The organism is Chondromyces crocatus, from assembly GCF_001189295.1.
GTDB classification, from domain to species: domain Bacteria; phylum Myxococcota_A; class Polyangia; order Polyangiales; family Polyangiaceae; genus Chondromyces; species Chondromyces crocatus.
Map to the genome: position 1 here is coordinate 3,047,303 of NZ_CP012159.1, position 57,671 is coordinate 3,104,973.

The window sequence follows — 57,671 nt, forward strand, 5'->3', positions numbered from 1 at the left end:
TCTCCGTGCAGCGCGGGCCCCCCGCCCTCGCGGGTCACGTCGAACCCCTGCCCGAGCAGGCGCGCCGTGAGATCGTCGATGGCCACCGGGCTCGCCGTGTCCGGATCCACGGCCGTGGTCAGGAGGGACACGGCCCGATCGATCAGCTCCCCGACGGGCAGCCGCGCCTCGATCTCCGCCCGCCCCGTCACCAGCGACACCGGGGCGCCTTCGAGCACGGCCCGGATCGCCAGGGCGCAGCGCGCCGCCCGCGAGACCAGGTCCGTCGGGGCTTCGTTGCTCGTCATCACCACGAGCAACGCCCCATCGGCCAGCGACTCCAGGCGTCCCTGGTGCCGCTCGGCTGCCGCGCGGAGGGCGCGCGTGCGCCGTGCCGCGTCGGCTTCGCGGCTGCGCCGCGAGCTGACCGGGCCATCGTGGGGCGACTTCGAGCTGGAGGCGGCGTCGCGCACCAGCACCAGCGACATCAACCGCCGCTCGTTGGCCGTGAGCACGAGCGCGGGCTCTGCGGGCGGCGCGCGCCAGCCGATCCGTGCGGCGCTCGCGGGGGCTCCCAGGCCCTCCAGCTCCACCGCCACCGCGTCGCCGTCCCGTGGCCGGAGCTGTCGGGCCTTCGACAGCATCCGCGCCACGAGCGCGTCCAGCTCCACCGGGATGCCGGGGTGCAGATCGCGCGTCCGCTTCGGCTCCTCCAGGAGCACCTTGAGCGTGAGGGCCAGCGCGTTCTCTCCGTGGAACGGCTCCTTCCCCGTCAAGCAACGGAAGAGCACGCAGCCCAGTGAGAACACGTCGGCCCGCGCATCCACGTCGGGCTCGTTGCGCGCTTGCTCCGGGGCGGCGTAGCCCGGGGTCCCGATGACCGTCCCCTGGCGTGCGGGCCGCGCTGCCGCTCCAGGGACGCGCGCCACGCCGAAGTCCAGGATCACGGGCCGCTCCAGCGAGCCTTCCGTCAGCAGGATGTTCGTTGGCTTCAGATCCCGGTGGACCACGCCCGCGCGGTGCACCGCTCCCAGCGCCACGGCCACGCGCGCCCCGAGCGACAGCGCCTCGGGCACCTGCAAGGGCCGCTTCGCGAGGCGCGACGCCAGCGTCTCACCATCGAGCCACGTCGTCGCGATCCAGGGCTCGCCCGCTTCGGACGCTCCGTGCGCCACGTACCGGGCCACCCCGGGGTGGTTCAACCCGGCCAGGGCTTGCACCTCCCGGCTCTGCCGTTCGGCGCTGTGCTCGTTGCTCGGCAAGAGCTTGATGGCGATGCGCTCCGAGCCCTTCGCCGGGATCGCGTCCCGCGCATCACGCACTTCGCGCGCCTCGAAGAGCCTGTAGCCGCTGCCCGCGCCCACGGGACGCAGGATTTCGAACCGGCCTCCCAGGATCCGACCATCACGCATGTGCGGGACGATTATCGGAAGACGCGAGCCGCGCGTCGAGAGGCACGACTTCTTTCCGTCCTCTTCGTGTCCACGTCGCCCCAGTTCCGTCCTACCATGCGCCTGCGCATGCAGACGGGAGAGCTGGTAGCTGGTCGCTTCGAGATCGTCCGCCACGCCGGCTCGGGTGGGATGGGCGCCGTGTACAAGGCGCGCGACCGGGAGACGAGCCAGCCGGTAGCCGTCAAGGTACTCCACGGCCACAGCGCCGCCCACGCCGAGCGCTTCGCCCGCGAAGCCCAGCTCCTGTCCGAGCTGCGCCATCCGGGCATCGTCCGCTTCGTCGGCAGCGGCGTCACCGCCCAGGGCGACGGCTTCATCGTCATGGAGTGGCTCGAGGGCGAGAGCCTCTCCGCCCGCTTGAAGCGCGGCCCCCTCTCCGTGGCCGAGGCCATCCAGCTCGGCGTCCGCGTCGCCGACGCCCTCCGCCCCGCCCACGAGCGCGGCATCGTCCACCGCGACCTCAAGCCGCCGAACCTCTTCCTCGAAGGCGGCACCATCGAGAAGCTCAAGGTGCTCGACTTCGGCATCGCCCGCATCCTGGAGCCGGGCCAGAAGCTCACCATCACGGGCCAGATGATCGGCACCCCGGGCTACATGTCGCCCGAGCAGGCCCGCGGTGACCAGAGCGTCGACGCCCGCACCGACGTCTACGCCCTCGGATGTGTGCTTTACCGCGCCCTCACGGGCCGCCGCGTCTTCGAGGGCGAAGACCCCGTCTCCGCGCTCATCAAGGTCACCGTCGAGGAACCCCCGCGCGCTGCCGTCTACCGCCCCGAGGTTCCCCCCGCGCTCGACGACCTCGTGGCGCGCATGCTCGCCATCTCTCCTCTCCGTCGTCCTCGTGATGCCACCGCCGTCCTCTCCGAGCTGCTCGTCATCGGCGGCTTCCAGGACGGTGAGACGGCGATCGCCCCCTCCACCGGCCCGCGCGCGGTCGGCCCGGCGGGCAGCTTCGCCTCCATGCAGCCGTCGAGCTTCAGTCCGGCTCCCCCTCCCGGTGGGGGCACCGCCTCCGCCGCGCGGGCCGCATCGCCCGTGCAGCCCGCATCCCCCATCGCCGCGCAGCCGACAGGCCATCCTCCTCACGCATCGGTCTCGGTCGTCGGACCGCCCAGCGTCGTTCCCACGCCCACCATGGCGAGCGCGTATGCCCAGCCTTCCGCGAGCGGCTACGGCCCCGCGTACGGACCACCCCACGGCCCCCCGCACGGCCCGCCCCTCACCGGTCATGGCTCCTCGCACGGTGCGGGCTACTTCACCGGCCATCCCTACCCGGGAGCGCCTTATGGCGCCGCCCCTCCGCAGACCCCGCCTCAGACCAACAAGGCCATGGTCTTCGGCCTCGTCGGCGCCGTGGGGGCTTTGCTCGTCGTCCTCTTCGGTGGCGTGCTCCTCTTGCTCATCGCCCCTGCGTCTTCCCCGGGCTCCTCCTTCGGGGGAAGCTCCGCCGTCTGCCCTGGCGAGCGCTGCCTCGCGTTCGAGGTCCCCGACCCTTCGCGCGCCGACGCCGTGAAGCTCCTCCCCGCCGTCCGCAAGGTTGCCCGCGAGATCGAGCCCACCGCCGAGCTGGTGCTGCTGTCGCTCGTCAACGGGAGCCGGGAGGGCCTCATCGACACCAAGGACCAGCGCCAGATCGTCCAGTACCACTTCCAGAATGCCCAGCGCGACAGCCGCTTCTACCTGTGGCTCGGTGATGGTCGCCTGGTGATGAGTCGCTCGACGGCCGTCCCCACCCAGCTCCCCCTGGCCGATCCGTCTTGCTCCATGCCGGCCATCATCCGCGCGGCGGGGCTGAGCGAAGGCTATTCGACCGCGACCTTGCTCGACAGTGCAGGCGGCTTCGGTCCCACCTTCATGATCGCCGGCGCCCAGGGCAACGCCTTCATCGACCCGCGTGCGTGCACCCCCAAGAAGATGTTCTAGCCGGTGGGCGTCTCTCTGAAGCGAGACTCGAAGCGTGACGTGCTCGACGGCGCCCGACGCGCGGGGTCTCTCGTCGTCTTGGCGGCCCTGCTCCTCGCCTGCTCACCGGCGCAGCCTCTGGCCTCGACGCCTGCGGACCCGGCGCACGCGACGACGCTCCCCCTCACACCACCCCCGAGCACGAGCGCCTCCCCGCTCGCCGCCCAGCCCTCGAGCGTCCCCTCCACCAGCGCGCTCCCCCCTGCGCTCCAGCCCTCCTTCTCCCTCTCCCCGTCACCTCTCGCCCTCGACGCGCTCCCCACAGTGCCCGTCGTGTGGGCTCGCCCCATCCAGGGAGGTTCCCCGACCCGCCTCCACGCTCCCGCGGGTCCCTCCGTCCTCGTCTTCGACCCCGCGGGCGCGCTCCTTCTCGTCGACGCCCTCACGGGCAACCCCCGCTGGACGCGCAAGCCTCCTCCTGGCGAGACCTGGACCTCCTTCGACGCTGACCCCGAGCGCGGCGCCGACATCCTGATCGTCCAGGGCCACGACACCAGCAACCAGCGCATCCTCCACCGCCTCCGCGTCGCCGACGGCAGCACCCGCTGGCGCAAGGCCCTCCCCGGCCTCGTGGACGCCGACCTCCAGCGCGGCGCCGTACGCCTCACCGTGCGTGAGCGCTGCACCGCGCGGTTTCTCCACCTCGACACGGCCGCCTCCCTCGGCCCCGAGCGCGAGGGTGTCTGGATCGAAGAGGCTGGCTTCGAAGACCTCCCCCCCTCGACCCTCTGCGACCACGCCGTCACCGCCCACGGCTTCCATGCCGGCGTCCTCACCGTCTCCTCGCCGGACGTCGGCCCTCCGAGCGCCAGCTTCGGCCGCCTCGAAGGCTTCGGCCTCGCCGACACCCCCCGCTGGTCCCACCCCCTCGCCTCCCCGTCGGCGCAGTCGGTGCTTCTCGACGCCAGCAGCGCCGTCTTCGCCGACCTCGACGACCGACCGCATCACCGCCTCCAGCGCATCTTCCGCATCGAGCTCGCCACCGGAAAGCCCCTCTGGCAAGCCCCGGTCCCTCACGACCCTGCGTGCACCGACGCGCGCGCTGCCGTCCGCATGCGCCTCGTCCCTGGCCCTCCAGCCCACGACCCTGCCCTCCTCGTGCCTCGCTGCGGCGCCACCGAGCTTCGCGACGCCCATACCGGCCAGCGCCTCTGGGAACTCCGCACACCTGACCTCGTGCTCGTCGACGGCGAAGGCCTCGAGAAGCAGAGCCTCATCGGCCACGGGCCTCTGGGCGTGCAGTGGGTCGCTCCCGACGGCACCTTGCGCGAGCACGTCGTTCTTCCCGCTGGCATCCGCGACATCACGCCGCTCCGGGACGGCCTCGGCCTCAGCAGCCAGGGTCTCGATGTCGTGGCCGTCATCGACCGGACGGGCACCCCCCGCTTCCAGCACCGACTTCCCTCCGCCACCTTCACCCTCGTCGACGACCGCATCGCGCTCCTCTCCGGGCAAACCCAGCTCCTCATCGACCCGGCGAGCGGTGACGCCGTGGCGCTCCCCTTCGACTCTCCCTGGATCCTCGGCCGCGTCCCTTCCAGCGACCTGTGGCTCACGACGCGACCCGGCCCGCCGAGGCTGGTGGCGGTGCGCCTGCCGCGATGACGAGGACGAGCACTTCACCGAACACGAACCCCGCAATGGCTACGTCAACCTCGGATGGTCCCATGCGACCTGTGAAAAGGAGCCTTCACCAGCTTCGGAGACTCGGGAGGTCCAGCCTTCGCTGGCGGGTACGACTCGAGCTGCGTACTCGGAGTCGCCGTTTCAGAGGTGCTCCCCCCCGGAACTCCTTCGACGGAGGCGTGCAAGGGAATTGGTGATGCGTATCATACCAGGCTCGACACCAGTGACATTGGCCACTGGCTATTGAGCAATGCAGCCGATCCCACGGTGACCACCTGCCTCCATTACAGATAGAGCCGCCTCCTCAGCGGGATGGATCCCCGGTGCCGGGGATCTCTCCCACCTCCAGACGCAACGCGCGTCAGCCTCGGAGCGGCGAACCCTGTCGCCGAAGTCGCACCTTGGAGCCTATCTCCACCGCGGGGCAGGCTCTTAACGCGGGCTCCTGCCTCGTGTACTTTCCCTTGCATGAACCGACACCTTCCCTTGTGCCTCGTGCTTCTCACCGCCGTGGCCGGGGCGACCTCCCTCGGGGCCTGTTCGTCCGACAACGGTGGCAACACCAGCAGCAACACCACCGCGGGCAACCCGGGCGGCACGGGCACCGGCGGCGCTGGGGGTGCAGGTGGCGGCTCCACCAGCTCGAGCGGCGAAGGTGGAGACATCTTCAGCAGCGGCGCCACCACCACCACCACGGGCTCCCCCGAGATCTGTGACGGCATCGACAACGACGGCGACGGCATCATCGACAACGTCGACGTCGGCGGCGACGGCATCTGCGACTGCCTCGCCATCGCCACCCTCGGCGTGCGTGGCAGCGCCGGCATCGGCGACGTCTTCAACACCTGGCTCAACGACCGCAGCGACAACGGCGCCATCGACCTCAACGACGCCGTGCTGACCCCCCAGCTCCTCGCACCCTACCAGGTCATCGTCGCCCAGAACCTCTCCCAGATCGGCCGCGCCTACAGCCCCGACGAGATCGCCGCCCTCGAAGGCTGGATCCGCAACGGCGGTGGCCTCATCACCCTCATCGGCTACGCCGACACCTCCGAGCGCACCAACGTCAACTCCCTCCTCGCTCCCTTCGACGTCAGCTACGGCCCCGAGCCCATCCTCCCCAAGCAGGGCGGCACCACCATCCCCATCACCGACTGGACGACCCACCCCACCACCGCGGGCGTCAGCGCCGTCGGCTTCGACAACGGCTACCCGGTCAACGGCGATGCCGAGGTCATCGCCACCAAGGATGGCTGGGTCGTCGCCCGGGCCAAGACGATCAACGAAGGCCACCTCTTCCTGTGGGGCGACGAGTGGATCACCTTCGACAGCGAGTGGCAGGACCACCCCGAGTACCAGGTCGAGCACTACTGGGTGAACCTCATCAAATGGCTCACCCGCGAGAGCGAGTGCCAGGTCCCCATCCCGCCCCAGTGACGCGCTTCCGCGTCGTGGCGTCCCTCGTCACGTCGCCGCGTCCTCGCGGTCAGCTGCCCCTTCTCGCCTTCTTCCCCGCCTCGCGCGCACCCCTCGAACCCTCCCGCCGCTGACCTGCAGAGCCGTGTCGCCCGCCGGGCGGGCTCGGTGCGCTGAGCGTGTTCACTCCACGTTCACCCAGGGCTGAGGGTTAGTTAGCCGTTGCGCTAAGTGTTGGCTGGTGATACTCAACTTCGTGGAACAGCATTCAGAACAGCTCAGCGACATCTTCCAGGCGCTTGCCGATCCCACACGCCGTGCCGTGCTGGGGCGATTGTGCAAGGGCCCTGCGAGCATAAGCGATCTGGCAAAGCCATTCGACATGGCATTGCCGTCCTTCATGAAGCACATCCAGCTCCTCGAAGGCAGCGGATTGATCCAGAGCCGCAAGGAAGGTCGCGTGAGGACCTGTGCCATCGAGACGACGCAGTTCGCTGCGATCGAGGCATGGCTGTCCGCTCAACGCGAGCTCTGGGAAGGCCGCACCGACAGGCTCGAACGGTTCGTCACCATCGCCCCGAGAAAAGAGAGAAACCACATGAATCGCTCTTCGAATGCAGAACTGGACCTGACGATATCGCGCATCATCAAGGCGCCTCGCTCCATCATCTGGAATGCCTGGACCGACCGCGCGAGCTTCGAGCAATGGTGGATCCCGGCGCCGGCCAGATGCAAGGTGCTGGAGATGGATCTGCGCCCGGGCGGCGCGCTCGTGACCCAGATGAGCGAGAACGGTGGTGATTTCATGCCGCACCTGAGCGGCTGTTTCCTCGAAATCGTCGACGGCGAGCGGATCGTCTTCACCAATGCGCTGGTCGGCGGCTTCCGGCCTGCCGAGCAGCCCTTCATGACGGCCGTCATCACCCTGCGAGACCACCCGGCGGGCACCGACTACGTGGCCCACGTGATGCACAAGAGCCCAGCCGATCGAAAGATGCACGAAGAGATGGGCTTCTTCGACGGCTGGGGGACCTGCCTGGAGCAGCTCGCCACGCTCGCCGAGCGACGTGCATGACCAGCGCTCGCCCCCTGCGCCGGCACCATCCCGGCAGACCGACCTTCGCCTGCGCCTGGACGCGCTCCCGCGCATCTCGCCAGCCCCGCCTCCCTCGGTCGCCCCCGATCTGCTAGAAGCGACGCCATGCTCCCCGCGCTGCTCGTCGCGCTCTGCGTCCTCCTCCGCGTCGTCCCTCACCCCCCGAACTTCGCCCCCGTGGGTGCCACGGCGGTGTTCGCCGGCCGCACGCTGAAGCCCTGGATGGCCTTCCTCCTCATCGCCGTGTCCATGCTCCTCGGCGACCTCGCCCTGGCCCGGCTGCACGGCCACAGCGCCCTCAGCCTCGTCACCCCCTTCGTCTACGGCGCCTTCTTCCTGCAAGCGCTGCTCGGACGCGCGCTCCGGTCGAAGAAGGGGGGGGCCATCGGCGCAGCCCTCCTCGGCTCGTTCACCTTCTTCGCCCTCTCGAACCTCGGCGTGTGGCTCGCGGGCTCGATGTACCCGCCCACGGTGGCCGGCCTGGGCGCCTGCTACCTGGCGGCGCTCCCGTTCTTCGGTGGCACCTTGCTCGGCGACCTCCTGTGGACCGTGGCCCTCTCCGCCGCCTACCGCCCCCTCGCGGCGCGCCTCGAGTCGCGTCCCCACTGGGTGCCCGTCCCCACCCGCGAACTCGCCTCCGTCTGACCTCGACCCACGGCGCCCGCCCTCGCTAGCCTCGTCACGCCGGTCTCTCTCCAGGGGGAACCGGGAGCCCTGCCCACCGACAAGGAAAATTCATGTCCACATTGCTCGGCGAGATCCAGTTCAGTGAGATCGTGCTCGACGGCGAGGAACCTCACATCAGAGGCTGGTTCATCAGCCGCTACGACAAGCGCCTCTGGACGAGCCATTTCGAGAACTGGGGAGCCCTCGCCCTCGTCGACGCCTACGCCACCCTGCTCGGGCTGACGAAGACCGACGAACAGATGCGCGCACTCATCAGCGAGGTGCACTTCGCGACCACCGAGGGCGATAGCTCTGACTTCTTCATCCACCTCGTCCCCGAGACCGCTGCCTCCCTCAGCGATCTCACCCCTTCCCACTGGGAATCCTACCTGCTCGGCTGACTCCCTTGGGCGCGGTCAGCCCCCCTGGTGGCCCATCGTGACCTCGGAGGCATGACGTGACTGCCAGGGGGCAGGCGCCCTCCCAGGGCCCCGCAGCCCAGGACTGCGCCACGCCGCGAGGCGCGGAGCCCGGCGCGCTGCCCCGAGAGCACAGCAAAAACCGATTGGAGTCTTTCTGACACGGCGCGCGCCGTAGGGCGGCAGGGGCGCGGCACGGCTTCTGCAATCCACCGCTTCACGAACTTTCCCGGAGCGCTGCCCTTCCTCGGCGCTCCGGCTCGTCGTGCGTGACCGCCTGCTGAAGGGGTCCGTGCAAGGAGACTCGGCTCATGTTTGCTTCGAAGCTTTTCCAGGGAATTGCCGTTGCTTTTGCGGTGGGAGCCAGCGGCTGCATCACGATCCCGGAGGTGGACCTGAGTGGCTTGCTCGATGGTTCGAGCATCACCGTGCAGGCCGATGGCCGCGCCGATGGAAAGACCACCGTGCAGGCGTGCGTGCGGGTGAGCCTGTCCCTGGGATGCGACGGAGATGGCTCGATCGTGGCGGCGAGCGAGGGGCAAGCGGTGGCCCTGGCCAGGGAAGCGCTGCCGGACGAGGAACTCTTCCTGGCGCCGCGCGGAGAGCTCGACGGGAGCGCAGAGGGCAAGGAGATCGTGATCGCGTACGACGGGTACGTGCAAGCACCCGGATCACGCGTGGTGCTTCCGCTCCCTTTCACGATCACCGGGCCCGTGCAGACGAACGAAGATACTCTGGTCTTGCAATCCAGCGACGCTCTCCCGCTGACGTGGGAGCCCGCGCTAGGGGACGACGCCATGGCGTGGTCGGTATCGGGGACCTGCGCTGGTGATGACGGGGAAGAGAGTTCGGTGTTCAGGGAGTTCTCGATCAGCCACGACGAAGGGGACCTGGCGCTGAGTGTCTTGGATTTCGGGCTCCCAGCGGGGAAACGCTGTGAGCTGGTGCTCGATCTGCTGCGGCAGGCAGACGGATTGGTGGATCCCGCCTTCATGCCAGGAGCGAGCGTCGTCCGGGGACGACAGGTGCGGTCCCTCTCGCTGGTCGTCGAGCCCTGAGCCCCTCTGCGACGCTCGCGGTCCCCTGGCTGGGGAGCCTTTGAACTGAGCGAAACACGTCTGTCGATCGCACAGAGAAGCGGCTCCGAACACCGTCTCCCCCGAAACCTTCCTCAATGCCTCGGTGATTTTGCGCTGTAATGACCAGCTCTCGCGCGCAATGTGACCGCCATGAGCAACAACCCGAGGCCTGCGAACCCTGCATCATTCCCCGTGACCCTTCCAAGAGCGCATCCGCCGGAAACATGATCGACGGAGGTCTCGACAAAGGTGACGTCCGCTTGGGTGCACGGGGAGCGGACGGTCGACCCTTCCTCGAAGCCCATTTCTCCATGGTTCTGTGATGAAGGGCCGCTCGTCCCCATACTCCCGCACTCTGCTTCCCCCGTCGACTGGCAGATCCCTTCGGCGCAAGCATTGGAGATGCACTCGCTATCGTTCCGGCACGACGCGCCATCCGTCAGTGCATGGCCCATTTCGAATACGTAGGCCGACCCCATGTCATGACCGGCTCCATCCCGTTTCGGAGCAGACGCCACGATCGTATTGCCCGAGATGCCCACGGCCGCCCCCGTCTCGTCCCTCGGAGCGCCGTCGTCGGCCACGAACTTCCCGAACTCGGTCCATGTCGCGTCCTCTCGGACGAAGACATAGCCAGCGCCGGACCACGTTCCTCGATCGTCTGCCTGTGGTGCTCCCACGACCAGCTTGTCACCCGAGACCGCCAACGACGCGCCGAATGCATCACCGGTGACACCATCGCCCGCCACGAGCTTGCTTTGTTCCGTCCAACCACGCTCGTCACGGGCGTACACATAGACGGCCCCTGACCCTGGTGTTTTCCCGTCGGCCAGGTAAGTGCCGACAAACGCCGTATCGCCCTCCAGGGCGACGGGATGACCAAAAAACGTGGATTCCGCCCCGTCTCCCGCCGTCAGTTTCGTCTCTTGGTGCCAGCCATCCTCGTGCTTCGTGAATACGTAGGCTGCACCCGACGAGTCTCCCTGATCGTCGCTGCCGTCGGCTCCGATCAGGATCGTACGGCCGGAAATCGCTACAGAAATGCCCACCCGATCATGGTGTCTGGCATCCGCTGGTACGAGACGCGCCTGTTCTTGCCAGGAGTTTCCGGTGCGACCAAAAACATAGACGGCGCCGGTCTCATTGCCTTCATGGCGTGCCTGAAATGCGCCAACTACGGCGGTATCTCCGTCGATGGCCACGCTGTACCCGAACAGGTCGAGCGACATGCCATCACGACCGACCAGCTTGGCTTCATGGATCCATCCACCGTCGCGGTGGGTAAAGACATGTGCAGCGCCTGGGAAACGAAGACCATCATTCGTCAGCGGAGCCCCGACCAGCGTGGTGTTGCCCGAGAGGGCGATGGAGAACCCGAAGTCGTCTCCAGCGTGGCCATCCACTGCCAGCAGTTCCGCTTCTTCGAGCCAGCCGGTGTCCGTTCTGAGAAAAGCGTGAGCCGCCCCCTTCCTGTTGGCGGCTTTTCGAGCACCGACGACGAGCCGATTGCCCGATAAGCTGACCGAGGAGCCGAACGCGCCAAATTCTTCTCGGTACTGGGGGTGGAGAGCGAAAATGTTGCTGAACACGTGACCCCCCTGTGTGGTTAGGCATTCCGTGTCGTGACTGGCTCGTCGGCGCTTTGAGACTGAAGAAGACCAAGGGGTGGGACGGATGCGAGCAGAACGTCACCCGATCCTCACACTGGAAGTTCAGCCCCGTGGCGAATGGAACAAACGTCAGCGTCGGTCGAGACCGATGCCAATGCTAACGACACTCATTCAACGATACCGTGTGAAATCACGCTGTGTCAACTGTGACAACGGTTTCGGCTGCGGGCCGATGAACGTGAGATTTCGTTGGTGCGAACTGTGGCCATGTTGAAAACGTTCCGTCTCATGCCCTCGGCGTTTCGATGCTTCGATGCGGCCCCAGCCGTATTGCGCCCAGTGTCGAAAAACCGCAGGAATCAAGAGCTGTTGCCCATGCTCGTCACGCATCGCCAGGCAGAAGCATCCGGTCCGATGACCACAGAGGCATCGCAGGAGCGATGCCCACCGTCCTGACCATTGTGCAGGGGCGCGAAAGTCTGCCACTGGTATCGACCAGGTAGATGCATTGTTTCGAGACTCCTCCGAGCGACGGTAGCTCCGCGCTTCACTTCGCCTTCATCATGATCGAACCATTCGAATCCATGCTCGACCAGTAGATGGCATGGTCATCCAGAGCGATGGCCATGGGCTGCATCATTCCATCCGCGATGACGTGGGTCGTCCCCCCCTTCAGGGGGATTCGTGAGAGCGACCCCTGGATGACATCGATCCAGTAGACATGTGTGTCATCCACCGCAATACGTTCAGGAGAGCCCAGGGATGCAGCGATCTTCGTCGCCTCGCCACCTGCTGTCGGCACCGTCAGCACGGTGCCACTCGTCGCATTGACCCAGTACACTTGCGATGCGCGGACGACGAGGTCGATGGGACCATCCAGCATCGTGACGAGATTGGTGAACCCTCCACCCCCGAGCGGTTGTTTCCGCAGGGCTCCTCCGCTGAAGCTCGTCCAGTAAAGAAGTGATGCATCGACCGCGAGGGCGCTGGCAGTCCCCTGCTGCATCACCATGGTTGCCGTGGAGCCACCAGCGAGCGCCTGCCGAGCAATCGTATTGGTCCCGAAGCAGCTCCAGTACACATTGTTTTGGTCGATCTGGATTGCATGCGGTGTCGACTGCCCTGACGCGATCACCTCCGGGCTACCGTCTGCCAGCGCCAGCTTCATGACCGTGCCGCCGGTACGATTGGTCCAGACGATGTACGCGCCGTTCGCGGCGATGCGGAAGGGGCCAGCTTGACCGGAAGCGATCTCGGTGGGCGTTCCACTCGCATGCCGCTTGCGCAGGATACGGCCGCCCGTCCTGTCGACCCAGTAGACGTTCTGAGGGTCGACGACGATCGATTGGGGCTCCCCTTGATCCATGGCGAGAAGGACCTGCCGGCACATGCCAGCTTCACATGCACCACCCAGGCAATCGTGACCGCAAGCGCCACAGTTGCTTTCGTCGGTCGAGACATTGACACACCGGCCATTGCAATCCGTCGTCGGGGAGCTGCACGCAACCCCGCCGCTGGAGGACGTGGATCCGCTGCCAGATGCGCCGCTTCCCCCCTCTCCAGTGTCCGTGGTCTCGCTCCCTGTCGTCTCGGATTCCGGCTCTCCATCGGGTTTGTGTACGCCCAGATCGGGGGCACAACCCATCGTGAGCCAGGAGCCGCTCACCAGCGCGGTCACCAGAGCCATCCAACCTGTCGTCGTGAGGCTGGTAGCGGGCTTCATGGCATCCTCGAGAGCTGGACCTTGATGCCGCGGACGATGCCATCGTCGAGTGCGACGAAAAGGCCACCTCTGGGCTCGCCGAGCGTGCTCGTCACCTCGAAGTGATAGTAAGGAACGAGCGGCGAGTTGCAGTGCGCGTCATGCAGCTGCGGATCCCAGGTGAGACGACCTCCCTCGAGCATCTCGTCGGCCATCAGCGTCGCTGTCGCACGAGCGCGTGCTTCGTGCTCGCTGAGCCCTGCGAAGGGCAAGAGACGCGAGGGGGCATGAATCTGCTCCACGGCGCCGTCGGCCGCCGAGAGCTGCACCATGGCCGAGATGGCTCCGTCATATGCCAGGATCGGCACCAAGAAATAGTCCCAGGCATCGCCCGACGGCGTTCGGCCATGCACTTCCCACGCAGGGCCTGCCATGCCTTTTTCCAGCGCAGCCCAGGTGATGGGATCGTCGTCGATCCCGGCGAGGAAAATGGCGTCCCATACCCTCTCCTCTGCAATGTGCACATCCATCTTCTTTCCGGGTTCGAGGATGCCCGGCAACGGAACGGGAATGAAGGTGGGGCGCGGCAGGCCCTTCCCCTCATCCATCACATGCTTCGGGGGATCGTAGGAGATGAGAAACTTGTTTCTGAAGGGGTCGAATGGACCGACACCGCCAAGGACCTGGTAGTACATCTTTCGCCAGGTCTGTCCGCTCGCCGTCCTGATGCCGTCGAAGTAGCTATCGCCTGCAGCATCACTCTGATCGCCGGGACCGGAATCGAAGAAGTTCAGCTTCGACAGCTCGTTCCCATTCATTTCGATTTGATAGACGGTTCCCCAGTGGTCCACATGACCATAGAGCGGAACGATTGCGGGCGAATGATAATATTTCAGACCACTCACCAGAGCCTGGATGGCTCTGTGCTGCTCGTTTTGACCGTAGGCGATGTTGAGCCAGTTCTGGTCGAAGACCTCGCCGAGGGCCTCCACCAGGCCTTTGAAGTCGCATTGCTCTGGCCACGTCGAGTTCGGGTGGGACCGCCCCGCGCAATGTTGGAGCACGACAGGTTCCATCCCGTGGACGTTCACGTCGCCGAAGAACTTCGCCCCCATCAGCCCTGCCGCGACGAGGCTGCGGCTCGTGTTGCCTCCAAGCGAACCGTTGATTTCGGAGGCTGCGCTCGTGGGTGGATAGTTGGCGGTGTAGACGACGACGTTGGCCAGTGCTGGTGCCGAGCTCAGTACTGGCGCTGCGAGAGAGATGGCGACGATCAACTTGGCAAGATGCATGAGCTGCTCCTCATGGCGCGAGGTTGACGAGGGTAAGCATTCCGTCATCGCGGTCTTGACGCAGCTCACTACCCGCGGAATGGGGTGGCTCCAGGTCCTCGGGAATGGGTAATACGACAGGCTTCGCCAGGTCATGGGGCCGCCTGCTTCGCCCGCAAAGCTCACTGCGAGACAACGCTGACGACACGACCTCGTAACGACGGCGGACGGAGCACCCAGCTCGTCGCCTTGTGGCAGCATCGAGCCTGCCACGTGACCATGGGTCGCTCACGAACCGCGGTAACGGTGTGTCGGCTCCGGGGCATCTCATGATCATTGCGAGCATCTGGGTCCGAGAAGGGTTCTCAGGAAATTGCAGCGTGAAGGCCCACCTGTGGTGTGTGGAGACTAACGATCTGCTTCCGGGAGAGGCAAAGGGATTTGCTGGTTCCTTGGTGGGGGTGATTGGGCGACAGTGTGTATGGACAGACCACAATGGGGTAATGGACAGACTACCGAGGTGTAGATGAGCAGTACGGCTGTCGATCGCTAGAAGCGACCTCCGACACTCACCCCGCCACCTTCCTGGCTGGCCCAGGGCACCACCGAAACCCTTCTGCGCGCATTGTCGTCGGTCCTCTGCGCTCCTCCTGCTCCTGCGGACGCGACCCCATAGATGGCCGTTCCCACCCCCAGGACCCCGGCAACTCCGCAGCCGATCGCGAGGCCAAGGCTACGGTTCCAGCGCCTTTCGAGGTTCATGGCCCGTGCATCATCGTAATGCGGCCAAAGGCAACTGTTCATTGGACAGTCCGCGGCAACGGTCGCTCGCGTAGCGGCGTGATCGATCGTGAAGGCCACCCCGACGCCCAGCGCGACGAGACCCACGCTTCCCGACAACCAGGCCCAGCTCGGCACCTCCGTCCTCGTCTCGGTCGCGTCGCTTCGAGACGCCGGCCCCTTGCTGGACACGTGCAGCGCACTCTCTTCCCCTGTCGGAACCAGCGACACGAACGCCTCCTCTCGCCTTGAAGGTCGCCTCGCAGGGTCGAGCGACAGTTCGACGGGGAGAGACTCCCCCTCGCGAACGGCCACCGTGCGCGACCCGTCCAGGAATCCCTCGGCCGAGACCACCACGGTGTGCTCCCCCGGATTCACTCTCCACGGCGTTCCGACGGCTTCGGCGGGTATGGCAGCCCCATCCACCAGCACCTGCAAGCGCACGCTCGTGCGAGGCCTCACGGTGACCACCAGAGCCGGGATGCGACGCTCCAGCGCGTCGGCGAGTGCTGCTGCCGCGACGCGCGCCTTGCCGAAGGCCGCCGCCTCGCCCGGCGCGCCGGAGCTCCTTGCCACCCCGAGCGCCATGCGGTGGGCTTCCACGAGGTCGCCCAGCGCTGCAAGACCCCGCGAAAGGTCCAACCCGGTCGTCGGGACCCCCATGAGGGCATGCGCCGCACGGAAGTAGCGGACGGCAACCTGTGCATCGCCTGCCGCGAGCCGCGTTCGTCCGTCGAGGAGGAGCGCCCTCGCCCTCGCCCGCGCCTCCACGCTCGGCTCCCCGGCCAGCGCGTCCCTGGACGTCGCGGCGGTTGCCCCGGCCAGCAGCAGCACCAGACTGAAGGAGAGATGGCCGCACCCGTTCCACGTCGCTCCCATCTCGCCTCCTCAGAATCCCACGTCGTCGGTGTTTTCATGGCGGCGCTGTGATCCCGGCGGGCGCGGCCGTTTCGTGTTCGCCCCGTCCGCGGTCGGAGCAGAACGCAGCGCTCCTTCCGGCGTGAGGGAAGGGCTCGATGCGGCGCCTTTCTTGGTGCTTCGCATCCGTGCATCGGCGCTCGGCGTCGCATCGGCCGTTGGCGAGGACGTTGGCGTCGACATCGGGTCGGATGTCGGCCCGGGCACTGCGGCGCTGGATGGACTCCTGGTCGTGGCTGCCAGGCTTGGCCATGCGAGCGTCGGACGCGCCAGGGGCTCCGCGATGACCGCCCTGCTATGGCTCCAGCCCCCCAGCAACGGCACGCTCCCAGCCAGCGAGAGCGTGCCGAGCACGAGGCCTACCAGGAACAGGGAAGGGCGACGCGAGCCACCTGCCGTCTTCTCCTGGACGACCCCCCGAAACGTCTGCCCCTGCGCCCCTTGCCCCCCCATGATGCTCGTTCGCCCATCCGCCACCTCGCCTGGCACGCCATTCACCACGGGTTGCGCCACGCCACGCCAGCGCGGTGGTTCATCCGTCCTCACATCGACTGTGGGCCGACTCGCCGGGCTTCTGGCTGCGCCCATTGGGTCGACGCCCGTCGTTGCGGCCTCCAGCGCGCTCGCCATCTCCTTGGCCGACGGAAACCTCGCTGCCGGGTTCCTGGCCAGCGCCTTCTCCATCCACGCATCCACGGCCGGCGGCAGCTCTGGCCGCAGCGTGCTGGGCAGCGTGAGCTCAGCCGAATGCACGGCTACGGCCAGTGCCCCCAGCGTCTCGCCCGTGAAGGGCAGCTTCCCGGTGAGCAGGTGATAGGCCACCACCCCCAGTGCCCATAGGTCCGCCGGTGGGCCCACATGCTTTGCGCTGAGGAGTTGCTCTGGGCTCATGTAGAGCGGTGTCCCCATGAGGCCTCCCGTCGCCGTCATGCCCAGCTCACCCCCCCGGTGCTGCTTGGCGATTCCGAAATCGAGAATCTTCACGAAGGGCTCCCCGTCCAGATCGAGAAGGAACAGGTTGGCGGGCTTGATGTCGCGATGAACGATTCCGAGCTGGTGCGCCCGTCCGAGTGCACTGGCTGTCTGGCGCAGAATCTGCACCACCTCGCGCACGGGCAAGACACCGAGTCGCCCTGCGCGTTGCTTCAGATCCTCGCCCTCGAGCAGCTCCATGACGATGTAGAGCGACCCGTCCGCGGTCACCCCGTGATCGAACACCTGGGCTATGTGGGGACTCCTGATCTGCGCCGCAGCCGTGGCTTCTCGACGAAAGCGCGCCACGAGTTCGGCATCCTGCGTGGCCTCCGGCATCATGAACTTCACCGCGACTTGCGTGCTGAGCGCCAGGTGCTCCGCCACCCAGACGCAGCCCATTCCCCCCTGCGCCAGCGGACGCAGCAGTCTCAGCGAAGGCGTGACCAGTTCACCGCCCCTCATCGCCATTCCCTCCCCGCTGAACGGCAGACCGATGCGTCTGCCCTGAAGCGGGAGTGTGTGCCCATACATGGGGGATGGACAAATTCTCGGGCAGCATGCGAATGCATCCTGTCTCTGGGAGAAAGCGCGACGTTGGCGCACGCCACGGCAGTTCGGGCCAGTTCGTCTTTCCCTCGGCCAGACGTGGCCAGGGTTGGCCAGGTTCGCCTCAGGAAGGACGGTCAGCAGCGTCTGCGATCATGCCTATGCAAACGGCCGACCATGGGCATCACACCCCCACACGACCTCGGTCATCGGGGCGAGAAAGCCGCCGTCGTGCTGTCCTGACGTGGTGGGTTCAGGTCTCCGCCCGAGCTGGAGCAAACGCCTCCCAGCTCGTGACGGCGGATCACGATCGGCCCCGACGCGCCTGGCCTGGTCACCCCACGCTGGCCACTTCTGGCGTCGCGCCCGTCTCGCCCGCCTCGCCCTCCGTGCGCTCCTTCTTCCCCATGAACAGCGCGCACGCCACCAGGTCCGCGGCCACGTTCACGCTGGTCCGGCACATCCCCAGCAGGTGGTCCACCCCGAGGATCACCGAGATCCCGTCCGGCGGGATTCCCACGCTGGTCAGCACCGATGCGAGAATGATGATCCCCGCACCCGGCGCGGAAGGCGTCCCGATCGACGCCGCCACCGTGGTCACCAGAATCAGCGCGAGCGTCGGAATGGTCAGGTTGAGGCCATAGACCTGCGCCAGGAACACCGTGGCCACGGCCTGGTACGCCGCCGTCCCATTCATGTTCAGAATGGTTCCCACTGGCACCACGAACCGCGTGATCTCCGATGGCACCTTCAGCTTGTCCTCGGCCGTCTTCATCGTCAGAGGCATCACTGCCGCCGAGCTGGCCGTGGAAAACGCGAGCAGCAGCGCGTCCTTCGACGCATGGAAGAACCGCCGCACCTTGATCGACGTCAGCGTTCCGATGAGCACCGCATTGATCGCCATGATCACCGCCAGCGACGCGAGCACCGTCAGGATGTACAGCCCCAGGCTCGCGATCACCGCCAGCCCCGACGCCGAGATCGAACGAGCCATGAGCCCGAAGACCGCGTACGGCGCGAGCTTCATCGCCCACTTCGTCACGGTCATGCAGATCTCCTGCACCGAGAACATCAAGCTCAGCACCGGCTCTGCGCGTTCTCGCGCCATCGACACCAGCGCCGCCCCCACGATGATCGCGAAGATCACGATGCTCAGCATCTCTCCTGCGAGCACCGACGCCAGCGGGTTCGTGGGCAGCAGCCCCGAGATCAGCGCCGGCACATCCGCCGCGCGCGTCGGCGACGCCGGAGTGGCGGGGCTCGTGGCCACCACCGAGAGCGACGCCCCCCGCCCGGGCCGGAGCAAGAGCGCCGCCGCGAGACCGATGACGATCGACCCCACCGTCGTCGCGATGAAGTACAGCCCGACCCGCGCCCCCAGCCGCGCCACCTGATCCCGGTCGCCTTGCCCCGCGATCCCCTGGATGATCGACGCGACCACCAGCGGGATCATGATCATCTGCACCATGCGGATGAACAGGTCCCCCGGGAGCGCCAGCCAGCTCGTCAGCATCCTGGCGACATCGGGCGACACCACCTCGGCCGAGGGCCCGAGCAACCCACCGACCCCGATGCCGAGGAACAGACCGAACAGCACCCGGACCCAGAGCTTTCCCTCGACCAGGCCGGAGAGCTGCTCATAAAGGCGATTGATGGGGGAGAGCGCCACGGCGGCGGACGTTAGCCGGGGGGTTGGCCGGCTTGCAAGCGCACGGAATCCTCCGCGCTGGCCGAGTAGCCCCCGCGCCACGCGCGTCAGGCTCACCGGGAGGAGGACCGCGCGGACACCCCTCTCACGCGAGTCCCGCCTCCTCCAGCGCCCTGGCCAGGGACATCGCCCGCGTCGACTGGCCAGCCAGGGCTTCGCTCTGGATCGTCGCGATCTGCAGCTGTTCCTGGCGCTTCCACGAGGTGGGATCGAACCCGTGCCGTCGGAGGACCTCGCGGCGGCGCCCCTGGGCCAGCTCGGCGCGGATGGCCACGTACCGATCGACGGGGAGCAACTCCTGGCCTGGCGGAGCGCTCGCGCGCCGGGCAGGTACGGGCGGGGGCGTGAGCGCTGCGAGGGCTGAGGCTGGCGTGTCGAGCCGAGGAGGCGAGCGGACCTCGGTGTCGGGCATCGAGAGCTGCGGGATCAAGGTCTTCTCGCGCAAGAACGCGGGCCCCTCGGTCCAGAGTCGCGGAGGCGGGGGGACCACGCCGGGGGCGCCGAAGGGCAGCGCCGTGTCGTACGGGCTCACCCGCTCGGCGGGCTCGTCGCGGAGGTCGTGCGGTGTCGTGATGAAGGGCAGTACATGCGCGGCGCTGGCGCTCGGCTCGAATGCGGGCGCCATCGTGTTGACACCCTCATCCATCTCGTCGTCTTCGTCGGGTGTCGTCGGTACGAGGAGCACCTGGGGCGCGGCGATGCGAGGTGCGGGCACCGAGGCTGCTGGCGCTGCCGTGGACTCGGTGGCGCGCCCACTGCGCGTGTACTTGAGCTGCTCACGCACCTCGTCCGTGCTCCACCGCGTGTCTGCCATCTCGAACGCGACCAGGAGCCGCTGATGCGCGCTCACGAGCGTGTCATCGAAGCTCCCACGCCACACCAGCGACAGGAGCGCTCGATCGGTGTCGATGATGACGGTGTCACATCGAACCCCGATGCGAACGCACTGGCGTTGCGCACCAGCGTCGAGGAGATACACGAGGGGCCGGCGGCGTGGGACCAGGAGCGTCCTCCGGGGCGCGCCCCGTAGAAGGCCGGAGAGGACGATCTCGGTCCCCCCGGGGAGCGCTTCGAGCTGCAGGTGCAGAGGGGCCGCGTTGAAGTACGCGAAGTCGAAGTCCCCGGTGAGAGGACCCACCGGCGCTCCCCATCGATCGACGGCCCGGTCCCCCACGAAGGCCCGGCGCGCCGGAGAGCGCGGCGAGAGCGGACCGAGCCGCAGAGGCACACCCGACGGAGGGCCCTCGGTGCGCACATGAGCGACGGAGAGAGGGATCGCGTCCACAGGGCGGGACGCGACGGCCATGAAGTTGAGGCCGAGCCCACCGACCTGCAGGGCGGCCGGAATGACGGACGCTGGCGCAGGGGCGTGGGCGTGCCCGACGAGCAGCACATCGACCCGCTCCTTGTGGGGAGCGAAATCGCTCGCGGTCTCGAGCTCGTCGGTCGCCTGAGCGCTCGGCCGATCCACCTCGAGCGGCCGCTGCTCCTGAGCGAGCCGCAGCTCCCCATCACGATCGAGCGTGAACGTGGCCTTGATGATCACCGTGCGCCGTGGCTCCGGAGAGGTCCAGCGGGTCACGCCGATGTGGAACGGGCAAAGAAGCGCGAGATCCATCGGGAGCATCCCTCAGCCGAGGTGGCGTTCCAGCCAGTCCCCGGGTGCCCATCGCGCGCTCACCCGCGTCCACTCCTGACGTGCCGAGGCGAGCTCTTCCATCTGCTGCGCGATCCACCCCTCCGTCCCGAGCCGCAGCTCCCCCCGCGAGGCCCCTGCAACCTCCAGGGCGAGCGCCTTCCGCACCGACACCGGCGCGGCCGTCGTGAGGGCGTCGAGGCTCTCCAGGGGCGTGTAGGGCCTGCCGAGACGGTATCGACGTGCCGACGTCGCCCCCTCCAGCCGGAGCACCTCGGGCGAACCGAAGCTGCTGCGGCGCTCTCTCCACCACCCTTCGAACGTCCTGACACCGTCCGACGTGGGGATGACGTCCATCCCCGTGATCCCGTGGAGCGCCCGACAGAGTGGCTCCCGCAGCGCCTCCGCGCCGTTCCCTCCAGGTGAGCACGCCTCCTTCAGCGCGAGTGCGAGCCGTTCGACGCTGCCCGGATGCCCATGCAAGCCGATCGTCTCCACCGCAGCTTCCGAGGGCGAGAGCGCGAGCTCCTGGTGCAACACGATGGCATCGCTCGGACCTCCTGCGAGCGCGACGAGGCGCAGCAGCTCTTTTCGGACCGGGGATCCAGAGGCACCCAGCGTGCGCGCCCCCTCCTCGATCCGGGCCCTGGCAAAGGAGAGACCTGCCCGTGAGCCCAGCCGCACGAGGCTCTCGGCGGCGGCGGCCCGCACCGTCTCCTCGGGATCGTCGTCGAGCGTCGCGCGAAGCAAGGCGATGGCGGGTCCCCGCTCTCGAGCGACTCCGAGGAAGAGGGCAGCGCTGCGCCGCACCCTGGGCTCCGGATGGGCGACGAGGGGAGCTGCGAGCGCCGCTGCCGCGGTGCGACGTGCGCGGAGCACGTCCAGCGCAACGACTGCCAGCGCTGCGTCCTCCCGGAGGGCGAGCGCCTCCATCGCCCTGGTGATCATCGGATTCGACGCCAGCGAGAGCGCACTGCGCTGGGCCTCGTGCGTCGTGGGGTCGGACTGTCGAAGGGCGACGACCGCGGCCCGCACCGCGTCCTCCCCCTCCACGCAGCCCAGGACGAAGGCCTGCGCGAACGCCCGCCCAGGATCGGGGACCATCGCGTCCGCGGCGTAGGCCAGCAGCTCCCCCAGCATGTCCAGCTGCACGCAAGGGGTGCCATCGAAGACCACCGGCGTGGCCAGCGCCACCAGCGCATCCAGGTCGGCGAGCAGCCGCTGCTCGAAGCGGCGCAGCTCCGGAGTCCAGGGAAGATCGGGGCCCGCTTCCCGCAGGTTCCCGAGGGATCCTAGCTCCGAGAAGCAGTCGTACGCGGTGCGACGAAGCTGCTGGAAGAGCAGCACCGCGGCAGGGTCTCCTCCGGTCGCCGGCAACGCCCCCTCCTCGCGTGACCCTTCGTCGGCATCGCTCCGGACGCGGGCATGTGGCGTGAGCGGCCCGCGTGCGATCCGGTGCAAGGCGGGCACGCCCACACTCGCACGGAGCGGCATCGCTGACGGCGGCGCCCTGGGGGCCTCGAAGCCGGGCGCCCCGATCGTCGCGAGCGTCTCCCGGCGGTACGTGTCGAGCGCGCGCTCCACCAGCCCGAGGCGCTGGATCAGCGCGGAGCCCACCTCCCGCGGCGCGACCACGCGGAGAATGGCTGCGCAGCCCGTCATCGCGGCGCAGGCCGCGCCGATCTGCCCGATGTGCTCGGGATCCGCCGGCGAACCGCTGCTGAGCTGTGTCAGCACGTCGAGCCCCCGACCGAGCAGCGACACCATGGGGGTGCGGTCGACGCGCGGCGGGAGGCTCGGCAGCTCCAGGAGCACCTGCTCCAGCACATCACGACACGCGGAGAGCTGGGAGGACGAGCGGGCAGGGAGGCTCACGGCGCCCCCCCGATGCGCAGCGCGCCCCGCTCGGGACCATCCGAAGACAGCGCGATGGCCGCGTCCCGCGCGGGGGCGCACCCTGCCTCCAGGTACGCACAAGCGATGGCCAGCAGCATGGGGCCCGTGGCCGCACCGAGATCCCCGAGTTCCCCCACCAGCTCGTCATGAACCGGCTCATCCCGGACGAGAACGCGCGTGCTCACCTGCCGCCACTCACGCAGCCGATGCGACTCCCCGTTGAGATCCGACAGCACCCACGGAATGGGCTCGTCCCCGCGCAGCGCGTGAAAGAGGGCCGTCATCGCAGCGGCGGTGCAGGGCGTATCGGTCCCCACCGTCGCCTCACGACCCGTGACCACCCGACGGAGCGTAGCGAGCGGCTCCCGGCCCCCGCGCGCTGGCCGACGTCGGACGAGCAGCGCGAAGGCCGCGCCCTCGCTCGGAATGAAGCCGTCCTCGGTGCCAGGGCCATGCAGCCGAAATCCCTCGTCCAGCGCCGCGAGCACCCCGGGGTGGAAGTAGCTGTCGACGCCTCCCACCATCACCGCCGCGGGCCCCTCCACCCGTGAGAGCAACCCCACCGCCGCCTCCACGGCCATCGCGCCTCCAGCGTGACCCGCCCGGATCACACCCGACCGCGTCACGTCGATGGCCCGCCGGCTGCGCTCCGCAAGATCCCGCACGAACCGCGTATCATACCGTGGATCATCGTCGGCACGACCCGCCTCGGGCAGCGCGAGGACGAGCGGGACGGGCTCCTCGATGGTGGAGGACCAGGCCTCGCACAGGGCAGGCGAAGCGATCCGAAGCAGCCTGTCGTAGCCCCACACCGTCTCCGGGAGGGCGAGCATCCGGCAAGTCCCCATGTTCTTGCCCGATTTATCGATGAAGCGTGAGTCCAGAGGCTCCATCTTCCGCGCCCGGGCGCACATCGCCACCTGCAGGGTGCTGAGGCCCAGCGGACTGCGTGCCCCCGTCGAGAGGATCCATGCGAGTGGCGCGGTCACGGCGTCTCCTCCAGCTCTCCTTCACGGCGCTCGCCAGCGTCGTCGTGCTCGTCGCCTCGGGCGTCGTGGCCGTCGTCGTCGTCGTCCTCGTCTTCGTCCTCGTCGTCCTCGTCGCTGGACTCGTCCTCGTCGAGCAAGCGTGGATCCACCGACGTGGCGCGCGACTTTGCCTCAATCTCGGCCCGGAGCGCTGCATCGCTGGCCGCCAGCGTGGAGAACCGCCGGTCGAGCCGCAACCACTCCGGCAAGGTCATGGTGAAGGCCGCGAGCACCTTCGTCGGGTCCGCCCCTCGATCCATGGCCGCCTTGATCGGCACGTAGTCGTCGATCGTCCGCGCCGCCTCATCAGGGCCTGCGAGCGCCTCCTGCGCTTCGAGAAAGAGGTCACCATATTCCTTCGCTGGCTGTGCATCCCCGCGCATGGCCGCCGCGCCCATCCATTCGAGCCAGGCGCGTTCCTCGACAGTCCATGCATCCTCGTCGAGCTGGTGGTGCAGCAGGACATCAGCGCGGCTCTCACGCTTCTCCATCAGCTCGGCCGAGATCCGGGCATACGCCTCGAGCGGCAGCGCCGGCTCCGGGCTCTCTTCCCAGAGCGCATATCTCACCGCCGCGAGCTGCTCGGGCGGGATCGGAGGGGGAGCGCGGCCCTCGATCACGTCGGCTTCCTCCACGGCGAAGGCGAAGACTCCGCGCTGCAGGCGGCGCCGCACCGAGTCGACATCGACGGGTTCCCCAGCGCGGGCGAGCCAGAGATCGATGCGCTCGATGGTCGCGGGGTCGGTGGTCGGCGGGAGTGGGATCGGCCCGCGCCAGACGAGCACGAGCCGCTCCTCGTCCGTATGGATCCAGAGGGTGTCGCACGTCAGCGAGATGGGAATGTCGTCACCGAACCGACTCACCGCAATGGCCATCGGCGTGAGATCTGGCAGCCGGATGACGCGGCGCCGGGCACGCGGGGAGAGGCCGACGAGTTCGAGCGCGGCGTCAGGAGGGATGGTGTCAAGCCGCTGGGATGGCGACGCGTACGAATGAGCGTCTGGATTGAGAGGCTCGCGAGCGCCGGAGCGCGGGGGAGGACGAATGGGGCCCACGGGAGCTGTGGTCCTCTTCCCGTCGGTATCACGCAGATAGGCGCTGGAGAGTGGCAAACGCGTTGCAGGGCCGCTGGCGACGAGCGTGAATGATCGATGCATCGCTCCTACGCCCAGCGAGGCGTCGATGCGGTGCGCAGCCTCTTCAGCGTAGGCGTGACCGGTGACGAGCACCTCCACGGACGGCTTCCCCGGAACGAAGTCCGAGGCGTAAGCGAGTTCTGATTCCGTGGCACCGGAGAGGCTGCTGAGCACATCGAGGCTGAGCGGTGGCGGAGGGATGAGCAAGGCTTCCTCCCCCTCTGGAGGGAACTGGAGCGCGGCCTTTGCCACCAGCACGATGGAGTCTCGTGCAGCTCCACCCGTGGGCGACCGGGACCGCATCACACCACTGGAGAGGCGCACTCCACCCTCGATCTCCGGCTGACCCCAGATGATGCGTGCGACCATGGCTGGGCGAGACCTCAATTCCCCCCTCTGGGACGCCATATCTCATTCCTGTGGAGCAGCCCGCGGAAGACGGTGTTCCCTATCTGAACGTAATCGGTTCGATCTCTACCAGTCCGCCCCGTGAACGGCGCTTTGGCACTCAGAAAATCGATGAAGGGGTAGGGGGTGCTCGGTGCGTCTTCGGGCCACTCTCGTGTCGTCGGCCAGTTCTCGTAGTATCCGATGTTTGCCGGTGTTTCCCAGGCGAGGACCCTGTCCGCCACGGCGAGCAACTCATCGCGCTTCTCCGCGGGGACATCGCCATTGAGGAACGTTCGATACTTGCTGTTCGGGCTGTCGATCTTTTCGAACTGTCCCGGAGCTTGGACCACGCTCGCAATCGATTCACCATCGCCCCAGTCTTTGCCCGACCCGAAAAGCTTCGGGTTTGCTTTGGCGAAATCTCTTCGATTTCGCACGACGGAGCCGACCGCCAGGCGCTCCTGCTCGACTCGTTTTCGGTAGGCCTCTGCTTGCTCCTTCGTCATGCCCGCAGCACGCGCCGGATCGTAGTCGGATGCTTCATGGTAGATGATGGCTGCTAGGATCATCCGGTCACTGTCGGCCGCAGGGGGCGGTGCCTTCTCCACGACACCCGATGCATTCCCGCCATTCTGCTCGGTCTCGTCCCCCTCCCGCACCACCGCCTGACCTTCCACGAAGCAATCGCGCGACGCTTTTACCGCCCGCGCGACGGCGCGGTACGTGCCCGTGATGAGCCCTGGCTGATGGTCGTCGTGGCTCGGCTCCGTGGGGCCGAGGCACCCCGTGTCTTGCAGCCAGATCGACGCCCCCTTGATCTTCGTCAGCACACTTCCCCCCTGGAGCAGGCTCGAGGAAGCGAAGTTCATGAACTGCTTCACGCTGCCCGGGTGTGCGTCGGTCGGCTGCTGGGTCGTCGCCTGGTGGTTCGAGCCCTGGGTCGCGATCTCCCTGTCGTTGTTCGTCACCTCGGCGGCAGTGGGCGTACCACCGTCATTCTCGTTCTCGCTGGATGCCCCATTGGCTTCTCCCGCCGCGGCATTCGCGCTCGACCCTTTCGTGGCGCTCTGCCCGGCCGCGTCACCCTTCCCCTTGTAGCGAAGGTAGCCCGTGACCTCCCTGCCACCTGTCTTTCCCCAGTACGGGGCTTTGGGGCCGAACGCGGTGGTGGCGACCCCGGTCGAGCTTTGCGACCCGATGTACTCTCCCTGCCCGGTGAGCGGATCGATCGGCTTGGTGACGATTCCCATGTGGCCATCGAAGAGAACGATGTCCCCACGCTGGACGTCGCCCGCATCCACCGGCTCGTAGAAGTCGGGCGGCTCGTCGTTGAGCACGGAGGTGCTCTGGTAGTCGCGGACGGGGTCGTAGTTCGGGTCCGTCACGCCGAGGACGTGGTTGACGTAGTGGCTGCAATCGATCCCGGCCGTGCTGTTGCCACCATATAGATAGGGAACCTGGCCGTGGAGCACTTCATAATCGATGGCGTTGCTGGCGATCGACTCGTTGAAATCGGCAGTCTTCGCGGCTGCGACCGGGAGCTGGGCCTGAGGACCAGCCGCCCAATCGCTCGCCTGCTTCGCGTTCATCGGCGCCAGGAGTCCCGACGGCGCGTTCGTTGCATTGCCCGGAAGTGCAAGTGCAGCGCCTCCCCCGGGCAGCGACGGACCCGTCCCTCCCGACCCCTGGGCTGGCGGCACGAGCATGGCTTCGTTCGCCACGCCGAAAGCGCTCATGGCCTCAGCGTTCGCGCGCTGGAAGCTCCAGAGATCCTCGTTCCTGTCCGGCATCGCTGATGGCCCTCCTGCGTGACCCCGATGGCGCCTCGCGCCTGCTCCTGCGCCTCAGATCGTCGGTGCCCCCGTACCCCGAGCCGGCGGCGGTGGAGGCGCTGGCGGTGGGACGAAACGGTAATACTCGACGTTGCTTCGATCGGTCCGGTTCCACACCTCTCCCGAGGTGCGTGAACCATCGCTCGCGCCGTAGCGGCTCCCGCCGCCCGACACGAACGGATAGGTCTCCCCATCGCCCGCCCTTCTGCCATCGCCTGGCACGACGACGGCGACGTGCCCGCTGCCCGTGGGGTTCCTCAGCCCTGCCACGACCAGATCACCCTGGTTGGCATACGTGGTGGCCTCCTCCCGTGTCACCGCCTCCCACGCCATGCCCTGCTCGCGCAGCGCCTGCGCCTGGGCGCCATCGGCTTGCCCGTAAGCACTCGACCGCTGCTGGAGCGTGGTCACCATCTGGTTGGCCTGCCCCGAGAGCGGAATCGCCTGACCGTCGGTCCCCTGCCGGATGCCGCGGCTCTCGGCGTAAGCCCTCAGCGTCTCCTGCACCGAGAAGTTGCAGGCGCGAGGATCGAAATCGTACCCCGTTCTCGCGGCCCTCTGGAGCGCCTCCACGGGCGATGGCGCTCCCGGGGGCCCGGCGCCTTGAACCCCCGGCCCTGCAGCGAGGCCTCCGGCCACCCCCACCGAGCCATTGCCAGTGGTTCCCCCTCCCGACGCGCGGGCGGCGTCTGCCGACGCGCTGCTGTCCGCGGTCTTCACCATCACCGCCGCCCCGGGAATGATCGCGATGCCCGGCGACCCGAGCGTGTTGATCCCGGGGACATCGACCGCGAGATTCTTCGCAGCGCGCAAGGTGACCACGCCGTCGTGCAGCATCACGAACGAGTCCCCCACCTTGAGCAGCACCCCCTCGGCCTTCACCGCGCCGGTGGCGAACTTCATCCGGACCTTCTCGCCCCCCTCGACCACGACCGGCCCCTTCGCCGTGACGCTCATCGCGCCACCCACCGTGATGGTCCGCTTCTTCCCCGCCTTCGCCGAGATCTTGTCCTTCGCCTTCGTGTAGACGATGCCACCCACCGTCTCCGTGCGGAGCTTCTTCACCGACTCGCTCTTCTGCTTCTTCGCCACCTCGATGAGCGCGCCGCCGACGGTGAGCAGCTCCGCCTGCCCGGAGGTGGTCGTGTGGGTCTTCACGAAGGCCTCCAGGTTCACGGCCCCCACCCGCTCGATCAGGTTCTTCGCCTGGACCACGTCGTCCGTGCCCACCTTGCGCTGGTGCATCCCCCCGATGGTCAGGCGCCGGTTCTGGACCACCGTCGAGGTCTCGGACCCCTCGACGCTGCGTGAGCGCGAGCCGGCCACCGTGCGCGCCTGGTCTCCCTCGACCGTGTGCGAGAAATCGCCATCGATCGTCGCGCGCTGGTCGTGGTCCACCTCCACCCGCTCGTCGCGCACCACCACGATCTGCTCGTCGCGGAGGATCCTCGCGGCCTTGTCGTTGGCGACCTGGATGGTCTGATCCCGCTCGGCGAGGAGCGTGATCTTCTCCTGCCCCGCCATGTCGTCGAGCTCGATCTGGTTCGTGCCGTTCCGGCCTGGTGACGAGAGCGATTTGAGGGCGGAGCGGGTCTTGCCCTCGGGCAGCGGCACCGGGAAGCTGTCGGTCGCGTTGTACATGCGGCCCAGGACCACGGGGCGGTCGGGGTCGCCTTCGAGGAACTGCACCAGCACCTCCCAGCCGACGCGAGGGATGCCGACCGAGTGCCCCGTGTTGTCCTGCAGCACCGGGATCCAGTGCGAGCAGTCATCGTCGTACGGCTGCTGCCGATCCCAGTGGAAGTGGACCTTCACCCGCCCGAGCGCATCGGTGTGGATGTCCTCGCCCGGGGGACCGGTCACGATGCCGGTGACGGGGTTGAGGAGCCGGGGGGCAGGGGTGAGCCGCGGAGGGCGGAAGGTCGTCGCCGCGTCCAGGGACTCGAAGGTGCAGGAGAAGCCCCGCTCGGTGCGCCGGAAGGCGTGCACCACGCGCATGATCGTGTGCCGCCCGTCGCCGACCCCGCCCGGGGTACCCTCGACGTCGACCGTGTGGCCTGGCACGAGGCGGCTGGAGAGGCTCTCTCCGGCGAAGCCCGCCGACGCGCACGCAAACGACTCGGCCATGAGCCGGGCCTTGCGCGCGCCCTCGGCCGGGGTCGCGTACTCCCCCGGGTAGTCATAGAGCTCGGGACCTCCTGGTGTCGGACCTGGGGCCTCGACGTCCAGATTGAGGCTCGGATGCTCGAGGTTGATGTCCCGGAGCGAGACCTTGCCGACCGACATGGACGCCCGCCGCGCGATGGCCGTCACCGCCTCGCCTTGGGCATCGAGGCCCTTCCCTCCTCGGAACGGGAGCACGTGCTCCCCCTCGATCGGCGCGTACGCCCCCGGGTTGTCCCCGAGGACCAGGCCGTCGCGCTCCAGGAAGTAGTAGAAAATCCCCTCGTCTTCGAGCAGCCGGTGCACGAAGTCGAGGTCCGACTCCCCGTACTGCACACAGTACGGCCGCTTCGCATACTCCCCCGACAGGCGCAGCGCGAGACCGGACGCCCCTTCGCTGCCCTGGCGGATGCTCACGCCGGTCAGGACCTCCTCCACGATCTCGGGCACGCTCTTCTCGCGAAAGACCCGGTAATCCACCCGCTCGCGCAGCAGCGCGAGCTGCGGCTCGACGACCACCTGGATCTCGGACACGCCCCGGATCGACGCGCTCGCGGAGATCTCCGTCACCACCCCCGTGATGCTGCGCGTGGTCTCCCCGTCCCGCGCCATGCGCACGACGGCACCGAGCCCGAGCAGCTCCTCCGGCATGGCCGGCAGGCCGCCCTCCAGCGCGAACCGGAGCGTGAGCTGGAAGGGCGTGGAGATCGCCTCGTGACCGTCCACCTCCCGGACGGCGAAGGTCTCGCCGTTCAGGTGGAGCGCGTAGAGCAGGGGTCGATCATTGCTCATGAGCTTGCCACCGTTCAGTTGTAGGACGCCTGGGCCGTGTTCATCACGACCGCGCTGGACTTCGAGAGATCGAACGTGCTGGCGGCGATGGTGATCTCGTCGGGGGTGATGGTGATCACGCTGCTGCCCACCGCGAGCTGCAAGCGCTCCGTCGCCTCCAGCACGATCACCGGCGCGCGGAGCGCGGCCACGCCGAGCGTCGTCCACGACGACGACGTCTTCGCGTGATCCCGGTACGCCCCACCCGTCGTGAGCATCACGGCGCCACCCACCGTCTCGATGTGGTTCTTCTTCACATCGACGACACGGCTCTTCTTCACCAGCTCGATCTTGGCGCCCCCGATGGTCTGCACGCTGACCCAGCCATGCGACTCGGTGATCGCCGACGCGGTGGCGCGGATCATCGCCCCACCCACGAGGATGGAGGTCCGTTTCGCCGTGGAAGCGATGAGGCCGAGCGTGGTGTCGATCTGCGCCGCGCCCACCGTGAGGCGTCGGGTCTCGCCCACCTTGTCGGTGTGCTTCCCGCCCACATCGAGCGACCTCCGCCCCGCGATCGTGCTGGTCTCGTCTCCCGTGACGAGCTTCTCGGCGGAGCCGTCGACCTCGATGGTCTCGTCGTGACCGATGGTCACGCGCTGGTCCCGCTTCACCACATCCTCGTAATCCGCCTCGACGTAGAACTCGTGATCGTGGCCGATCGCGCGCGATGCGTCCCGCGACACCCGCTCGGCGCGATCGTTCTGCACGAGGAAGCGCATGTCCTTGGAGGCGTTGACGAACATCTCCTCTGCCCCCGCCTGGTCCTCGAAGTAGATCTCGTTGAACGAACCCCCTCCGGGCGTCGTGGCGGTCTTGAAGACGACGCGCGTCTTGTTCGCTGGCAGCGGGTACGCGGGCGGATGCTCGGCATCGTGCAGACGGCTGAGCACCGAGGGCGCATCGATCTCCCCCTCCTCGTTGAACGTGGCCACGTTCCAGCCGATGCGCGGGAGCTGCATCGAGTCGGCCGTGCCCCGCTGGGCCACGCGCATCCATTTCCCGGCGTCCGCGTCGCGCTGGCCCTCCCGGTCCCAGTGGTGCTGCACCCGCACCTGTCCGGACGCATCCGGGTGGATCTCGGCCCCCTGGGGACCGACCACCACGCCGAGCTGCAACCCCGCCTGCTTGCCCCGAGGCGTCACGCGCGGCAGGCGGAACGGCGCTGCGCTCGGGATGAGCTGGAAGCGGCACAGGAACGGCCGCTCGTCGGACGATGCACCAGCGGCACCACGACGTCGCTGGGTGACCGTGCACGACGACGACGCCACGAGGTATCGCCCGTCGAGGCGCGCCAGGGGATGCTCCGTGACCTCCACGATCATCCCCGGCACGAGCCGCACGCTGGTGGACGTCCCCCGCACGCCCCTGGCGCCGGCCGCCGCCGCCTCCGCCATGAACCGCGCGAGCCGCCCGCACCCGTCCGGCGATGCCGGCCCACCGCCCCCCGCCTCGTAGATCTCGCGCTCACCTCCACCGGCCGACCCCTGCACCTGGAGCCTCGGCTTCTCGGGGTTGAACGACCCCACCGTGAACTTCGACGCCGCCACCCGCACGCCCATGCCCAGCTCCAGGATGCTCTCCTCCGAGCGGCGCATGCCCGCGTCGAGCGCGAACGCGATCCGGGCCCCGCCAGCGAGCTCCGGCGCCCGCGACGAGTCGTCCCCGAACACCAGCACGCTCTCACCGTCCGCGTGGTCGAACCACGCGTACATGCCCTCCTCTTCGAGCAGCCGCCGGACGAACGACCAGTCGTCCTCGCGGTACTGGGCGCAGTACCCGTGCGCCGCGTACACCGCCGACAGCTCCCAGCGGGCCCGGACCTCGGCGCTCCGCCCGAAGCGCGGCGCCCCACCGAGCACGCGCTCGACGATCCCTTGCGCCGAGAGTTCCTGAAACACCCGGCACCCTCGCTGCAGCGTCAGCGCCCAGGCGGCGGGGCGCACCACGAGCGTGAGCCGTGCCGACCCGTGGTCGAACGCGCGCTCCTCGGCCTCCGTGACGATCCCCGAGACGACCCGCTCCGCCCCGAACCCATCGCGCAGCCGCACCTTGGCCTCCGCGCCGATCAGGGCCTGCGGCTCGTGACCGATCGAGGCCACCGCGCACACCACCTCGTAACGAAACAGCTCGGAGATGGCCTCCGTGCCCGACAGCGAGACGACCTCGAAGGGCTCCCCGTCGACGTGCAGCGCTGCGTGCTCCTGATCCCCGACGCTCATCGCTCCTCCTTCACGTCGACAGGGTGTGGGTCTTGCCGGTCACGGTGACGCTCTCGTCCGACTTGATCTGGACCGCCCCGCGCATCTGGATGCCCGCCGGCGTGAGCTGGATGCCTGCGCCGGAAACATCGACATCGAGCAGTGCGTCCCCCACGATCTCGATTTCTTTGGAGACGACGTGGACCTGCTTGCTCGACGTGAGATCGAGCGCGGCGCCCACCATCACCCGATTCGCGCGGGACGACACGGTCATGTCGCCGACCGACGACCGCACCACCGCACCGCCCACCGTGACCACGAGCTGCCCCTCGATGGACTCGGAGATTCCCTCGCTCAACGAGGTGGTCAGCTTCACCCCGCCCACCGTCTCCACGTACGCCTTCCCGGCCGTCGTCGTCATGTTCCCCACGCCCGCCGAGATGAACGCGCCCCCCACGGTGCGGCTCATCTTCTCCGAGGCCGTACGGCTGATCGAACCCACGAGGAACTGATCCGCCAGCTTCCCGAACGTCACCCCTTCCGACAGCCCACCGGTCAGCTTGCTGGCGATGCCGCTCGCCGACGGCACCATGCCCTGGATGCTCTTGGTGAGGCTCTCCTGGACTCCGCCGAGCGCCCCGCTCGCCGCTCCCCCGAGCACCGAGCCGGCCACGCCTCCCGGCGCCGTCGCGACCGACGGCAGACCGCCCGCGGCCTCGAAGCCATCCTTGGCCCCCTTCTGTGCGCCGCTCTTCGCCGCCGCCACGGCCTTCTTGCCGATCGCCTTCGGATCCGGGACGAGGCCCTTCGCGACCGACTTCCCCCGCGCGGCGAGATCCGGCATCTGGAACCCCCCCGAGAACGTCATGCGCACCGACCCCACCGCCTCCGTCTCGTCCTTCGCCGTCGACACGGTGACGCTCCCGCCGACGTCGACCTTCTCCGAGCCCTCCACCTGCTTCGTCCGGTCTCCTTTGACCTCGAGCCGCCGGTCTCCTCCGATCGCCTCCTTCGCGTCGTGCCCGATGACCACGCTCTGATCCCGCCCCACCGTGTGCGTCAGGTGCCGGCCCACCTCGCGCGTCTCGTCCCGACCGATCGTCTCGACCTTGTCGTGCTTGATCTCGGCCTCGTAGTCCCGCTCCGCCCGGACGGAGAACAGCATCGCGCCCGCCGTGTCGTCGAGCTTGATCTCGCTGAAGCCCCCTGTCGCCGGCGACGACGGCGTCTTGATGGTCATCGTGCTCTTGTTCGCCGGCTGCGCGTAGGCGGGCGGCATCACCCCGTTCATGGCGCGCGCGATCCCCACCGGCCGATCCGGATCGCCGTCGATGTACGCGACCCGCATCTCCCAGCCGACACGCGCCAGCACCATCGAGGTCGCGCTCTCCTGGAGGAGCCGTATCCAGCGCGAATCCTGGTCGGTCCCCGACGCCTCGCGATCCCAGTGGAACTGCGCACGGAAGCGCCCGAAGCGATCGGTGTGGATCTCGGCCCCCGCCGGCCCCCGGACGACGGCCGTGTGACACCCCTCGATGGTCGGACGCGGCGTCCCGGGATGAGGCCGGAACGGCGTCGCCGCGGGGAGGGCCCGGAACGTGTTCCCGTACTGGGCCTCCTCGTCCCCCTGCGCCCGAGGGAACGAGCCATCCCGCGCCGTGTGCTCCACGCCGACCAGGAAATACTCCCCCTCGAACGCCGCCCCACCCGCATCCCCGAACGCGAACCGACTCCCCGGCGTGAAGGTCGGCACATTGCCTGCGCCCTCCACGATGTGAGCGCGCACCTGGTGAGCCTCCAGCCGCAGCCGCGCGAGCCGCTCTCCTTCGGCCTGCGCCCGGAAACCAGCGGGGTACTCGTAGACCTCGAGCGACGGATGCGAAGCTGCCGAGTCCGAGGTCAGCAGCGAGCGCTGCGGGTTCTTCCAGTCGAAGTCGCTCACCGTCACCCGCCCTGGAGCGAGCCGCGCGCCACGGCGGAACGCGAAGATTCCCAGTTCCCCCCGGCTGAGCGCCCCGTGCGCATCGAGAAGCTCGAAGTGGGAAGACCGCCCAGCGACCTTGTCCGCGGCGCTCGAACGATCGGCGAGCACCATCACGCCCTCTTCATCGAAGGCGTAGTAGATGCCCTCGAACTCCAGCAGCCGCGAGACGAAGTCGAAGTCCGACTCCTCGTACTGCACACAGTACTCCCGCACGCGGGTCGGACTGCTCAGCTGCCAGACGTGAGCGACCTGATGCCTGGACAGCACCTCCGAGACGATCTGCTCGGCGGAGAGGCCACGGTATTTTCGCGTCGTGCGCGTGTGACGGAGCAGCCAGAGGTGGTCGTACAGATGCACCTCGTAGCGAAGCGTCCCCTCCTCGAACCGTGAGAACTCGACGGCGCCCACCCGCAGCGTCCACCGCCGCTCGGCGCCGTCCCCGAGGCTGATGCGCAGCGAGGCCTCCCCCCCGAGCACCTCGTCGAAGGGAAGGTCTTCGTCCGTCGCGATCTCGACGACGGCGTGGGTGGACTCCGACAGAGCCTCCGAGACACGACACCCGACGGGGCGAACCCTCCCGTCGACGTCCAGGGCCAGCTCGATACCGACCTGCTCCTCGCTCATCCTGCCTCTCCTCTCCCCACGGCGCCCATCCCCGCAGCCCCCATCCCCGCAGCCCCCAGCGCTCGACTCCCCGCACCGCCCAGCCCGCCATCCTTCGCGACGAAGCCCCGGGGCGACGGCCAGTGACCCTCGACGATCACCCGCTCGATGGCCTGCACCTTCCGCGGCACCGGGATGCTCGCCCGGAAGGTCAGCTCGACCCGCCCCTCGTCCGCATCGATGAGGAAGGTGTCGAGGTGCGTCGGACACGCGCTCGTGGCGCCCCGCACGACGCACGAGAACACCGGGCTGAAGCGGGGCAGCCGGAAGCGCCACAGGCCCCCAGGGGTCGCGCCGACGATCTCGACGGGCTCGTCTCCCAGCAGCGGCACCGCGCTCCAGAGCCCTGGCGGCGCGCAAGCGTAGAAGCGAGGATCACGGTCCACCGGAGGGAGCGGCGCGCGCTCCCGCTTCCAGGCATGATCATGCGTGCCGCCGAACAACGCACGCGGGTCCCAGTGGGCCGGGATCGGCCCGAAGCCTGCGGGCGCCGGCGTGCGTGACCCGAGCGACGGCTCCAGCTCCTCGATGGCCGGCGCTTCGGTCCCGACGAGCCCCCGACGGTCCCGCGCCACCCCCCTGCCGAGCGGATTCCGCCCCTCGATCAGCGGCCGACCCGGCCCGGACCGATCCACCCCGCCGTAGCTGTGCTCGTAGATGAGCGGCGTCGCTTCGAGCCGACCGGCAGGGCCTGGCTCGATCCCGGTCGCCGTGGCGCAGTACACCCGCGGCCCATGGACGCGCGCCCGCTTCTGCAACGCGCCCTGCTTCGTCTCCACGCGCACCCCCACCTCGATCGCCGTCACCTGGCCACCCACGGGAGGCCGTGCCGTCCCGACGAGCAGCACATCCGTACCCGGCTTCTCGGGCACCCGATCGCTCGGAAACCGCACGCTCGACGCATACGGCGCACCATGAAAGACGTCTTCCAGGCGCACCCCCACCGGGGGCTCCGCGAGCTTCGCCTCACCCGTCGGACTCACCTCCCAGGTCAGCTTCGCGATCGCCGTGAGCACCAGGCCACCACGCCGGCCTTCCAGCACCTCGGCATGCACGGCCATGGGGGTGGTGTTGTCCACACGCCGGAAGCTCATCGAGGCTCCTTGGCCACATCGAGCGACGCGAGCCGCCTGCGCAGCTCCGCCCCCAGCCGGAGCAACCGATCACTCTTCCCCTCCTGCGCCTCAGCGGAAAGCTCCCGGAGCAGACGGTCCGAGCTCACGCGGAACGACAGCTCGTCCAGCGCGTGCCGCGAGAGCGCCTCCGCGATCGGTCGCCCCGCCCAGATGGCCGCCTGGATGTCCACGAACGCCTCGTCCGCGCCCGCCGAGCCTGGCGTGGCTCGCGCCTCGACGTCGCGTCCTGTCGGCCCTGGGGCCGTGGGTGAGGCGTCTGTGATTCGTGCCCCGACGTCACGTCCCGTCGGCTCCGGGGCCGTGTACGAGGCGTAGGCGCCTGCCATGGACGAGGTGTCTACCGAGGACGAGGCATCTGCCGCGGACGAGGTGCCCAGAGCGGGCGACGGCGCAGCCGACGGCCAGCTCGGGGCGACCGGAGCCAGCGCCCACCCGGGAGGCATCATCGCCGCAGGGGCCGGCGCGATGATGGACTGACCGAGCAAGGTGACGACCTCGTCATCCTCCTCGTCCTCGGCTTCTGCACCGCGCTCGGCGGGCTCTGCCCCGTGCTCGGCTGGCCCTGCTCCACGCTCGGCGGGCGTCGCCACCACCGGCCCCCCCTGGAGGGGCCGCACGATCTGGAACGGGAGCGTGCCCCGAGCCGATCGCAGCGGCGGCGCCTGCGTGGCCCCCGCCTCGGGACGGCGTGCGGCGACCCCGGGCCGCGCGGCCCCCTCGGCCGACGGGGGCGAGGACTGGCGGGGATCGCGCTCGGCCCACGCCGCCCCCTGGGCAGACGAAGCCGAAGACCGCAGCGGCGTCAGCGAGCCCGACGAAGGCGCCCCTGGATTGAAGGGCAGCGGCGCCGAGGAGGGGGTGAGCGCGGGCGCGCTGGTCGTGAGCACGTCGTGCTCGACCCGCCGCGCCTCGACGTCCTGTGGCGACATCGACGGCGCCCCACGGCCTCGTCGAGCGCGCGCGTGCTGGACGAGGTCCGCATAGCTCAGCGCTTCTCCTGCAGGCTGAGCGGCGACGACGACGCGCGCGACCTCGAGCGCGTGGGAGGTCATGATCCCCGTCACGCCGCGCCACGTGAGCATGGCCAGCGCCCGATCGGTGTCGATGCAGAGCGTGTCGCAGCGCAGCGTGATCTCGGTCGGCTGCGTCCCCGCCCTGTCGAGCCGGAAGGCCCTGGGGCGCACCGCGGGCAGCCGCGTCTCCAGGAGGGGCAACCGAGGGTGGAGGTTCCGCAGGGAGAGCGGGACCCCCGGGTCGAGCCGCTCGACCTGCTGATCCAGCGGCGCTGCGTTGAAGAACCTCGGGTCGAAGCCACCTGGCGCCAGCGCCGGGGTGCCCTTCAGCTGGTACGCCCACCGGAGCCCCTCCTCCGAGAGCTGGAGCTGGAGCGCGCGCCTGCGTGGCGCGATGGGACCGAAGCCCGGAGCGCTGCCTGGCGTCCCCCCCTCTCCGACCCTCGTCGCGCGCTCGTGCCGGAGCGCGACCCGCGAGAACGGCGCCCCCCGAAAAGGCGCGCCTTGCCCCCATGCAAGCTCCCCCGTGAGCCGGAGCCCCTTGCTGAGCGCCCCGACGCCGAGCACCGCCGTGAGTTCGTCCACGGGCACGCCCCCGGGCGCGAACGCATGCCCCGAGAGAAAAACCTCCGCGCGCGGCTTGTACGGCACGAAGTCCGTGGGCACCCGCAGACTCGCCTGCGGATCGTCGTCCCAGTACGTGTCGTCCTGCATCCCCACCTGCACGTCGGACAGCACGCTCTCCTGGCCTGCCACGAGCGAGAACGTCGCCTTGACACCCACGGTGAGGAGCCACTCTCCCGGCCGCGGACCCCAGACCAGGGTCGACGCGACGAAGGGACACTGCATCGTGACCGAAACCACGATCGTGAACGCTATCACCCCTTCTTCGTTTTCCACGCCACAGAAAGCGGCGGAATTCTTGCTCTACATGATGCTGTCACGCGCCCTCCGACGGCAGCGCGGCGCCATGGAAACCCCCTGCCGTGCGCTTCGAAGGCCTCCATGGTGCGCGCCCCCTGACGACGCTACGCTCCGCGCCCCTCATGCGGAGCAAGCCCGAGCAGATCCAGGCCATCCTCAGCAACCGACCAGGCCACTGGGCGCGCTCCCTGCTCGCCCCCGGCGCGCAGATGGCGGACGTCCAGTACACGGACTTCATCTCCGTCACCCCCGACGAGGTCGTCGCCCACGTCCTCACCCACGGCTTCGACCCCCGCGGCGTGTGGACACCGAACGACCCCCCTGGCCAGCGGGACGACAAGCACGCCCTCGAACCGAAGGGCGCGCAATGGATCACGTCGTTCACCGAGCGCGGCTCCCGCTTCGACGAGCACACCTTCGACCGCTACGAGGACGCCGTCCGCTACCTCGTCCTGCGCCTCGTCCGCAGCGCCTGGACGCTCTTGAACCACGCCTACTGGCACCGCCACCACCCCGAGCTGAAGCGACTCCCCGAATTCGGCACGCCGTGGCCTTCCGGGAGCTGAGCCCTGCCGCCAGCGTCGAGTTCACTTCCCAGAGATTCTGCGCACCTCGTGATGCAGAGAATCGTCGTCCGAGTCCGCAATGCGGAGTGGATTGCACCGGGAATTCAGAGCACGCATCGAGTGAGCGACGCTCGGTACGAAACGTAACGAGGTCTGGTCTTCTGTGCTGCAAGTCCTCGTAAAGATTGCCATCCAAAGAAGTCCTCGCATCGTCTGTTACGTGTGGAGTGCGGCGGCGCCTCATTGACGTGAGCGACCGCGGTCGTTCACGAAGGCCAGAGAACTTCTGTGCCGGTCCGAGGTACGTCCGAGTCTGAGGAACGCCTCTTCGCTCTGGCGGCCTACCGTCGTGCGTGAATGCAGGAGCGTGGTGGAGGGCCGCGTTTCCATGCAGTCATTCAGGGGCGCGGCAGGTGGAACTGCATCCGCTCGAAAGAGGAGGCTTCCGACTTCGTGCATCGAGGCATGGGACGGGAGTCCTCCTGAACTACGGGTGTCGTGATGAACATGGAGAGGAGCAGGATCATGAAGCTACGAACGATGGGTGTACGCATCGCGTCTTCTGGATCGATCGTTGCCGCAATGGCACTCGGCATCGCCTCGTGCACGGGTGGAGCCACGCTCGATCCTGGCAACGACGCGGACGTGGCGCGGAGAGAGAGCGTCGAGGTGGCGGCCGCCGCCCTATCTGATGGGGATCGGGCGGAACTTCTCATGAATCGTCACCTGGAACGCCTCGAGCGCGACCCGGTCGGGATCGTGACGGGTCGCGTGCTGAACGTGGACGAGGCGCCCGTGTCGGGGGTCATCGTGCGCGTCGCTGGGAACGAGGTGATGACGGACGATGGTGGCAAGTACACGCTCACCAACGTGCCGGGTGGCAATCAGGTTGCGAGCTTCGAGCATGCGGAATACGTCTTCTCGCAGCGTCTCGTTGCCGTCCATCCGGGAGAACACCAGGTGCTGGACAGCTATCTCCTGGGCCGCAGCCAATCCCGTCGCATCAACGTGGATGCTCCGGTGAGCATCCGGAATGGTCCCCTCTCGCTGGAGTTCGAGCCAGGGGACCTTGGCTTCGCCGACGACGGGAAGCGCGGTGCCGCTGCGGTGCCCATCAGCGGCGAAGTCGACGTCGTCTTCACGACCATCGATCCCCTCCAGAAGAACCACATCCTGGCGGCTCCTGCTGGGCTGACGGGGATCACGGTGAAAGGGGAGCCGGTCGATCTGGTCTCGTACGCGATGCTCGAAGTCGAACTCTTCAAGGATGGCCGCAAGGTCCAGGTTCGATCGGGCCAGACGGTCCGGACCACGCTCGTCGTCGACGACGCACTTGCCGTCAAAAGCGGTGAGATCATCCCGATGTGGCACCACGATACGGACCTCGGCGTGTGGGTCCAGGCAGGCGGAACCGATGCCGTCGTGCAACCGGAGAAGGATGGCTCTCTGATCGCGGTGGCGGAATTGCCGCACTTCAGCTCGTGGAACTATGACTCCGTCGGGGATGCCACGTGTGCGCAGTTCGTACTGCCGGGCAACCAGGTCACGCGGCGCATCAGAATCGTGAGCACGGACAGCCAGGGCGCGATGGACCATCTATGGTCCATCACGTCCGAGTGCATGAATTCCGGTAGCTCCAACGCACGATGCTTCATCAACGTGCCGTCGGGCGCCAGGGCCTCCACTTCCTTCAAGGTACAGGCTCAGCAGGCGGGGACGAATGAGTGGTGCGATCTGACGTTCCAGATGGGGCCAATCGGGCAGCGTACACGGTTCATGGGGGCAGACATCAACCAATGGCTGAACAATTTCGAGAGGCCTACGGGCTCTTGGTGCGGTCAATCCATCGGTTCTCCACGGGGGGGATTTTACCTCGGTGGAACCTACGACATCGGTTCCTTCGGTCCGCCACTACCGCCGAATCATGTGGTCCTGGGAATGGCACAGAGCTCGTGTCCCGGCGTGGGCGGGCTCTCCGTGTCGAACATCGACGCTGGATTCTCCGCAATGGTTTCCAATGCGAGCAACCCTGCCACCTCGGCGAACATCGATCGTGATGGCGCGGTGGATGCCGCCGACAACTGTATTGCGAATTCGAGCAGTCAGAGCGACGTGAACGGTAACGGCATTGGTGACATGTGCGAGGCGTGGTGTCATGTTTCGCCAGCCCCATACGCCTACCTCTACGATTACGACGGCGATGGCATCGATGATCTGTGCGACAATCGATGGACGGTGTTCAATCCGTCTCAGTACCTCCCTCAGTGAAGCGACGCACGCGGTGAGGATTCGCCCTTCGTGGCCTCTGCAAGAGGGGCGCGCGCTGGAGCGCCTGCCTCACCGCGCTTCACTCGGATGACCTGGATCATCTCTCGACATCGAGCGGCGGCTTGGTGCGTCGGGCAGCAAGCGAAGTCCTCGTCCAAGCACCCGATCACCGCGCCCCATCCGCCAGCGTGGCCATGTCGATGACGAACCGATACCGGACGTCACTCTTCACGATCCGCTCGTAGGCCTCACCGATCCGCTCGATGGCAATCGCCTCGATCTCCGCCGTGATCCCGTGCTTCCCGCAGAAGTCGAGCATCTCCTGCGTCTCGCGCATCGACCCCATCCACGACCCGCTGAGGCTCCGCCGGTGCGGCACGAGCAGGAACGGGTTCACCGTCACCGGCTGCTCCGGCATCCCGAGCAGCACCAGCGCGCCATCGGTGGCCAGCAGGTTCAGGTACGCATTCCAGTCGAGATCGCCCGAGACCGTGTTCAGCACCAGATCGAAGCGCCCTGCGAGCCGTTCGAACGTCTCCGGATCGCGCGTCGCATGATAAGCATCCGCCCCCATGCGCTGCGCGTCCTCGCGCTTCGCGAGCGTCTGGCTCAGCACCGTCACGTGCGCGCCCATCGCATGGGCCAGCTTCACACCCACATGCCCGAGCCCGCCCATCCCCACGATGGCCACCCGCTTCCCCGGCCCCGCCTTCCAGTGCCGCAGCGGTGAATACAGCGTGATTCCCGCACACAGGAGCGGCGCTGCAGCGTCGAGCGGCAGCGCATCCGGGATGGAGACCACGTAGCCCTCCTTCACCACGATGCTCTCGGAATAGCCGCCATGGGTCGGATGATCGGCACCCTCCACCCTCGCGTTGTACGTCATCACCACCCCTGGCTGGTAATGCTCCCGGTCGGGATCGCGCACCTCGCCCGTCGTGCAGCTATCCACATAGCAGCCGACGCCGACCCGATCCCCCACCCGGAAGCGCGTGACGCGCGCACCGACCTCCGTCACGACCCCCGTGATCTCGTGACCCGGCACCATCGGGTAGATCGACGTCCCCCAGTCATTGCGCGTCAGGTGGATGTCCGTGTGACACACCCCGCAATGGTGAATGGCAATGACCACATCCTCGGTGGCAGGGGCGCGGCGCTCGATCGCGAATGGCGCGAGCGGACTCGTGGCGGAGAGAGCAGCATACGCTTTGACCATGGGGAAGCCCTCCGGGGCGACAGGTTCAGGTGCCCTCTCGTGCCTCGGGAGCGGCGCCGAGCGTTATCGTCATCCTGCCGATGACATGTTCGATCCTGCAAACTCAACCGCGGCCAGCCCGCAGCCCGCACGCTCGACCCTGCGCGCCACGCGACCTTTCATCCCCTATCACCCGTGATCTCCACCAGGGCCGACACCTCTCTCTACACCATGGATTCCTGGATGATCCCGCTCGCACGACCGCACCTGCCGCTCGCGCGCTCATTGCCGCCAGCGCACATGACCCCTAAAGTCAGCGCCGAGGAGCACATCGACGATCATGCAGAAGCGAACCGCGCTCGTCGCCGCCCTGGCCGACACGATCGCGCGCCACGCCACGCCGGACGCCGACACCCGCACGCCGGTGGAGCGCCTCTTCATCGGCCACCGCTCGGGCTCCACCCCACCTGCCTACACCTTGCAGTGGCCTTGCCTCACCCTGGTCGTGCAAGGCGCCAAGACGATCACCGTCGGCACCCAGCGCCTCCGCTACGACGCGGGCGACTACCTCCTCGTCACCCGCGACCTCCCCGTGTCCTCCAGGACCGTCGAGGGATCCCCCACCCGGCCGCAGCTCGGCCTGGCCCTCGCCATCGACCCCACCGTCCTCACCCAGCTCCTCGCGCGCGCCCCCTTGAAGCCCACCCTCGGCGAGCCCGCGCCCGCCCTCGCCGTCCGCCGCGCCGACGAAGACCTCCTCGACGCCCTCCGCCGTCTCCTCGCCCTCCTGGACCGCCCCCGCGACATCCCCGCCCTCGCCCCCCTCCACGAGCAAGAAGTCCTCTACCGCGTCCTCACCGGCCCCCTCGGCCCTGCCCTCGTGCGCATCGCCAGCGACGAGAGCCAGAGCACCGGCGTCGGCCGCGCCCTCGCCTGGCTGCGCGCGCATTACACCGAGCCGTTGCGCATCGAGGACCTCGCCCACCACGCCGGGATGAGCGTCTCCTCCCTGCACCACCGCTTCAAGGCCGCCACCTCCCTGACGCCCCTCCAGGTCCAGAAGCACCTCCGCCTGCACGAAGCCCGGCGCCTGATCCTCGTCGACCAGCTCGACGTCGGCACCGCCGGCTTCCGCGTCGGCTACCAGACCCACGCCCAGTTCAGCCGCGAGTACCGCCGCCTCTATGGCAACCCGCCCGCCGACGACCTGCGCCGCCATCGCCCTCGAGAAGCCGTGTCTCGGCGGGTGTGACCAGGCCTGGAGCCGGACGGCATGAGGTTCGCTCTGCTGCGACGCCGCGAGGATCCCTGACGAGTGGCACCGCAGAGGGGTGGGGTACGTGCGGTCGGTGTCGTTGCACAGGGACGTATCCGTCCGGTCACCGCCATCGTGACCAGCCGAGTGCGGGTGGGTAACTCCAGAGGTCATCGAAGGCACTGGAGGTTTAGATGGCGACGCGAGCGGAATGGAGTGAGCGGGTAGAGCGCTGGAATCAGAGCGGCTTGAGCGCGAAGGCGTTTGCCGGGTTGGAGGGCTTGAAGGTCCAGTCGTTGTACTGGTGGACGTCGCGGCTCCGTACGTCCTCTGGAGCGGCGCTTCAGAGCACACCGCCGAGGTTTCTCCCGGTCCGAGTCGTCAAGTCGCCACAGGCCCAGCTGGCGCGCGTAGGGGTGGCGCCGTCGCCTGCCACCGCAACCGTCATCGAGCTGGCGCTCCCCAACGGGTGCATCGTGCGGGTGCAGGAGGGCTTCGACACGACGACACTGGCGCGGGTGCTCCGTGTGGCTGGAGGTACTGGCGCATGCTGATGCTCCCGCCGTCGGTGCGGGTCTACGTCGCGGCGGAGCCCACGGACCTGCGCAAAGGCTTTGATGGCCTGTCGGCGCAGGTGATGTAGCGGTTCGGCACCGACCCGCTGAGTGGCCACCTCTTCGTCTTCCTCAACCGCAGGGCGGACCAGGTGCGCATCCTGTTCTGGGATCGCACCGGCTACTGCATCGTGTCCAAGCGGCTCGCTCAAGGGCGATTCCACCTCGCTCACGCCGTGAGCGCAGGGCGGACACATGTCGAGATGGATGCCACCGAGCTTGCGCTGATGCTCGAAGGGCTCGACCTGTCGGGTGCGACGAGGAAAAAGCGCTGGAGGTTGCCTTCGCCCGGCAAACTCGCGGCGTAAATTGAATGCCTTGTGCCGCGGCGCGCGGTGAATACACCGCTCGATACGTGGCCCGCTCTTCTTCTGCTGTCGTCAAGGCTCCCGTTGACCTCGTGCAGGTTCGGCGCCAGCTGACCCAGCTCGCGGACCGAGGATGCGTCACGGAGCTCATCGAGCACGTGCTCAATTGGCTCACCCAGCTGACCGACGCACACCATGCGCTCGCGCTGCGCCTCCAGACCGCCCTGCGGGCCTTGTACGGTCGCAAGAGCCAGAAGGTCAGCTCGCACCAGCTCTCGCTCTGGCTGACGACGCTGCTCGACGCCGACGAGGCCCCTGCTTCTCAGCTTCCTGAAGCGCCGCCCGATGAGGCTTCGCCCGAGAAGGCGGAGCAGCAAGCTCCTGCTGCCGACCCACCGAAGCCACCGAAGCGTGCAGAGCGTGAGCCGCTACCAGCGCATCTGGAGCGCCATCGGGAGCGCTTGGCAGTGCCCGCCTCGGAGCGCGTCTGCGGCCAATGCGGTCGAGACAAGTCCTGCATTGGCTACCGGACCAGCGAGGTGCTCGACTTCATCCCTGCTCGGTTCGTGGTCGTCGAGCAGCAACGAGAGAAGCTCGCTTGCCCCCGCTGTCCCGAGCAGGGCGTCACCACCGCACCGCCCGACAAGGTCATGGACCGCGGTCGTCCCGGTCCTGGCCTGCTGGCCAAGCTCATCGTCGACAAGTTCGAGGACTCGATGCCGCTGTATCGGCAGGCCCAGGCGTGTGCACGCTCGGGCGTCGTCCTGTCGTCCTCCACGCTCGGAGACTGGACCGCGTTTACCCTAGATCTGCTGGCTCCCATCGCGGCGCGCATCACCGAGCGGGTCCTGGCTGAGCCCTATCTGCGCACCGACGATAGGGGCATCCCCGTCCAGGACCGCAAGCATCCTCGGCGCCTCAAACGCGGTCACCTGTGGGTCTTCGTCAGTGACCACCTCGCAGCCTTTCTCTATGCGCCCGACTGGAAGGCCAAGCACCCAGCCGCCTTGCTATAGCCCTTTCAGGGCTTTCTTCAGGGCGATGGCTACGCTGGCTACAACGCCATGCTGCGTCAATCGACAGGCTGCGCGCCCATTCTCTCCGAGGAGCGTCGACTCGGATGCGGCATGCACATCCGCGCCAAGTTCGAGAAGGCTGCCAAGCTCGGCGACCTCTGCGCCGCCATCGCTCTCGGCTACTTCAAGGCCATCTATCGTGTCGAGGCCGAGTGCAAGGCACGCGGTTTCTCTCCAGAGCAGCGGCATGCCCATCGACAAGCCCACGCGATGCCCCTGGTCGATGCGTTCGTTCGATGGGTGCACGAGACCCATCCATCGCTCGTGCCAAAGACGCCTCTTTATGAAGCCATCTTCTATGCAAAGGGACAGGAGAAAGCCTGGCGGCGGTGCTTCTCCGACGGGCGCTTCGAAATCGACAATGGTGAGGCGGAGCGGCAGCTGCGCAAGGTCGCTATCGGTCGCAAAAACTTCCTTTTCGCCGGCTCCGACAAGGGCGCGGAACGTCTCGCCATCGGCTTCACGCTTTTCCGCTCGTGCAGCCTGCAAGGGGTCAACCCTCTCCTCTGGGCCACCGATGTCATCATCAAGCTGCAACGCGGCTGGTCACGCTCGAGGCTCGACGAGCTACTCCCCGACGCTTGGTCGAAGGCGCACACCAGCGACGCAACGGCTGTAGGCGTCGCCGCCTCGTAGCCGCATCCGCATTCCTGCTCGACGTCGGGTGAAGGCTCCCGAGGTTGGCTTGCGGGCGTTCCACGCTGTCGTCTGCCTTGCGCCAGCATTCGCCCAGGAGAGCTCCACCTCGCTCTTCCTACGCCTCAACCCTCTTCCCGGCATGCCCTGGGCCGGACGCTTACGCTGTACCTGCCTTCTTATTCCCCCGCCTTCAACCCCATCGAGTCAGGCTGGGCACTGCAAAAGCAGTACATCCGACGTTATGGTCCGCGAACGTCAGAGGCCCTGGTTCGGACCGCACGACGCGCACGCTACCGCGTCACTCCAGCCCATTGCCGAAATTGGTTCGCCCATGCGGGATATCAAGTCAATTTAGGTGACCTCTGGGGTGAATCCTACTCTGTGCGATCAATCGCTTTGATAATGATGCCTCGCGCCAGCAGGTAATCTAGAACAGGAACTTCTAGTGTCGTGGCCAGATCGCATTGAACTCGTCCCCAGGCGGGCTTCCTAGGTGATGAGAACCATTTTCTCCAACCACCAGCAGCAGCTCGAACTCTGCATATGTATGAAATGTTTTGTGTTCCTGGCGGTACCCAGACTGTGTGAGCAAGAGTATGCTCCCCAAAAAGCGGCTGCTCGCGTTCGTAGAGATACCATTCTGATTTGCTTGCGTGTACTCCTACGCTGATAATTTTTGACGTCAGGATTTGGAACCGCAGCTCTGCGCATGCCTCGATGTCTGCTTGGGTCTTTGCAGCTGTCTCATAGACTGGATCTTGTTTGTTGTCGTCGATCTGACCGCTATGAATGCCAGCGCCATTTGTGCTTAGTCTAATTGAACATGCGATCTTTCCGTGTGCTACATTGACAAATTCAGTCTTAGGGAAGACGTCAAGAACCGTCGCACGGACAGAATCATCAAATTCAACCTCAAGAGCTACGCTTGCTGGTCCGGTAGGATTGCTTGAGAGGGTTTCTCTCTCATTCGGACTTACGTGTAACGTGTGGAAAAGGAGCCAGACGTCAGCAAAAGAACGAGACTCGCGATCAAAAGGACTCCACTTCCCGATACGAAGCAGATCGTCAAGATTGACGGCTGCTGTGGGTTGGACCTCGACGATAAAGCTCTCGCTGGCTGCCTCAGCGGCCGGGCCTAGTTGTTGATGTTCGCGGTCGAGTTCTGGATTGATCGGAGTATCGAGTCTAAAGCGTAGGTTCATTTTCGTTTCTCATTAGTGATGCATAGTGTGAGTCATTGCTTTTTGCGCGCAGCGAGAGTTGAAGAGTTCCGCGTAGAATGAGCTTGAGCTCGTCTCTTTCATGCTCCGCTTCTACGAGGGATTTTGTGCCCTGTCTGCGTTTTTTGAGTTCATTTATTGATTCTTCAACTTCACGGAGGGCATCTTCTGTGGCTAGTTGGACTAGATTGTTCAAGTCTTGAGGGCCGGTGTCCAATTTGCGCTTTATGGCTTTCAAGACTCGCCGTGTAGCAGGTGCATTGATTTCAGACGGAAATGCGAGCACAGCCTTGGCACCATGTAGTCGAATTAGTCGCGCGTGCTCTTGGTGAGAAATGTTGGTGCCGCATGAGAATAAGAGTACTACGCGATTTTGGAAAACGCCTAGGATCCCATAGTCGTCTAGAAGTTTTGAGAGTGCAGTGCTGCGGTGTCCAGTGACCACTATCGCTGTATGCTCTTTGATCGAGCTGGTCCAAAATGTCTCTGCTGAAACAGTGTGTCCAATATCGGAAACTAAGTGGGTTGCCATTAGTCCAACGTTATCGCTGGAGTTCGGCTTTACTCCCACTATGTCCTTTATGGATACATTAGATGGGAAGGACTTGATTTTGCCGATGACCTTGTCTGTGGGCTCGTCCAGCCAGAGTCGGCAGGGGGGTGAACAGGATTTGCGAATGCCAGACACCACGTCGCCCCAGTTGACAATCCCACGATCGAAGCTGCTTCCATGAGACTCGGCTAGACGTGCAACGGGGCTCAAGGAAATGACAATGTCTCTCCTTGCTTGAGTCGCGCGTATGTCCACAAGAACGTCCTGCCACGTTGTTGCGTTGGTTATCTCTTTCGGGGACGTGAATACTTGTTTCTGGTCAGACCCAGCAATTATGTCTACTGGCGTGTTTTGAGAGTTGAATTTTGCTGTTGTTCTAGCGCTAAGCCATATAATGTTATTATCTTTAGATGCAGCTCTCTTTATTCGTTCTTGGTGTAGTGCTTCTGCTTCATCGGCTACGCTGTCGGACAGTGTTCTACGTGAAAGCTGTGGTGGATTAGATGAAGTGATGCTGAATTCAAGTAGCTCTAGTTTGTTGTCGGCTCGGCCAATAAGCATGTGTGATTCATCGACACGTGCGAGTCTCGGTAGGAGTTTTGCGAACTCTGGAGGAGGCTCTGAGTCGCTCAAAACAAGTGTCGCAGCATTAATGGTGTCTAAATCTTCACCCATGAACTTAATAATGGTTCTGTCGAATCGCCCGGTTGCCGGCAAGCCCTGGTGTGTTTGATAAGCCGTCATGGCTTCGCGTAGATCGTTCACTGTGTCGCCTCGTGGTTTGAATCCTACCATTTCTAATAGCAGCTGAGCCATTTGGTGGAGCCAGTCGAATTGTATTTGAGCTATTAGTATGAAGTCGTCTGTGATCGTTGAGGGGATGCTAGCGTTTAGGCCGAATGCTTGAGCTAGTTCTGTTCGTGTCTGAAGAATGCTGTCTTTCCAAATCTGACGCTGAATGACTTGATCGTCTTTGTTGAATTCGATTGTTTTTAGACGATTAGTTAATGCTGTGTCTGCTTTCTCATGTGCTTCTGAGACAACCGTGGGGCTGCTGCTTTTGATTTCGATGTTTGAGTCTGTTGTGAGATTCTTGAAGCGAACGCCCATTGGGTGTGTAGAACTATTTCTGTCGACGTATTCAAGCGTAATTTTAGGTGAGGAGGAATTTAGTTCTTGTTCGAGTGGAAACCAGTCACCTTGGTTTATGCGAATCATTAATGAATTGCTGGTTAGGACATGGTTTATTGCGCTGTTGTCTTTGGGAACATTGCGTTCAAGGTCGGCGCAAAAGACTGCGGTAATGTGGGCTGCGTTCGCGCCGAGGCTGATGATGTTCGGAATAGCTGGTATGACGAGGCGCTGATTGCTTGCGGTAGCTTTAAGGCTCACCAGTAGAGCGATAGTTGCGATTAAGGCAGCCATCGATATGCGTACCATACGGAAACCCCGGAAACCTTCCATAGCGTCACCCCTTTGAACTTCTAATCTTTGCGATGGGGAAGGAAACGAGCAGAGCCGCGGATTATGTTTATGATCTGAGCCGAACACGTTTCTGTCAATACTCTCAGACCGCGTGTCTGGCCGTTTCGGGAGTGAATCGGTTCCGTCCATGGAGTAGCAACTGGGACAGTCTTTCCCGATGGCACGAATGGTGCTCCAACGGCAGCATGCCAAGCTGAACGAGCGAAGGACCATCTGGAGTCAGACGCAGGCCGGTTGGGTGAAGAGCTTCTCTTGCAAAGGCGACTTCAGCCTGCTGGATGACTCTGGTGTCTCTCTGCTGAACTCCTAGCGAGGCGCCTATGTCCGGCTCGTGAGGCACCTACCTCCGGTATGAGGCAGCGGCCCCCGCTCTCCCACCTCAGGCCGGGATGGCGCGGACCGGCAGCCGCGCCAGCCCCCGCACGATGATCGTGTGCATCCACTCCGGCGGCCCGGGGCGGCGCTCGAAGCGCTGGAACCGCGTGAGCAGCGTCTCCAGCGCGATCCTCGCCTCCATCCGGGCCAGCGCCAGGCCCAGGCACGTGTGCGGCCCGTGGCCGAACGCCAGGTGCCCGCGCGTGTCGCGATCCATGTCGAACACGTCGGCCTTCGGGAAGCGCGCTTCGTCGCGGTTGGCGGAGGCGAGCATCACCAGGATGAAGGAGCCCGCCGGGATGGTGCCGCCCGCGAGCGTCGCTTCGGCGGGCGCTTGCCGGAAGATGAAGTGGACCGACGGATCGTACCGCAGCATCTCCTCCAGGTACCGCGGGATCATCGCGGGCTCGGCGCGGAGACGCGCCATCTCCTCGGGGTGATCGGCGAAGCGCATCACCGACTTGGCGATGAGGTGCACCGTCGTCTCCAGCCCCGCGATGAACAGCAGGTGGAAGAACGAGTGGAGCTCCCGGTCGGTCAGCGCCTGCTCTCCCGCCCGGATCTGGAGCAGTGCGCTCATCAGGTCCGACCCGGGCTCACGGCGCCGCGCCTCGATGACCTCGTCACAGTGCCGGTGCATCTCCCGGTACGCGCTGCGCACCAGCTCGTCGTGCTCGGGCCCTTGCGACACCGGCCCCGCGCTCCCCAGGACGTCCGACCACCGCTTGAACTGCGCGTGACGGGTGGGATCGAGGCCCAGCACGCCGCCGATCACGCTCGCCACGAGCGGCGTGGCGAACGCGGAGACGAAGTCCACCTCGTCACCACCCCCGAGCCCATCGGCAAGCCGCTCGGCGAGCGCGCGCAGCGGCCCCTCCGTCGCGGCGAGCAGCGCCGGCCCGAACGCGCGGTTCACCATGCTCCGGAGGCGCGTGTGCTCCGGCGGGTCCTGCACGACCATGGAGTGCGCGCCCGCGTTGAACTCGAGCTGGAGCCAGGGCGGGTCCATGGCCGGCGCCACGCCCCGTGACGAGAACCGGACCGGATCGGCCACCACGGCCGCCGCGTCCTCGTAGCGGCTCACGGCCCAGAAGCCGCCGGGTTCCACCCGACAGACGGGCGAGTCGCGTCGCAGCGCGGCGTAGAACGGGAAGGGATCGACGGCGACTTCGGGAGAGAGGAGATTGAGGTGAACTTCGCTCATTCGTGCGCTCCAGACGAGTCGGCGAGGCCGGCTCGGGTCGTCGGGTTGACCGCACGTTACGGGCGCCTGCACGTGGAGGCCAGCCAGGGCATGCCTCGTTGCACCCGGGGAATCGCCCGTGAAAGCCAGCGAACGCGCTTCTTCGGCCTTTCGCCCGTCGCCCTACGTGCGCCCACCTCGCGTTCATGCCGTGGAGCTCCAGGGGGCATGCAGATTCACGAGGCGACGCGCGGATGGGCCCCCGAGCGTTTTCCGGACGACCCGTCGTGCTGGCGATGGGGTGCGTGGGCTGATCTCGAGAGGAGCCGTGGAAGGCCGTGGGCCGGTCGCTCTGGCGGGACTTCCGGCAAGCGCATGGCGTTCTCGCTCCAGGGCCAGCCACCTGGGACTGGGTGGAAGAGGAAAGCTGGCACGTAAATTGGAAGTAACGAACGTCGAACGGGAATCGACGAACGTCGAACGGGAATCGACGAACGTCGAACGGGAATCGACGAACGTCGAACGGGAATCGACGAACGTCGAACGGGAATCGACGAACGTCGAACGGGAATCGACGATCGGTGAATGGGGGAAGGACGAACCGTGAATGGAGGAAGGACGATTCGTGCGTTGCGAAGGGTGATCCGCCAGCGGAAGAGAACCCGGCGACAGGCGGACGACTGGCACGTGAACGCGGACCGACGATCGTTGAACGGCGATCGACGATCGTTGAAGGCCGAAGGACGATCGTTGAACGGGGACCGACGATCGATGAACGGCGATCGACGGTCGTCGAACGGGGACCGACGAACGTCGAACGCCGAAGGACGAACGGTGATTGGCGAAGGCTGACCCCTGACAGGAAGGACGGACGGTGAATGGCGGATGACGGCCACGTGAATGGGGATCGACGATCGGTGATTGGCGAACGCTGCCACGTGAACGGGGATCGACGATCGTCGAACGGGGATCGACGATCGTCGAATGGGGATCGACGATCGTCGAACGTGGATCGACGATCAGGGATCGCCGACCGCTGGCACGAGATCGGCGAAGACCGATTCGTGAGCGGCGAAGACGCCCACACGGTGGGCATGGCCCGGTGCGGTGAGCGCGATGGCTCCTGAGGGAGCTCGGCGCGCGCTCCCTTGAACGCTCGCTGATGTCGAGGAGTGCCCCGCGTCGACGGAGACGATGACGATCTCGAGCAGTTACAAGTGGAGGGGGAAGGCGATGGCGCAGTTCCCGGTCACGAAGACGGTCCGCCAGGGGTCGGGGTCTTCAGCCGTCGGGCGTCATGGGGAACGCGCTGCCCGCTCTCCTCCTCCTTATGAAGAGGGATGGCCTGCGCAGGGTGCATGAGCCGCGCGATGCAGGCGGGCTCCCGCTGAACCGACGAGTCGGTACGCGGATTCAGGAAGGACTTTCGCGCTGGCGCCCGAGGGACTGGCGTCACCTGATCGGTGCCGCCTGAAGGATGCGGTGATGTTCCTTACGCGCTGTTATCGATTGAAATATCGTGACATTTCATACCAATCCCATGACCGGGAATGGCTCGATCGCTCGCCATGGGATGCATGACCGTCCGTTTCAGTTCGTGATTCTTCGCGGCAGAGGAAGATGCGCGTCGCCTGGTCACGGAGCGCTGGGCGGATGATGCGCCAATGGGTTCCACTGGTACGAGAATGGGTTCTCGTGATGCAGGCATGCGAAGCTGCGAGAGGCGGGATGGCTGCACTCGCTGTGCCAGAGGCGAAGCCTGCCGAGGCCGCGATGGGCGTGGGCGAAGGGCAACGAGAGAGCGCTGCTTCGAAATGAAAATCGTCACGACGGGGATCCGAAATCGTTATGGGTGGCATTGACATTGGCTGTCGCCGGACGCATTGAATGGTGCTGTACCGACCGCGCGTCTCGCGGCCGGTACATGAACAGCGCACGCGCTCCACCGGAGTGCACCGATGAAGGAAAACCAATGACGACGACGCTTCTCGTGAAGCAGTATGCGGGAGAACTCACCCTCGATTTGACGGATCTGCAAGGCTCGCTGGTCGATCTGCCCAGCGGGGGCATGAGGGGGCTACGACGTGAAAAACCTGGCTGGGACAGGGCCGAGCAAGAGCTGTCCACGCGCCTGCCGCTGCACGCGGCCGAACTCCGGGTGGCTCCGGATCTCGGCACGCAAATCTCGACCTTGAACACGCGGCTCGCGCGGGTGCGCGCCGTGAAGCGGACCGTCGAGAAGCTGGCCGAGGTGGCCGCGGAGACCGAGGCGTACCTCGAGGACCAGCGGGAGGCCCTGGTCGGCCTCGTGGTCGATTCGGTGCGCAAGGCGGCGAAGCGCACGGATCCGGCGCTGATGACGGCGTTCGAGAAGACCATCCGGTACCATGGCCAGACGGGGCTGCTCGCGGCGAAGACGCGACGCAAGAACGAGGCGGCCACGGCCGAGGAGGAGGAGGCCGGGGTGCCCTTCAAGGGGGGCGCCGCCCTCGCTGCCGCTCCGGAGGGGGAGAGCGAGGACGAGCCGCAGGAGACGTGATGCGCGGCTCCCGGTGACGCCTCCTCGGGAGGCTTCACCGGGATCGTGAACGAGGAGCGCGGGGAGAGTTCGAGACGCGGGCTCTCCTCGCGTTTTTTTGTGCGTCGTGAGGTCGTTCGCGCCACGGCGTCGACGGTTCTGCATCCCCGAGGCGCGGCGGGAGGCTCTTCGCGGTGGGCCTCCGAGCTTGACTGTCGCGTCATTTGACGCGGCGGTCATGCACGGTGCTTCGGCGATCCATGGTCATCGGGGCCGGTAGGACGACGGGGGTCCGTGACGTGCGCTGAGGGGGGTCAGCGACGTGCGGCGAGGGGGCTTCGGCGACGTGCGGCGAGGAGCGCCAGCGCTGCCAGGGACGAGGCTGCCGTGGAGGTGGAGCGGGTGGAGGTTCCGGGGACGGTGCATCCACAGCTGCCGTCGTCTCCAGGCGCCTCGCCGTTGCCTCCCGTGCTGGTGCTGGTGCTGGTCCCGGAGCCAGGGCCTTCGCCAGCGGTGCCACCCTCTCCAGCGCCGCCTTGGCCTGCGTTGCCACCGTGGCCTGATGTGCCGCCTTCGCCAGCGGTGCCGCCCTGTCCAGCGCCGCCAGCGCCACTGCCGCCAGCGCCACTGCCGCCAGCGCCGGAGGTCGCGCCCTGTCCAGCGCCACCTTGTCCAGCACCGCCAGCGCCACTGCCACCGTGGCCGGCGCTGCCGCCTTCTCCGGTGGCGAGGGTGGTGACGCAGACGTCGTCTTCGCAGGTGGCGCCGGTCGGGCAGGTGGCGGAGGTGGTGCACGGGATCCAGCCCAGGCGACGGGTCAGCACGCGCTCGGTGCCGTGAGGAGGGGCGTGGTCGAAGCGGGAGTAGGCGACGAGAGCTTCGACGGGGCCGGCGCAGAGGGCAGGGGGGCCTTCGATGCCGGGCTCGGCGGAGAGGACGAAGCTCGGGGAGACGGTGCCGGCGGCGGAGAGGACGGCGGCGTGGAGGTCGATGGCGTACGGGTCGGTGGGCGTGGTGCGGTGCCGCCAGGCGATGAGGCAGTGGCCGGCGCGGCAGGTGGTGGCGGGGAGGGTGCCGGAGCCGGGGTTGGTCCACAGCGCGGTGGTGTCGGCGCGGAGGTTCGAGGCGGGGGTGATGACGATGCCCTGGGGGTCGAGGACGTCGCCGAGGGGGGAGACGCGGGCGGCGTGCACGGAGCCGTCGCCGTCGAAGACGGTGCCGCCACCGATGTCGAGCTGCTCCCAGACGACGAGGTAGTTCGTGCCGTCGAAGCCGAGGCTGGTGGTGTGGGCGACGACGCCGGGAGGGGTGATGGGGAAGCCGCCCACGTCGAGGGTCTGGCCCTGGGCGGTGATGCGCGCGCCGTGGAGGGGGCCGTTGCGGCTGTCGAAGCGCCACACGACGAGGTAGCCGTCGCCGTCGGAGGTGAGGTCGGGGCGGAGGCCGAGCCAGTTGTCCGGGTACTCGGCGAAGGTGAGGACGGGGCCGTGGGTGCCGTCGTGCGCGACGAGGACGCCTTGTACGCCAGCAGGGCTGTCGACGGCGAGGAGGGTGCCCTGGCCGTTGGAGGCAACGCCGAGGTGGTCGTCGTCATAGGACTCGAGGGGGAGGCTCACCGGGATGGGGTCGAGGAGCTGGCCAGCAGGGCTCACGCGGGCGTACTGCGGCGTGTAGACGTGGTCGCCGTGGGCGCTGAGGCTGCGGGGGAAGCTCCACCAGGCGACGAGGGTGTTCACGCCATCGAAGACGGCGCGGGGGGCGAACTGGAAGCCGAGGTCGGTGGTGATGGCGATGCCGCTCGGGTCGAGGACGGTGCCCTGGGGGGTGACGCGGGTGGCGAAGAGGTCGGTGCCGCGGCGGCTGGCGTCGTAGGCGCGGTCGTCGGTCCAGGCGACGAGGTAGTTCACGCCGTCGAAGGCGAGGGTGGGCTGGGTCTGGCCGTTGGCGCTGGTGGCGAGGAGGCGGCTGGGCGTGTCGAGGATCGTGCCGTCGGGCGCGAGGCGGGTGGCGCGGAGGGTTGGGCCCGCGACGCGGTCGTAGGTGGTGAGGTCGGTCCAGACGACGAAGGTGCCGTTGCCGTTGCCGGCGAGGGCGCTCTCGTTGGCGTGGGTGGAGAGGAGGGCGCCGCCCGGGTCGAGGACGGTGCCGGTGGGGGTGATGCGGGCGCGGTGGACTTGCTCGGCGGGGTTCTCGGCTTCGGTGCGGGTCCAGGTGACGACGGTGTTCTGGCCATCGAAGGCGGCGCGCGGGTTGCCGAGGTAGTGGTAGATGCTCGGTTCGGTGGCGACGAGGAGGCCCGCGGGGTCGAGGACGGTGCCCTGCGGGGTGACGCGGGTGGCCTCGATGCGGTGGCTGGAGAACTCGCTGGGGGAGTCGAGCCAGGCGATGACGTAGTTCGCGCCGTCGAAGGTGATGGCAGGGTTGCGCTGGCCGATGGCGCCCGGGGTCGCAGGGCCGAGGTGCAGCGGGGGGACGTCGAGGGCCACGCCGCCGGGGTCGACGCGGACGCCGTGGATGCGTCGGTCGCTGGCTTGCCAGACGACGAGGGTGTTCGTGCCGTCGGAAGCGAGGGCGGCGCGGGCGTTGCCGTCGTTGTAGGCAGGGAGGCCGGGGTCGAGGAGGAGGCCACCGGGGTCGAGGACGGTGCCAGCCGTGTCGACGCGGGCGAGGCGGGTGCCGGCGTCGAGCCAGGCGACGACGAAGTGGGTGCCGTCGAAGGTGGCGGCAGGGTTCCTGGTGGTGCTGGTGGCAGGGGCGATGGGGAAGCCACCCGGGTCGAGGATGCCGTTCACGGGGCTGATGCGGGTGCCACGGAGGGTCTGGGTGGTGGCAGCTTGCTGGACGACGAGGTAGTTCGCGCCGTCGTAGGCGACCGCGGGTCTGGCGCCCGGGCCGAGGTGGATGCCGTAGGGGTCGAGGACGGTGCCGTCGGCCGCGACGCGGGCGGCGAAGATGCTTTCGAGGGCGAGGCGGGTGTCGGTCCAGGCGACGAGGTAGCCGTCGCCCGCGCCTGCGATGGCGGGGTCGCGCTGGCCGCCGGAAGCCTGGCCGAGGAGGGGTTGGTCGAGGCCGGATTCGGGGGAGAGGATGGGGTCGAGGACGGCGGGGTATGCCGAGGCGGCGAGGACGTCGGCGGGGACGTGAAGCTCCAGGGCGCCGGCTTCGGGGAGGGCGTGGACGGTGACGGGGGTGGTGGTGCCGCGGGCGTCGATCCAGGTGGCGAGGCCGACGCGGATGCCGAGGCCGGTGGCGGCGTCACGGTAGTGGTGGCCGAGGGGTGTCTGGCCGGCGTAGCGCTGGCCGCCGACGCGGAGGCGGACGGTGAGGTCGCCGTGGCCTTCAGGGGGATTGGCGAAGGTGTAGCTGAGGGAGAGGCCTTCGTCGGTGTTGTGGAGGTGTTCGGTGGCGTCAGGGCCATGCAGGATGGCGAGGTGACCGTCGCGTTCGATGCGGGGAGCGCTGGGGGCCTGGAAGGCACGGTCGCCGCGGGCGAGGTGGGTGGTGGCGAGGGTGAGGGGAGCGCCGAGCTGGGGAGGGGCGTCGGAGGGGGCGTTGGCAGCGTGTGCGTCTGGGCGAGGGAGCTTCTGCCGAGGGTGACGGACGGGCGTGATCGTGACGCCGTCGGGTGAGACGCGGGAGCGGTAGGCGTCGCCGCCACCCGTGAAGTCGCTGCCTTCGGGTCGGAAGGAGAGGCGTACGGTGCGCATGACGGCGCCAAGGTCGAGAGGCGCGTCGGTGCGAGGTGTCGTCTGCGAGACGTCGGCTGTGCTCGATGCCTCGGGTGGCGTTGACCGCTCGGGCGCGGTGCAGGCGGAGGCGAGGGGGAGGAGGAGCGACGCGAAGAGCGTGGTTCGCGTGAAGAGCGTGGTTCGAAGGAGGAGCCGTCGTGCTGTCCGGGAACGAGGCGTTGTCATTGCCTCAGACTATCGACGTGGTGCGTGGCCCTAGCGCGAGCATGGCCTCGGAGCACGCTACGGGCGTGCGTTCATGTCCGGATGGCGTGAATGAGGGTGGATTCCATACCGCATGCATTCACGGTTTCAGCCGCTCTGCTTTTTCGGCATCACGTGCCTTCGGGTCAGAGACGTTTCAGGTAGGCGACCAGATCCTTCTTCTGATTGGCAGTGAAGGCTTCGGGAGGGCCGATGTCGCCATCGGGATCCTGTTCTTTCTCGCCGGGCTGGGTGAAGGAGGGGAACTTCGAGAACAGGTGGTCGCTGTAGAGGTCGACCACCTCTTCGAGGGTCTCCGAGATGTTGTTGTGCCAGTAGGGGGCAGTCTTCGCGATGCCGCGCAAGGTCGGGATGTCGAATGCCTCGAAGTCGTACGGGTTTCCGGTGATCGCGGCGCGCCCCGGATCGGTGGTGAAGAGCTGC

At 67.1% G+C, this 57,671-nt stretch carries 37 protein-coding genes and 3 pseudogenes (2 of these 40 running past the window's edge); 17 read left to right on the plus strand and 23 right to left on the minus strand.

Translation table 11 applies throughout. The features are described from left to right. Window positions 1-1,391: the start of a protein kinase domain-containing protein gene (locus CMC5_RS11365; RefSeq protein ID WP_050430422.1), read on the minus strand. It extends 2,545 nt beyond the left edge of the window; the window shows 1,391 of its 3,936 coding nt (coding positions 1-1,391); the start codon lies at window positions 1,389-1,391; its stop codon lies off the left edge, out of view. Window positions 1,392-1,499: 108 nt separating this feature from the next. Between CMC5_RS11365 and CMC5_RS11370 the strand changes: the two genes are divergently transcribed. The 8 genes and pseudogenes from CMC5_RS11370 to CMC5_RS11400 all read left to right on the plus strand — a co-directional run bounded on the left by CMC5_RS11370 (window position 1,500) and on the right by CMC5_RS11400 (window position 9,676). Further along, window positions 1,500-3,356: a serine/threonine-protein kinase gene (locus CMC5_RS11370; RefSeq protein WP_169796513.1), complete on the plus strand. Its 1,857-nt coding sequence runs from the start codon at window positions 1,500-1,502 to the stop codon at window positions 3,354-3,356. A gap of 3 nt (window positions 3,357-3,359) precedes the next feature. Further along, complete coding sequence (locus CMC5_RS11375) at window positions 3,360-5,000, plus strand: hypothetical protein (RefSeq protein WP_050430424.1); 1,641 nt, start codon at window positions 3,360-3,362, stop codon at window positions 4,998-5,000. Window positions 5,001-5,489: 489 nt separating this feature from the next. Next, a complete protein-coding gene (locus tag CMC5_RS11380; protein WP_156338459.1) occupies window positions 5,490-6,458 on the plus strand; it encodes a type 1 glutamine amidotransferase family protein in 969 nt (322 codons plus the stop codon). Between the two features lie 235 nt (window positions 6,459-6,693). Further along, window positions 6,694-7,008, plus strand: a pseudogene (locus CMC5_RS48925) (ArsR/SmtB family transcription factor); the annotation flags it as partial. 27 nt (window positions 7,009-7,035) lie between these two features. After that, entirely contained in the window at window positions 7,036-7,512 is a 477-nt protein-coding gene (locus CMC5_RS48930) for an SRPBCC domain-containing protein (RefSeq protein ID WP_050435849.1), read from the plus strand. 126 nt (window positions 7,513-7,638) lie between these two features. Further along, the gene (locus CMC5_RS11390) at window positions 7,639-8,178 is read left to right on the plus strand and encodes a DUF6580 family putative transport protein (RefSeq protein ID WP_050430426.1); all 540 of its coding nucleotides are present in this window, start codon (window positions 7,639-7,641) and stop codon (window positions 8,176-8,178) included. A 92-nt stretch (window positions 8,179-8,270) separates the two neighbouring features. Then, window positions 8,271-8,600 carry a hypothetical protein gene (locus tag CMC5_RS11395; RefSeq protein ID WP_050430427.1) on the plus strand — a complete coding sequence of 110 codons (330 nt, stop codon included), beginning with the start codon at window positions 8,271-8,273 and terminating at the stop codon, window positions 8,598-8,600. A gap of 329 nt (window positions 8,601-8,929) precedes the next feature. After that, window positions 8,930-9,676, plus strand: a complete 747-nt coding sequence (locus CMC5_RS11400) for a hypothetical protein (RefSeq protein ID WP_156338460.1) — start codon at window positions 8,930-8,932, stop codon at window positions 9,674-9,676. Window positions 9,677-9,789: 113 nt separating this feature from the next. Here the strand turns inward: CMC5_RS11400 and CMC5_RS11405 are convergent, their stop codons facing one another. From CMC5_RS11405 to CMC5_RS11480, 16 genes are all read right to left on the minus strand, one after another. Continuing rightward, window positions 9,790-11,286 (minus strand): FG-GAP repeat protein, encoded by a 1,497-nt coding sequence (locus CMC5_RS11405; protein ID WP_050430429.1) that lies wholly within the window; start codon window positions 11,284-11,286, stop codon window positions 9,790-9,792. 568 nt (window positions 11,287-11,854) lie between these two features. Then, complete coding sequence (locus CMC5_RS11410; protein ID WP_082362392.1) at window positions 11,855-13,030, minus strand: hypothetical protein; 1,176 nt, start codon at window positions 13,028-13,030, stop codon at window positions 11,855-11,857. Beyond that, a complete protein-coding gene (locus CMC5_RS11415) occupies window positions 13,027-14,436 on the minus strand; it encodes a hypothetical protein (RefSeq protein ID WP_156338461.1) in 1,410 nt (469 codons plus the stop codon). Before CMC5_RS11415 ends, CMC5_RS11410 begins: the two co-directional genes overlap by 4 nt. Window positions 14,437-14,829: 393 nt before the next feature. Then, entirely contained in the window at window positions 14,830-15,939 is a 1,110-nt protein-coding gene (locus CMC5_RS11420) for a PEGA domain-containing protein (protein WP_050430432.1), read from the minus strand. A 9-nt stretch (window positions 15,940-15,948) separates the two neighbouring features. After that, window positions 15,949-17,556, minus strand: a complete 1,608-nt coding sequence (locus tag CMC5_RS11425) for a serine/threonine-protein kinase (RefSeq protein ID WP_245678403.1) — start codon at window positions 17,554-17,556, stop codon at window positions 15,949-15,951. A 277-nt stretch (window positions 17,557-17,833) separates the two neighbouring features. Further along, window positions 17,834-19,168 (minus strand): dicarboxylate/amino acid:cation symporter, encoded by a 1,335-nt coding sequence (locus CMC5_RS11430; RefSeq protein ID WP_050430434.1) that lies wholly within the window; start codon window positions 19,166-19,168, stop codon window positions 17,834-17,836. Between the two features lie 124 nt (window positions 19,169-19,292). After that, window positions 19,293-20,825: a DUF2169 domain-containing protein gene (locus tag CMC5_RS11435; RefSeq protein WP_169796515.1), complete on the minus strand. Its 1,533-nt coding sequence runs from the start codon at window positions 20,823-20,825 to the stop codon at window positions 19,293-19,295. A gap of 12 nt (window positions 20,826-20,837) precedes the next feature. Further along, window positions 20,838-22,718: a hypothetical protein gene (locus CMC5_RS11440; RefSeq protein ID WP_156338462.1), complete on the minus strand. Its 1,881-nt coding sequence runs from the start codon at window positions 22,716-22,718 to the stop codon at window positions 20,838-20,840. After that, window positions 22,715-23,728, minus strand: coding sequence for a hypothetical protein (locus tag CMC5_RS11445; protein WP_050430437.1), 1,014 nt, complete (start codon window positions 23,726-23,728; stop codon window positions 22,715-22,717). The genes CMC5_RS11440 and CMC5_RS11445 overlap by 4 nt, the downstream gene beginning before the upstream one ends. Beyond that, window positions 23,725-25,272 (minus strand): DUF2169 domain-containing protein, encoded by a 1,548-nt coding sequence (locus tag CMC5_RS11450; protein WP_050430438.1) that lies wholly within the window; start codon window positions 25,270-25,272, stop codon window positions 23,725-23,727. The genes CMC5_RS11445 and CMC5_RS11450 overlap by 4 nt, the downstream gene beginning before the upstream one ends. Before the next feature lie 14 nt (window positions 25,273-25,286). Continuing rightward, on the minus strand, window positions 25,287-27,029 hold the full coding sequence (locus CMC5_RS11455) for an NlpC/P60 family protein (RefSeq protein ID WP_218920255.1): 1,743 nt from the start codon (window positions 27,027-27,029) through the stop codon (window positions 25,287-25,289). A 108-nt stretch (window positions 27,030-27,137) separates the two neighbouring features. Continuing rightward, window positions 27,138-30,080 (minus strand): type VI secretion system Vgr family protein, encoded by a 2,943-nt coding sequence (locus tag CMC5_RS11460; protein WP_050430440.1) that lies wholly within the window; start codon window positions 30,078-30,080, stop codon window positions 27,138-27,140. Window positions 30,081-30,094: 14 nt separating this feature from the next. Continuing rightward, complete coding sequence (locus tag CMC5_RS11465; protein WP_050430441.1) at window positions 30,095-32,341, minus strand: type VI secretion system Vgr family protein; 2,247 nt, start codon at window positions 32,339-32,341, stop codon at window positions 30,095-30,097. A 10-nt stretch (window positions 32,342-32,351) separates the two neighbouring features. After that, the gene (locus CMC5_RS11470; protein ID WP_050430442.1) at window positions 32,352-34,928 is read right to left on the minus strand and encodes a type VI secretion system Vgr family protein; all 2,577 of its coding nucleotides are present in this window, start codon (window positions 34,926-34,928) and stop codon (window positions 32,352-32,354) included. Next, window positions 34,925-36,061 carry a DUF2169 family type VI secretion system accessory protein gene (locus CMC5_RS11475; RefSeq protein ID WP_050430443.1) on the minus strand — a complete coding sequence of 379 codons (1,137 nt, stop codon included), beginning with the start codon at window positions 36,059-36,061 and terminating at the stop codon, window positions 34,925-34,927. Before CMC5_RS11475 ends, CMC5_RS11470 begins: the two co-directional genes overlap by 4 nt. Beyond that, window positions 36,058-37,980 (minus strand): DUF2169 family type VI secretion system accessory protein, encoded by a 1,923-nt coding sequence (locus tag CMC5_RS11480; protein ID WP_156338463.1) that lies wholly within the window; start codon window positions 37,978-37,980, stop codon window positions 36,058-36,060. Before CMC5_RS11480 ends, CMC5_RS11475 begins: the two co-directional genes overlap by 4 nt. Window positions 37,981-38,162: 182 nt before the next feature. Here CMC5_RS11480 and CMC5_RS11485 point away from each other — a divergent pair, with 182 nt between their 5' ends. Both CMC5_RS11485 and CMC5_RS11495 read left to right on the plus strand, forming a co-directional pair. Further along, complete coding sequence (locus tag CMC5_RS11485; RefSeq protein ID WP_156338464.1) at window positions 38,163-38,606, plus strand: hypothetical protein; 444 nt, start codon at window positions 38,163-38,165, stop codon at window positions 38,604-38,606. A gap of 645 nt (window positions 38,607-39,251) precedes the next feature. Then, entirely contained in the window at window positions 39,252-40,874 is a 1,623-nt protein-coding gene (locus CMC5_RS11495; protein WP_156338465.1) for a carboxypeptidase-like regulatory domain-containing protein, read from the plus strand. A 166-nt stretch (window positions 40,875-41,040) separates the two neighbouring features. Here the strand turns inward: CMC5_RS11495 and CMC5_RS11500 are convergent, their stop codons facing one another. After that, window positions 41,041-42,090: an NAD(P)-dependent alcohol dehydrogenase gene (locus CMC5_RS11500; protein ID WP_050430448.1), complete on the minus strand. Its 1,050-nt coding sequence runs from the start codon at window positions 42,088-42,090 to the stop codon at window positions 41,041-41,043. 319 nt (window positions 42,091-42,409) lie between these two features. On the opposite strand from CMC5_RS11500, the gene CMC5_RS11505 reads away from it, so the two are divergent. From CMC5_RS11505 to CMC5_RS48935, 5 genes and pseudogenes are all read left to right on the plus strand, one after another. After that, window positions 42,410-43,321: an AraC family transcriptional regulator gene (locus CMC5_RS11505; RefSeq protein ID WP_050430449.1), complete on the plus strand. Its 912-nt coding sequence runs from the start codon at window positions 42,410-42,412 to the stop codon at window positions 43,319-43,321. Window positions 43,322-43,518: 197 nt separating this feature from the next. Continuing rightward, window positions 43,519-43,878 carry an IS66 family insertion sequence element accessory protein TnpA gene (gene tnpA / locus CMC5_RS11510; RefSeq protein ID WP_050430450.1) on the plus strand — a complete coding sequence of 120 codons (360 nt, stop codon included), beginning with the start codon at window positions 43,519-43,521 and terminating at the stop codon, window positions 43,876-43,878. 104 nt (window positions 43,879-43,982) lie between these two features. Continuing rightward, window positions 43,983-44,246: pseudogene (gene tnpB, locus CMC5_RS11515) on the plus strand (IS66 family insertion sequence element accessory protein TnpB); the annotation flags it as partial. 158 nt (window positions 44,247-44,404) lie between these two features. Continuing rightward, window positions 44,405-45,754, plus strand: a pseudogene (gene tnpC, locus CMC5_RS42345) (IS66 family transposase); the annotation flags it as partial. Between the two features lie 21 nt (window positions 45,755-45,775). Further along, window positions 45,776-45,958 (plus strand): transposase domain-containing protein, encoded by a 183-nt coding sequence (locus CMC5_RS48935; RefSeq protein ID WP_342673959.1) that lies wholly within the window; start codon window positions 45,776-45,778, stop codon window positions 45,956-45,958. Window positions 45,959-46,335: 377 nt separating this feature from the next. On the opposite strand, the gene CMC5_RS44260 is transcribed toward CMC5_RS48935, so the two are convergent. The 3 genes from CMC5_RS44260 to CMC5_RS11525 all read right to left on the minus strand — a co-directional run bounded on the left by CMC5_RS44260 (window position 46,336) and on the right by CMC5_RS11525 (window position 50,798). Further along, window positions 46,336-47,163: a hypothetical protein gene (locus CMC5_RS44260; protein WP_156338466.1), complete on the minus strand. Its 828-nt coding sequence runs from the start codon at window positions 47,161-47,163 to the stop codon at window positions 46,336-46,338. Further along, on the minus strand, window positions 47,147-49,159 hold the full coding sequence (locus CMC5_RS44265) for a hypothetical protein (RefSeq protein WP_156338467.1): 2,013 nt from the start codon (window positions 49,157-49,159) through the stop codon (window positions 47,147-47,149). The genes CMC5_RS44260 and CMC5_RS44265 overlap by 17 nt, the downstream gene beginning before the upstream one ends. 439 nt (window positions 49,160-49,598) lie before the next feature. Next, window positions 49,599-50,798 (minus strand): cytochrome P450, encoded by a 1,200-nt coding sequence (locus tag CMC5_RS11525; protein ID WP_050430451.1) that lies wholly within the window; start codon window positions 50,796-50,798, stop codon window positions 49,599-49,601. A 307-nt stretch (window positions 50,799-51,105) separates the two neighbouring features. Here CMC5_RS11525 and CMC5_RS44270 point away from each other — a divergent pair, with 307 nt between their 5' ends. Beyond that, on the plus strand, window positions 51,106-51,384 hold the full coding sequence (locus CMC5_RS44270) for a hypothetical protein (RefSeq protein ID WP_156338468.1): 279 nt from the start codon (window positions 51,106-51,108) through the stop codon (window positions 51,382-51,384). A 1,365-nt stretch (window positions 51,385-52,749) separates the two neighbouring features. After that, window positions 52,750-53,316 (plus strand): hypothetical protein, encoded by a 567-nt coding sequence (locus tag CMC5_RS11535; RefSeq protein ID WP_050430453.1) that lies wholly within the window; start codon window positions 52,750-52,752, stop codon window positions 53,314-53,316. 293 nt (window positions 53,317-53,609) lie between these two features. Here CMC5_RS11535 and CMC5_RS11540 read toward each other — a convergent pair whose 3' ends face one another. Together CMC5_RS11540 and CMC5_RS11545 are read right to left on the minus strand one after the other, a co-directional pair. Then, on the minus strand, window positions 53,610-57,002 hold the full coding sequence (locus tag CMC5_RS11540; RefSeq protein ID WP_156338469.1) for an MYXO-CTERM sorting domain-containing protein: 3,393 nt from the start codon (window positions 57,000-57,002) through the stop codon (window positions 53,610-53,612). Window positions 57,003-57,373: 371 nt separating this feature from the next. Beyond that, window positions 57,374-57,671, minus strand: partial view of a c-type cytochrome gene (locus CMC5_RS11545; protein WP_245678405.1) — the end only. The gene runs 1,154 nt beyond the window's last position; 298 of the gene's 1,452 nt are visible here — the last part of the coding sequence; its start codon lies off the right edge, out of view; its stop codon occupies window positions 57,374-57,376.

Coding starts and splice junctions, on each gene's coding strand:
- CMC5_RS11370 (WP_169796513.1), top strand. CDS start 1,500: ATGCAGACGGGAGAGCTGGTAGCTGGTCGCTTCGAGATCGTCCGCCAC.
- CMC5_RS11380 (WP_156338459.1), top strand. CDS start 5,490: ATGAACCGACACCTTCCCTTGTGCCTCGTGCTTCTCACCGCCGTGGCC.
- CMC5_RS48930 (WP_050435849.1), top strand. CDS start 7,036: ATGAATCGCTCTTCGAATGCAGAACTGGACCTGACGATATCGCGCATC.
- CMC5_RS11390 (WP_050430426.1), top strand. CDS start 7,639: ATGCTCCCCGCGCTGCTCGTCGCGCTCTGCGTCCTCCTCCGCGTCGTC.
- CMC5_RS11395 (WP_050430427.1), top strand. CDS start 8,271: ATGTCCACATTGCTCGGCGAGATCCAGTTCAGTGAGATCGTGCTCGAC.
- CMC5_RS11400 (WP_156338460.1), top strand. CDS start 8,930: ATGTTTGCTTCGAAGCTTTTCCAGGGAATTGCCGTTGCTTTTGCGGTG.
- CMC5_RS11410 (WP_082362392.1), bottom strand. CDS start 13,030: ATGAAGCCCGCTACCAGCCTCACGACGACAGGTTGGATGGCTCTGGTG.
- CMC5_RS11415 (WP_156338461.1), bottom strand. CDS start 14,436: ATGACCTGGCGAAGCCTGTCGTATTACCCATTCCCGAGGACCTGGAGC.
- CMC5_RS11420 (WP_050430432.1), bottom strand. CDS start 15,939: ATGGGAGCGACGTGGAACGGGTGCGGCCATCTCTCCTTCAGTCTGGTG.
- CMC5_RS11435 (WP_169796515.1), bottom strand. CDS start 20,825: ATGGATCTCGCGCTTCTTTGCCCGTTCCACATCGGCGTGACCCGCTGG.
- CMC5_RS11450 (WP_050430438.1), bottom strand. CDS start 25,272: ATGGTCGCACGCATCATCTGGGGTCAGCCGGAGATCGAGGGTGGAGTG.
- CMC5_RS11455 (WP_218920255.1), bottom strand. CDS start 27,029: ATGAGCGCTTTCGGCGTGGCGAACGAAGCCATGCTCGTGCCGCCAGCC.
- CMC5_RS11460 (WP_050430440.1), bottom strand. CDS start 30,080: ATGAGCAATGATCGACCCCTGCTCTACGCGCTCCACCTGAACGGCGAG.
- CMC5_RS11465 (WP_050430441.1), bottom strand. CDS start 32,341: ATGAGCGTCGGGGATCAGGAGCACGCAGCGCTGCACGTCGACGGGGAG.
- CMC5_RS11470 (WP_050430442.1), bottom strand. CDS start 34,928: ATGAGCGAGGAGCAGGTCGGTATCGAGCTGGCCCTGGACGTCGACGGG.
- CMC5_RS11475 (WP_050430443.1), bottom strand. CDS start 36,061: ATGAGCTTCCGGCGTGTGGACAACACCACCCCCATGGCCGTGCATGCC.
- CMC5_RS11485 (WP_156338464.1), top strand. CDS start 38,163: ATGCGGAGCAAGCCCGAGCAGATCCAGGCCATCCTCAGCAACCGACCA.
- CMC5_RS11500 (WP_050430448.1), bottom strand. CDS start 42,090: ATGGTCAAAGCGTATGCTGCTCTCTCCGCCACGAGTCCGCTCGCGCCA.
- CMC5_RS11505 (WP_050430449.1), top strand. CDS start 42,410: ATGCAGAAGCGAACCGCGCTCGTCGCCGCCCTGGCCGACACGATCGCG.
- tnpA (WP_050430450.1), top strand. CDS start 43,519: ATGGCGACGCGAGCGGAATGGAGTGAGCGGGTAGAGCGCTGGAATCAG.
- CMC5_RS44260 (WP_156338466.1), bottom strand. CDS start 47,163: ATGAACCTACGCTTTAGACTCGATACTCCGATCAATCCAGAACTCGAC.
- CMC5_RS44265 (WP_156338467.1), bottom strand. CDS start 49,159: ATGGCTGCCTTAATCGCAACTATCGCTCTACTGGTGAGCCTTAAAGCT.
- CMC5_RS11525 (WP_050430451.1), bottom strand. CDS start 50,798: ATGAGCGAAGTTCACCTCAATCTCCTCTCTCCCGAAGTCGCCGTCGAT.
- CMC5_RS11535 (WP_050430453.1), top strand. CDS start 52,750: ATGACGACGACGCTTCTCGTGAAGCAGTATGCGGGAGAACTCACCCTC.
- CMC5_RS11540 (WP_156338469.1), bottom strand. CDS start 57,002: ATGCGCACCGTACGCCTCTCCTTCCGACCCGAAGGCAGCGACTTCACG.